This window comes from Paenibacillus sp. MMO-58 (genome assembly GCF_037146255.1).
Classification (GTDB): domain Bacteria; phylum Bacillota; class Bacilli; order Paenibacillales; family Paenibacillaceae; genus Pristimantibacillus.
In genome coordinates, this window is record NZ_JBBCVY010000024.1 from 1 (window position 1) to 40,597 (window position 40,597).

At 53.4% G+C, this 40,597-nt stretch carries 34 protein-coding genes; 21 read left to right on the forward strand and 13 right to left on the reverse strand.

All coding sequences use genetic code 11. The features are described from left to right. Positions 1-185: 185 nt before the first annotated feature. Positions 186-443 (reverse strand): hypothetical protein, encoded by a 258-nt coding sequence (locus WFJ73_RS32520; RefSeq protein ID WP_336776899.1) that lies wholly within the window; start codon positions 441-443, stop codon positions 186-188. A 914-nt stretch (positions 444-1,357) separates the two neighbouring features. On the opposite strand from WFJ73_RS32520, the gene WFJ73_RS32525 reads away from it, so the two are divergent. Further along, positions 1,358-1,918 carry a superoxide dismutase family protein gene (locus tag WFJ73_RS32525; protein ID WP_336776900.1) on the forward strand — a complete coding sequence of 187 codons (561 nt, stop codon included), beginning with the start codon at positions 1,358-1,360 and terminating at the stop codon, positions 1,916-1,918. A gap of 168 nt (positions 1,919-2,086) precedes the next feature. Here the strand turns inward: WFJ73_RS32525 and WFJ73_RS32530 are convergent, their stop codons facing one another. From WFJ73_RS32530 to mscL, 3 genes are all read right to left on the reverse strand, one after another. Then, entirely contained in the window at positions 2,087-2,353 is a 267-nt protein-coding gene (locus WFJ73_RS32530; RefSeq protein ID WP_336776901.1) for a phage holin family protein, read from the reverse strand. A 763-nt stretch (positions 2,354-3,116) separates the two neighbouring features. Then, a complete protein-coding gene (locus WFJ73_RS32535; protein ID WP_336776902.1) occupies positions 3,117-3,749 on the reverse strand; it encodes an NUDIX hydrolase in 633 nt (210 codons plus the stop codon). 27 nt (positions 3,750-3,776) lie between these two features. After that, on the reverse strand, positions 3,777-4,283 hold the full coding sequence (mscL, locus tag WFJ73_RS32540; protein WP_336776903.1) for a large conductance mechanosensitive channel protein MscL: 507 nt from the start codon (positions 4,281-4,283) through the stop codon (positions 3,777-3,779). A 224-nt stretch (positions 4,284-4,507) separates the two neighbouring features. Here mscL and WFJ73_RS32545 point away from each other — a divergent pair, with 224 nt between their 5' ends. Then, positions 4,508-5,284 carry a sporulation protein gene (locus tag WFJ73_RS32545; RefSeq protein ID WP_442956012.1) on the forward strand — a complete coding sequence of 259 codons (777 nt, stop codon included), beginning with the start codon at positions 4,508-4,510 and terminating at the stop codon, positions 5,282-5,284. A gap of 238 nt (positions 5,285-5,522) precedes the next feature. Further along, the gene (locus WFJ73_RS32550; RefSeq protein WP_336776905.1) at positions 5,523-6,614 is read left to right on the forward strand and encodes an FUSC family protein; all 1,092 of its coding nucleotides are present in this window, start codon (positions 5,523-5,525) and stop codon (positions 6,612-6,614) included. Between the two features lie 914 nt (positions 6,615-7,528). Here WFJ73_RS32550 and WFJ73_RS32555 read toward each other — a convergent pair. The 5 genes from WFJ73_RS32555 to WFJ73_RS32575 all read right to left on the reverse strand — a co-directional run bounded on the left by WFJ73_RS32555 (position 7,529) and on the right by WFJ73_RS32575 (position 11,158). Further along, a complete protein-coding gene (locus WFJ73_RS32555) occupies positions 7,529-7,825 on the reverse strand; it encodes a transposase (RefSeq protein WP_336776906.1) in 297 nt (98 codons plus the stop codon). A gap of 22 nt (positions 7,826-7,847) precedes the next feature. After that, the gene (locus tag WFJ73_RS32560; protein ID WP_164775623.1) at positions 7,848-7,991 is read right to left on the reverse strand and encodes a hypothetical protein; all 144 of its coding nucleotides are present in this window, start codon (positions 7,989-7,991) and stop codon (positions 7,848-7,850) included. 95 nt (positions 7,992-8,086) lie between these two features. After that, positions 8,087-8,683, reverse strand: coding sequence for a TVP38/TMEM64 family protein (locus WFJ73_RS32565; protein WP_336776907.1), 597 nt, complete (start codon positions 8,681-8,683; stop codon positions 8,087-8,089). 69 nt (positions 8,684-8,752) lie between these two features. Beyond that, positions 8,753-9,922, reverse strand: coding sequence for an MFS transporter (locus tag WFJ73_RS32570; protein WP_336776927.1), 1,170 nt, complete (start codon positions 9,920-9,922; stop codon positions 8,753-8,755). A gap of 39 nt (positions 9,923-9,961) precedes the next feature. Beyond that, the gene (locus WFJ73_RS32575; RefSeq protein ID WP_336776908.1) at positions 9,962-11,158 is read right to left on the reverse strand and encodes a diglucosyl diacylglycerol synthase; all 1,197 of its coding nucleotides are present in this window, start codon (positions 11,156-11,158) and stop codon (positions 9,962-9,964) included. A gap of 176 nt (positions 11,159-11,334) precedes the next feature. Between WFJ73_RS32575 and WFJ73_RS32580 the strand changes: the two genes are divergently transcribed. Next, on the forward strand, positions 11,335-12,315 hold the full coding sequence (locus WFJ73_RS32580; protein WP_336776909.1) for an aldo/keto reductase: 981 nt from the start codon (positions 11,335-11,337) through the stop codon (positions 12,313-12,315). A gap of 47 nt (positions 12,316-12,362) precedes the next feature. On the opposite strand, the gene ilvA is transcribed toward WFJ73_RS32580, so the two are convergent. Beyond that, a complete protein-coding gene (gene ilvA, locus WFJ73_RS32585) occupies positions 12,363-13,631 on the reverse strand; it encodes a threonine ammonia-lyase IlvA (protein ID WP_336776910.1) in 1,269 nt (422 codons plus the stop codon). Positions 13,632-13,729: 98 nt separating this feature from the next. On the opposite strand from ilvA, the gene WFJ73_RS32590 reads away from it, so the two are divergent. The 15 genes from WFJ73_RS32590 (at position 13,730) to WFJ73_RS32660 (ending at position 31,456) form a co-directional block, all read left to right on the forward strand. After that, entirely contained in the window at positions 13,730-14,275 is a 546-nt protein-coding gene (locus tag WFJ73_RS32590) for a hypothetical protein (RefSeq protein ID WP_336776911.1), read from the forward strand. Between the two features lie 129 nt (positions 14,276-14,404). Beyond that, positions 14,405-15,412: a LacI family DNA-binding transcriptional regulator gene (locus WFJ73_RS32595; protein WP_336776912.1), complete on the forward strand. Its 1,008-nt coding sequence runs from the start codon at positions 14,405-14,407 to the stop codon at positions 15,410-15,412. 1,599 nt (positions 15,413-17,011) lie between these two features. Further along, positions 17,012-18,052, forward strand: a complete 1,041-nt coding sequence (locus WFJ73_RS32600; protein WP_336776913.1) for a LacI family DNA-binding transcriptional regulator — start codon at positions 17,012-17,014, stop codon at positions 18,050-18,052. 71 nt (positions 18,053-18,123) lie between these two features. After that, a complete protein-coding gene (locus tag WFJ73_RS32605; protein ID WP_012772474.1) occupies positions 18,124-19,035 on the forward strand; it encodes an ABC transporter permease in 912 nt (303 codons plus the stop codon). Positions 19,036-19,048: 13 nt separating this feature from the next. After that, the gene (locus tag WFJ73_RS32610; RefSeq protein ID WP_201008969.1) at positions 19,049-19,936 is read left to right on the forward strand and encodes a carbohydrate ABC transporter permease; all 888 of its coding nucleotides are present in this window, start codon (positions 19,049-19,051) and stop codon (positions 19,934-19,936) included. Between the two features lie 60 nt (positions 19,937-19,996). After that, on the forward strand, positions 19,997-21,595 hold the full coding sequence (locus WFJ73_RS32615) for an extracellular solute-binding protein (RefSeq protein WP_336776914.1): 1,599 nt from the start codon (positions 19,997-19,999) through the stop codon (positions 21,593-21,595). 115 nt (positions 21,596-21,710) lie between these two features. Continuing rightward, a complete protein-coding gene (locus WFJ73_RS32620; protein ID WP_336776915.1) occupies positions 21,711-23,693 on the forward strand; it encodes a glycoside hydrolase family 2 TIM barrel-domain containing protein in 1,983 nt (660 codons plus the stop codon). Continuing rightward, entirely contained in the window at positions 23,680-25,140 is a 1,461-nt protein-coding gene (locus tag WFJ73_RS32625; protein WP_336776916.1) for a glycoside hydrolase family 30 protein, read from the forward strand. The genes WFJ73_RS32620 and WFJ73_RS32625 overlap by 14 nt, the downstream gene beginning before the upstream one ends. 32 nt (positions 25,141-25,172) lie before the next feature. Next, a complete protein-coding gene (locus WFJ73_RS32630; protein ID WP_336776917.1) occupies positions 25,173-26,564 on the forward strand; it encodes a glycoside hydrolase family 30 protein in 1,392 nt (463 codons plus the stop codon). 801 nt (positions 26,565-27,365) lie between these two features. Continuing rightward, positions 27,366-27,515 carry a hypothetical protein gene (locus tag WFJ73_RS32635; RefSeq protein ID WP_336776918.1) on the forward strand — a complete coding sequence of 50 codons (150 nt, stop codon included), beginning with the start codon at positions 27,366-27,368 and terminating at the stop codon, positions 27,513-27,515. 27 nt (positions 27,516-27,542) lie between these two features. Continuing rightward, complete coding sequence (locus tag WFJ73_RS32640; protein WP_336776919.1) at positions 27,543-28,409, forward strand: hypothetical protein; 867 nt, start codon at positions 27,543-27,545, stop codon at positions 28,407-28,409. A 66-nt stretch (positions 28,410-28,475) separates the two neighbouring features. Continuing rightward, positions 28,476-28,883 (forward strand): flavodoxin domain-containing protein, encoded by a 408-nt coding sequence (locus WFJ73_RS32645; protein WP_336776920.1) that lies wholly within the window; start codon positions 28,476-28,478, stop codon positions 28,881-28,883. Positions 28,884-28,914: 31 nt separating this feature from the next. Beyond that, a complete protein-coding gene (locus tag WFJ73_RS32650) occupies positions 28,915-29,697 on the forward strand; it encodes a hypothetical protein (RefSeq protein ID WP_336776921.1) in 783 nt (260 codons plus the stop codon). A gap of 162 nt (positions 29,698-29,859) precedes the next feature. Next, entirely contained in the window at positions 29,860-30,708 is an 849-nt protein-coding gene (locus WFJ73_RS32655; protein ID WP_012772486.1) for an AraC family transcriptional regulator, read from the forward strand. A 70-nt stretch (positions 30,709-30,778) separates the two neighbouring features. Next, positions 30,779-31,456: an SOS response-associated peptidase gene (locus WFJ73_RS32660; RefSeq protein WP_336776922.1), complete on the forward strand. Its 678-nt coding sequence runs from the start codon at positions 30,779-30,781 to the stop codon at positions 31,454-31,456. Positions 31,457-31,933: 477 nt separating this feature from the next. Here WFJ73_RS32660 and WFJ73_RS32665 read toward each other — a convergent pair whose 3' ends face one another. From WFJ73_RS32665 to WFJ73_RS32675, 3 genes are all read right to left on the reverse strand, one after another. Further along, on the reverse strand, positions 31,934-32,917 hold the full coding sequence (locus tag WFJ73_RS32665; protein ID WP_336776923.1) for an electron transfer flavoprotein subunit alpha/FixB family protein: 984 nt from the start codon (positions 32,915-32,917) through the stop codon (positions 31,934-31,936). 1,159 nt (positions 32,918-34,076) lie between these two features. Next, positions 34,077-34,895: an electron transfer flavoprotein subunit beta/FixA family protein gene (locus tag WFJ73_RS32670; RefSeq protein WP_336776928.1), complete on the reverse strand. Its 819-nt coding sequence runs from the start codon at positions 34,893-34,895 to the stop codon at positions 34,077-34,079. Positions 34,896-34,946: 51 nt separating this feature from the next. Then, a complete protein-coding gene (locus WFJ73_RS32675; RefSeq protein ID WP_336776924.1) occupies positions 34,947-35,078 on the reverse strand; it encodes a hypothetical protein in 132 nt (43 codons plus the stop codon). A gap of 239 nt (positions 35,079-35,317) precedes the next feature. Here WFJ73_RS32675 and WFJ73_RS32680 point away from each other — a divergent pair, with 239 nt between their 5' ends. Then, positions 35,318-37,552 (forward strand): (Fe-S)-binding protein, encoded by a 2,235-nt coding sequence (locus WFJ73_RS32680; RefSeq protein WP_336776925.1) that lies wholly within the window; start codon positions 35,318-35,320, stop codon positions 37,550-37,552. Positions 37,553-37,628: 76 nt separating this feature from the next. Continuing rightward, positions 37,629-40,046, forward strand: coding sequence for a 3-hydroxyacyl-CoA dehydrogenase/enoyl-CoA hydratase family protein (locus tag WFJ73_RS32685; RefSeq protein ID WP_336776926.1), 2,418 nt, complete (start codon positions 37,629-37,631; stop codon positions 40,044-40,046). Positions 40,047-40,597 lie beyond the last annotated feature (551 nt).

Consider the following 40,597-nt stretch of genomic DNA (forward strand, 5'->3'; position numbering starts at 1 on the left):
ACGCGTACCCCTGGAGAGAGACGGAATAGAATGCTAGGAACTCCATCAAAACCTCCATTATTGCCAATACCACCAATACCGCAACTCATATCTTTATCCTCCCTTCAATGATTCTCATATAAAATATGAGAGTTTGCTAGCAAACGACAAGGCTAATCTACTAATAAAAGAATGGATTTTGTGACTTAGCAATCGTCTCTGTGCTTTCGATGCGAATGCAACGAGATTGCTTGAATTTTGCGAGGATTAATGAACAAGACTTCATTATCGACCAAGAACAGTGCAGAATTCCCTTCAAATCCAAGGAATGTGGCCTGAAGCCCTCGTGGACCGGTGTGGTCAAATACAACGTCTACGCGTACCCCTGGAGAGAGACGGAATAGAATGCTAGGAACTCCATCAAAACCTCCATTATTGCCAATACCACCAATACCGCAACTCATATCTTTATCCTCCCTTCAATGACTCTCATACAAAATATGAGAGTTTGTTAGTTGTGACTTAGCAATCTTCTCTGTGATTTCGTTGTGAATGCAACGAGATTGCTTGAATTTTGCGAGGGTTAATGAACAAGACTTCATTATCGACCAAGAACAGTGCGGAATTTCTTTCAAATCCAAGGAAAGTGGCTTGGAGCCCCCGTGGACCGGTGTGGTCAAATACCACGTCTACACGTATCCCTGGAGAGAGACGGAATAGAATGCTAGGAACTCCATCAAACCCTCCATTATTGCCAATACCGCAACTCATATCTTTATCCTCCCTTCAATAACTCTCATACAAAATATGAGAGTTTGTTAGCATACGACAAGGCTAATCTACTAATGAATGAATGGAATTTGTGATATTCCGCAGCTATTAATTAGGCATTCTCAGAAAGTTAGATTCGTCTCTGTGATTTCGAGGTGCATGCAGCGAGATTGCTTGAATACTACGAGGATTAATGAACAAGACTTCACCATCGACCAAGAACAGTGCGGAATTCCTTTCAAATCCAAGGAAAGTGGCTTGAAGCCCTCTTGGACCCGTGTGGTCAAATACCACGTCTACACGTACCCCTGGTGAGAGACGGAATAGAATGCTTGGAGCACCATCAAATCCTCTATTAATCCCTCCATTAAAACCACCACAACCACAACTCATATAAATATCCTCCCTTCAATGACTCTCATACAAAATATGGGAGTCTGCTATATACTATTCAGACTTACAAGAGAGGTATGGACGACTGACTTAGTCGAAACGCATAAATTAATAGCCATATAGATTTATAGAGCAAATTATTTAGGAAACGAATGAATATTTATCCTCTGCCTGGTAAATGCTAACTTGGAAATTACGCCCCAAGGAGGATAACATGAACAAATCAATAATGCTGTGTTCGCTTGGCTTCCTCGTCGCAAGCTGCGGGTTTTCCAGTGCAGCAATGGCAAGCCAAGGACATGGTCACCACACTCGCAGTCATGTGATGGAAGCAAAAGCGGCTTTTATCGATACGAAAGGCAATCAGATCGGGACTGTCGTTTTGACGGAAGAAAAAGACGGCGTGCATCTGAAGCTGGAGGCTAAAGGCCTTACTCCAGGCGTTCACGGCATTCACTTCCATAATGTCGGCAAATGCGAGGCACCGTCCTTCGAATCCGCTGGCTCGCACCTGAATCCGAAGAACAAACAGCATGGCTTTGATAATCCGCAAGGTTTCCATGACGGCGATCTGCCGAATATTACGGTAGACAAAGACGGTACTGTGAAGGCTGACATTATTTCGAAAAATGTAACGCTCGACACAGAGGCGCCAAACTCGCTGCTTCCAGCGGCTGGAACCGCGCTTGTTATTCATGAAAAAGCGGACGACTATAAGACAGACCCATCGGGCAATTCTGGCAGCCGCATAGCCTGCGGCGTAATCCAGCACTAACATACAAAAAAGGCACAGCCGTCCTCAACGGACGGCTGTGCCTTTTTCCTCTCCACAATAGAATTCATCAGTTAGTTTTTAAACACTGAAAATGTTAAATTCTATTTGGCGATAAAACCTACCTCTATACGCGGTAGCTCATCATCGAATTACTTCGATGAGGTTTTCTCACTTATTTCTTTTTATAAACGTCTGCTTCACCAGCTGGCTCCCGTACACGGAAAAGGCTCCGCACAAAATACCCTGCAGTACACTTTCCACATGAAAGCCTAAGATGAGACAGGCACAGAGGATGGCTACCGCCGTAACCGCATACACAATGGTCCAATCCGGCACGATCGGTGTCTGCTTCAGCATATAACCGATTACCCAGCAGGCTGCCACAACAATCATTAATCGGGGATCGATGAGATTCGTAATAGCCTCCCACGACATACCGCCACTTCCTTCGCTCCACGCTTTATCATCGTACTTTATATTATGAATCTATGGAGCTTAATGAGAGGGCTTCAGTGCATGGCCAATAAATAAAGCGCGATGCAATGAAGCCCCGAACGCAACGGCGACATAGCGGCACTTACCTTTTTATGCTGACAGGGCATTTCTACACTCATTCATCGGCCTATGCATACGATATGTAAGATATGGTACAGGAGGCGAATGACAATGCCGATTATCCCAAACTTCCCGCGGGAATGGATGGAGGAGCATACAGTATGGCATCATCAGCATCATGTGACGCCGGGCACTATACCTCCGGTCGGGTTTGGCGAGCAGTTCTTGCGGTTCCACCGAAATTATATCAATAAGGTGTATAACTGGTTCGACCGTATGGGTTATGACAAAAGGATCGTTGCCGGCTGGCCGGAAATGCCGGCTGGCATATTACAGGCGCCATGCATGAATCAGCAGGCTTTATACCGGATTCTTTACAATCCGCGATCATTTCCTTCGCTTGATGAGTTTGGCCGGTTTATAGAATACAGCGGTGTTCACGGCTGTATCCATGCCACCGCTGCGCGATTGTTTAACAATCCGGAGATCGATAACTTTGACCTTTGCACAAGGCAGACCGAGTTCTACAATATCCACGGGATGGTTGATCAATGGTACCGGAACTGGGAAGCGGCCTGGGGAGTCCGCTCTGACAGCTTTGACAGCAGCGTCAGCAAGCCGGGTTTCCCAAGCGGCGTATCGGTTACGTACAATCCCGCAAAGCCCGCATTATCGATGCGTAGTAGCTCGGTTCCCGAGGCACGAATTCAGCAGCTCGGACGGCTCGCGTCGCCTTGGATAGGCCACCATCAGCCGATGACGCAACGCCCTCGCAAATCAGCTCCGGCAGCTCCCCCTCGAAAAGCCGGATCATCAACTCGACGTCGGCCTCGAATACAGCCGCCACTTCTTCAGCTTGCAGCTTTAAATCGCCTAACGGCAATGGGCATACAAGCGCGAAAACGTCGCTGACTTCGCGGTCGATAAAAGGCACGCCTTTTACTTCGCCGAACATTTCCTTGCGTGCCTCGCCAAGAGGAATCAGCTCTTCGAAGCGGGCAGCAACGCCAAGCTCCTCTTCGATTTCGCGGACCGCATCCTGCATGGTCTCGCCGGCTGAGAGGTGACCGGCTGCCGTAATATCGTAATAGCCGGGATAGGTATCCTTCCCGGCTTGGCGCAGCTGGAACCGCACGAAGCGGCGGTTCTCCTCGCGGCGCGTCAGCCAGCAATGGAAAGACCTGTGCCAATAGCCCAGCGCATGGGTCTCGGTACGGCTTGCGGTGCCAAGCGGGTTAAGCTGTTCGTCATATATATCGAAGCGTTCTTCTGCCATCGGGACCTCCACCTTTTTATCCGAATCCTAGCTGCTTGTTGCCGTTCCTTCTTCCAGTACGGAAGTACAATGCTTGCAGCGAGTAGCTTTAATCGGAATTTGGGACAAGCAGTACGGGCATTCTTTTTCCGTCGGCTCCGCCGGCGCAGCGACTTCTTCGGGTTTCATGCGGCGCAAAATATTAATCCCTTTAACCAGTAGGAAAATACATACGGCAACGATGAAGAAGTCCAGCAATACGTTAATAAACTGGCCGTACGCGATAACGGCTACGCCGTATTTGGTCGCATCCGTAAGGGTATGGATGTCGTGCATCGTAACGCCTTCCGGCAAAGGCTTGTCCGAGCCCAAATTAATGAATAAGTCCTTGAAATCCGCGCCGCCGAGCATACGCCCGATGGGAGGCATAATAATATCGTTGACGAGAGAAGTAACGATTTTGCCGAAGGCGCCGCCGATAATAACACCGACTGCAAGATCGATCACATTCCCTTTAATGGCGAATTCCTTGAACTCTTGAATGATTTTTCTCATAATAAAATTCCTCCTACAGTGACAATGGAGCTGATTCTTGCGCAGAAAGCATTCTACTTCCTACTATAACCAAACTCTATGTAATCTACTCTACTATATTAGTCGATCTTTCTTCTGATAGAAAGTGCTGGGGGCCAGGAGGGCGTCTGGAAAAATGCAACTTCCCTCGCCGATGCGCCGTAATAGGCTTAAGCAATCATTTAAATCCAATGATAATTGAAGGGATGGATGACATGTTTAACCGTTTATTGGCCAGTATTGGAATTGGTTCCGCCAAAGTCGATACGCTTCTTGAAAAGTCACAATACGTACCTGGCGAAGAGGTCCGGGGTGTAGTCAATATTCGAGGGGGAAACGCTCCGCAAAACATAGATACCATTCAATTGTCAGTCATGACCGAATACATCCGCGAGAGCAACGACAATAAATTCAGACAGCACGGGGAAATCGGGCGTTACCATGTGAGTGCGCCGTTTACCCTGGAGGCTGGTGAGACCAAGGAAGTGCCTTTCAGCTTCCGTCTGCCTTATCAAACGCCGCTTACGATTGGCAGAGCGCCCGTATGGGTGAAAACCGAACTGGAGGTGCGTAGCGGCGTGGACCCGGGGGACAACGACCGGATCGATGTTCTGCCTACCAGCGCCATTAACACGGTGTTTCATGCTCTGGATCTTCTTGGCTTCCGGCTGCGCCAGGCGGAATGCGAATATTCCCCGAGGCATGGCGGCGAAATGCCGTTCGTGCAGGAGTTTGAATTTGTGCCAACCAGCCAGTTCCGGGGCCAGCTCGATGAGCTGGAGGTGATGTTCTATTCGTCCGATCGCGAGCTGGAGCTGCTGCTTCAGGTAGACCGCCGTGCGCGGGGGCTGGGAGGCTTGTTTGCGGAAGCACTGGACCTGGATGAAACGTTTGTACGCTCCAGATTTACCGAGGAGCAGTTGCAGGCAGGGCCGGCCGCTGTTGCCCGTCAGCTGTCTGAGTTGATCGCCAGAACGATCTAGCTAAGCTGTATAGCTGGGATAGCGATTAATCGGGGCTGGTCCGAGATGCTTCCGCAGAGGCGTTTCGGGCTTTTTTGCGTGAATCCGGTAATGAAGGACGATTCGGTTAGAAAGAACGGCGAGAGCTGCCGTTCCGTTTGATTCAGCCCCCAATTCTTTGGTTAATAAGGGGGAAACCTTGGCTATTTTAGCGTTTGTGGCATAATAAAGGGAAGACAAGGAAGGGCGAATCTCGCTCATGAAGGAGAAGTTGGGTATGACGATTGGAGCGCGGGTGCTCAAGACAGGCATGGCAGTCGCACTTGCCATCTACCTGAGCGGATTGTTTGGGTTTGCATCTCCGCTGATTACAACGGTCGCAGCCATTCTGACCATCCAGCCGTCCATTTACCGCTCTTGGCAGCAGGTGCTGGATCAGTTCCAGACGAATCTGCTTGGGGCAGCGATGGCATTGGCGGCAATGAGGCTGTTTGGGCAAACGCCGATTGCGGTAGGACTTGTATGCATATTAGTTATTCTGGTTAGTATCCGGCTGAAAATGGAGACAACCATCGGCGTTACGCTGGTGACGGTTGTCGCGATTATGGAAGCGCACGGTCAGGTAATTACGGTGGCGCTTGAGCGCTTTCTGATGGTATTGGCGGGGATGGGAGCGGCTTTTACCGTCAATGTGCTTGTGTTCCCGCCGCGGCCGAGAAGGCAATTCACCGAGCAGGTGCATCACGCTTTCTCGCAGATGTCGCTGCTGCTGCGGACCGCGATCTCGAACGAGATGAAGGAACAGGTATACCGCAAGGAGAAAGCGAAGCTGCACAAAACGCTGCGCAAGCTTGAGGACAGCTATAATCTGTTCGAGGAAGAGCGGAAGATACTGGCCCGCACAAAAATCAGCCACGCCCGCCAGCTGCTGGTGTCCAAGCAGATGATCAAGGCGCTGCAGAAGGGTTCGGATTTGCTTGAGGTCGTAGAGGAGCATTATTTCTCCGCGCCGAAGGCGGGCGATTGGGCCGCTCGCTTCGACCGTCAAATCGAGGATTTGACGAAGTACCATGAATCGATCGTGCTGAAGATCGAGAACAAGATGAAGCCGAACATGTCCATGGAGCCGGGCGAGGAGCGGGAGGCACGCCTTGTTGCCGAGCTCACCGACTACGTCCGCGAGGACCCGGACGAGCATAAGCGGCTGATCTTTGTCGCCTCCGCCTTGTTCGAATATGCCTACCACTTGCGCCGCCTAGAAAAGCTGGTCGACCACATCCAGCGACCCCACGGCGAGCCCGAAGAGCGCCGCAGCGCCGAAAAAGCCGACGCCGCGGCGATTCGGGAGTAGCTGTAGCTGTCTGACGTGCGGGCACTCGAGTGTGGGGCTAAAGTAGCCAAATAAGCCGGAAAAACCGTGCTGCTGCCGGTGGACAGATGGTCAGACTGGTGCGAGGCGCGAAATAAGAGGGGAAAACCGTGTTACAGGGTGCGAACCGCTCGAGTGCAGGGTTTGAGTAGCCAAATAAGATGGAAAAACCGTGCTTACAGCGGTGAATGGATGGTCTGACTGGTGTAAGGCGCGAAATAAGAGGGGAAAACCGTGTTACAGAGTGCTTCGGACGTAATGACACGCATTCCTAGGCTTAACGATGTGCCACATCGCCAAGCCAGTAAAAAAGCAGCTCGGCTGCCCACTTAACGATGCACGACATCGTTAAGGAATGCAAAAAGGGTCCTCGAAGGGACCCAAAGTGAAGTTTCGAGCTAGGTTAACGATGTGCCACATCGCCAAGCCAGCAAAAAAGCAGCTCGGCTGCCACCTTAACGATGCACGACATCGTTAAGGATTGCAAAAATGGCCCGCGGAGGGCAAAAAGCAGAATTTCGCGCTGGCTTAACGATGTGCTACATCGCCAACCCAGCAAAAAAGCAGCTCGGCTGCCACCTTAACGATGTGCGACATCGTTCAGCGTATTTCGCCAGCACTGGCTCGTGGCCTGTGGTCGGCGAATTGTGCAGCCGACCCAAAAGACCCCCTCATCCAAAAAATGAGGGGGTCTTTTTTTGAGTTTTGCCCAGCTGCAGCGCAGGGGAAAGGGGTAGAGGGAATGTATCTCCTGAGGAGCGCAGCGTCTGCCTTTGTGTACACTTTGCAACATTGAATGTTGTTCAAGCAAAGTGTGCACAACAGCAGCCGAAGGAGATACATTCCCGTCACCCCCGATCCCAAGTTACTCCCACCCTGCAGCCAAAAAACGAAAACTAAGAATCCGTCTTATTGCTACCCTTATGGCGACGCGGATGCTGCATATGAGCTTCCGGATCATCATCGTCGTCTTTTGCAATCAGACGCGGATCGGTACGGCCCTCGTGGTGATTGTCGAAGTCAAGCTCGACAAGCTCCCATTCGGTATTGCCGTTCTGCGGATCGGCAGGGAATACATCGCCGCGTTCGAGCTTTTCTACGCGGCCGATTTCGTTTTTATAAACACCCGACACCTCGACATGCTCGCCTGACATCGGCTCCATTTGATTATGCTGCTGCTCTTGCTCGCTCATGGCCCACTCGTCCTTCCTTCGCTTATAATCCGTGCTTCGGTACCGCTGCTGCGTCGGCTTCAGATTGCTTCCGACTAGCTTGCTCTTTGCCTTTGCCGGTACGGTCGGCTAATGATTGCGCTTTGCTGGCTTCGACTTGTTTATGGGACGGCCATTCACCTGACATGCTGCCATCCTCCTTTCGGCAGTTAATCCTTTAGAAGTGTGCCACGAAAGGAGGTTATGTATGAGCTGCCGGGGCCAAGAGGAACAAATTACTGCTTAATTCACATGATAGCGGGATTCGATTTTTTTGCCGCCGAACCACATGACGATAATGACGGCACAGGTTACGAAGATGCGCCAAGGCTCCTCGCGGAAGCTGCCGATATTGAAGCTGAGCAGCGAGATGCTGAGAATCATGACGCCTTTGCCAAGCACGGTCGCAAGAACAAAGGTGCGCAGGGAGATTTTGCTGAAGCCCGAAACGATATTAATGACGGACGACGGGGAGAACGGGAAGCAGGCCAGCAGAAAAAGCGGCGTAAAGCCTTTTTGGTCCACCCATCGGAAGAACCGTTCGGTTTTGGGAAACCTGCGTTCGATTTTGGACTTTACGTTCTTCCCCAGCTTGCGGCTGATCAGGAATACGCAGATTGCTCCGATGGACACCCCGATCCAGGAGAGCAGAAAGCCCAGCCACAGCCCGAAAATATTCGCGTTAGCCGCTACAATGACGATCAAGGGAAGGAAAGGCAGGAACGATTCGAGAAGCGGCAGCAGAATGCCGGGCAAAATGCCAAATTGCGAATAGCTTTCCAGCGTTCGCTGCAAATGCTCAAGGTCCAGACTTTTCATTTGGACGTACAAATTATTCATGCTCTCCATCACATGCATGGTTGTTACCTACCCCACTTAACCCCAACCGGGAAAATAGTTCGTTCTTCCTCATTTGCCGTTCATTTTAGTTGCCGGAATCAGCACGTACAGCAGGGCAATGAGTCCAAACAGCACGGCGCTTACCCAAATAACCGTGCGAGAGCCAAAGCTCGCAGCGAGAACTCCTCCGGCCAGAGGGCCAATCATGCCGCCAAGACCTTCAACGGTCGACAGCAGTCCCCAGCCGAGGCCTTCCTGTTTGGGAGGCACATAAGCCGCAAGCAAAGCATTCCAGGCCGGAAGAATAGCTGCATAAGACAAACCAAGAATTACGACAATAACTAAACAATACCAAAACGGAAGCCGCCATGCCAACATATAGAGCCCGGCAGCAAAAATCGCAAAGCCGAAAATAAGAAACCACTTTTTGCCGCCAAGCTTGTCCGACAGCCGTCCCATCGGAATAAGACCGGCTGCAGCGCATACGCCTCCGGCTGAAAGCAGAAGGGAATATTGCGCGCCCGCAAAGCCAAGCTCGCTTTCCGCGAAGCTTGGAAGGACAGGCACAAGCATGCTGGCGCCTGCCGTCTGCAGAATCATGCCCGGCAAAAGCATTCGCATAGCTTTTATACGTTCCGTTAAGGCAGCAAGTTGCCGTTTTAACGGAATGGCCTGGATCTGCTGCCCGCCGGCTTTTGCGCCGTTCATGAAAAAGGCCAAAAACGCCGCAAAGATCGAAAGAATGAGCAGCAGGAAGTACGTGCCGTTAACGTAATAGTCGAGCAAAATATTGCATACGATAGGACCGGCGCCTAGCCCGGTAAGCCAGACGGTGTACAGAAAGCCCATTTGGCTGGCACGTTTATCGTCGGAGACCTTTGTCAGGCAGACGATCCAGATGGGAGACATGCCGATGCCATACAGAGCAGCGGCCAGTATAAACAGCCAGGCTACGTTGGCGAACTGAATCAGAAACACGCCGGCGAGCGAGATCAGCAGGCCTGTCCGCACGACAAACCGGATCGAAAACCGGTCGAGCAGATAGCCAATAACCATTTTAAGCAGCGTGTCGGTCAAATAATGCGCCGTAATCGCGATGCCGATAACATCCAGAGATAAGCCTAGAACCTTCGTTCCATAAATGGGGAGCAGGCTGATCAGCACCGCGCCCCTTACGAATTCTACCAAAAACAGGATAACGGAGATGAGCCGCATCTCCGCTCCGAACCTCATCCCCATATTTTTCACCAGTGGTTAGGCCCCTTTACGATTTCACCCTTAACTATAGCGTTGACCAAATTTTGCATTCCAACCGCATTCCCGCAAAATATGATGGGCAATGCTGCCTGCTGCCGCCTCCTCCGTCTGGAGACGCTGTACAGCTTTTCTGCTGCGCAACAGCTGATCGGGATTACGGATTAGCTCTATAATATTTGCCGCCAGTCCTTCGGGGTCATAGCTGATGGCGGCAGCTCCTTTGGATTGCAGATAACGGGCATTCTTTTTTTCTTGGCCGGGAACAGGCCTGTAGAGGAAGAGCGGTAGCCCGGCCCATATCGCTTCGGCCAGCGTGACTCCGCCCGGTTTGGAGACGAGACAGGTTGCAAGAGACATCAGCTCATGAACCTGATCCACAAAGCCGAACAAATGAAGGCGGTCCGCTGAAGGGTGATATTTAAATTGGTCGGCGATTGAAGTTCTCAGCAAGCTATTACGCCCGCAGACAAGCGCTATTTGCGCGTGTGGATGTTGTTCAAGGAGAAGGCGGCACAGCTCATCGCAGTCCGGCATGACGCCTTGCGCGCCAGGCATAAGAAGAATGACGGGCTGCTCGGGATGAAGCCCGTATTTTTCGAAAAGATCAAAGGAAGGAGTAAGGGTGCTATGAAAGCCGCGCCCAAGCGGTATGCCGGTAACGGATACGCGTCCGGGATGGATGCCAAGCGAGCCCAGCTCCTGCTTCAGATCGTCGGTAGCAACAAAATAACGGCCGATGCCGGGATGTACCCAGCGGCGGTGCAAATCAAAATCGGTAATAACCGTGTAGGTAGGGATGGAAGCTCCAGGATGGATCGTCTTGCTGAGCCGGCGGCGGTGAAGGGCAGGCAGCGCGAAGAAAGGAAAGGTATGTATCACCGCATCGGGTTGTTCTTTTTGCAGCAGCTTCTTGATCTTGTCGCGGCCGAAGGAGTGAAGGAAGCCGCCGAACAGAGAGTTATGCTTCATGGGACGGGTAACATCGTAGACCCAGCCGTACAAATGTGGGATATGCGTATAGCTTTTCAAATACACGCGTCTTGTCATCTCGTTCAGCCAAGGGTGAGACTCTGCCATCAGATCAACCATGACGGTGCGGTTGTTGCCTGCCTCCTCCAGTGCGTCACGAATCGCTTTGGCGGCCTGCAAGTGGCCTTCTCCATACGAAGCATACAAAATCAGCACCTTGGGCTGATAGCCGTTATTAGCACGAACCAATAGATGCACACCTCCTGCCGCAAGTATAGCGGAACAATGTCAACGCATTGTGATCATGTTGGTTCCCTCTTGTTAATTTTGTATAATGGGACATGTATCCAAAATTTATTCTGAGAATTTCCTTGGTTGCCGCATGCGCAGCAGGGAAAACTCACAAAGTGGGAGTGAATCGGGAGATGAAGTACACTTATTTGGGCCAGTCCGGCCTTCGTGTAAGCCGGCTTTGCTTGGGAACAATGAATTTTGGCGTTGATACGGACGAGAAGGAAGCTTTCCGCATTATGGATGCGGCGCTTGACGCAGGCATTAATTTTTTTGATACCGCAAATATTTACGGCTGGGGCGAGAATTCCGGCCGCACCGAAGAAATCATGGGACGCTGGTTCGCAAAAGGCGGCGGACGCCGCGAGAAAACAGTGCTCGCTACCAAAGTATACGGCGACATGCATGATCCTTATGACGGTCCAAACCGCGAAGCAGGTCTTTCCGCCTATAAAATTCGCCGTCATCTGGAAGGCTCGCTGCGCCGTCTCCAGACGGATCATATCGAGCTGTACCAGATGCATCACGTCGACCGCAACGTGAACTGGAACGAGCTGTGGGGAGCTTTCGAAACGGCTGTTCACCAAGGCAAAATCGGCTATGTAGGATCGAGCAATTTTGCAGGCTGGGATATCGCGGTGGCGCAAGGGGAAGCCAAGGCGAGAGGTGCTCTCGGTCTGGTCTCCGAACAGCATAAATACAATTTGCTTTGCCGTCTGCCCGAGCTGGAAGTGCTTCCGGCTTCAAAGGCGCTTGGTCTTGGCGTTATTCCGTGGAGCCCGCTGGATGGAGGTCTGCTGTCCGGTAGTCACCGCCACGGTGGAGCCGGCCGCAGAAGCGGCGAAAGAAACGAGCGCTTCGCGCAAGTGAAGCCGCAGCTGGACGCTTACGGGGCGTTATGCGATGAGCTGGGAGCGCCGGAGGATCTGGTATCGCTGGCATGGCTGCTTGCGAACCCTGCCGTTACGGCACCGATTATCGGGGTGCGTACACTGGAGCAATTCGAGCGCTCGCTGCGCGCGGTTGAGCTGACGCTAGACGAGTCGACGCTGAAGCGGATCGACGAGATTTTCCCGGGTCCAGGCGGAGACGCGCCGAAAGCCTACGCTTGGTAAAAGTTCAACAAGCGGTAAGCCGTCGGCGCGCCGTATAAAGCCTATTATTAAATCAGAATATTAAAGAGGACAGGGTCTTTGTTCAGTTCGACGAACTGGAAGCCTTTCTTCTGCATCCGCCCGATAAGCGCCGCGTAGTCCTCGCGCTGCTTGAGCTCAATGCCGACAAGGGCCGGGCCATTGTCTTTATTATGCTTCTTCGTATATTCGAATCGGGTAATGTCGTCACTTGGGCCAAGGACATCATCTAGAAATTCTCGGAGCGCTCCAGCTCGCTGTGGAAAGCTAAGCATGAAATAATGCTTCAGTCCTTCATAGATGAGCGAGCGCTCTTTGATTTCCTGCATCCGGTCGACGTCGTTGTTGCCGCCGCTGATGACGCAGACTACCGTCTTGCCCGCGATTTCGTCGCGCAGCATGTCGAGTGCGGCAATTGGCAAAGCGCCTGCCGGCTCCGCGACAATCGCGTTTTCGTTGTACAGATCAAGCAGGGTGGTACAGATCTTGCCCTCCGGAATGGTTCGTACGTCATCGAGCAGCTCGCGGCAGATCGAGAAGGTCAGATCGCCGATCCGTTTGACGGCGGCACCGTCTACGAATTTGTCGATATGCTCAAGCGGCGTCACTTCTCCGGCATCCAAGGAGACGCGAAGCGACGGGGCTCCTTCCGGCTCAACGCCGATAACCTTCGTCTGTGGGGACACCGTCTTCACATAAGAAGCAATACCTGCTACCAGGCCGCCTCCGCCAACGGACGCAAGCACGTAGTCCGGCACCGTCTCCGCGGCTTCCATGAGCTCCTGGCCAACGGTTCCGTTGCCCGCGATGATCTTGGGATCATCAAACGGATGGATGAAAGCCATGCCGCTGCGTTCGCATTCGGCTACGGCCTCGGCATACGCATCGTCAAACGTATCGCCGGTCAAGATCACGTCGACAAACGCTCCGCCGAAGAAATTGACTTGATTCACTTTTTGACGAGGCGTCGTGCTTGGCATATAGATTTTGCCCTGTACGCCAAGTGCCTGACAGGAGTACGCTACCCCTTGGGCATGATTGCCCGCGCTCGCGCAGACAACGCCCGCGGCAAGACGCTCCGGCGGCAGAGAGCGCATGAGATGGTAAGCGCCGCGGATTTTGAACGAACGGACGATCTGAAGATCCTCGCGCTTCAGGTATACGTTACAGCCGTAACGCTCGGAGAGAACGCGGTTGTATTGCAGCGGCGTGCGCGTAATGACATCTTTAAGATGCATTTGCGCATGAACGATATCTTCAAGTCCGATCTTGGTGGAATAGGATGATTGAAATTCCATATAAAAGTCACCTCGTTAATAGTCGCGATTCGACAAACACTGATGATTCATTATAGCATTATCTTTGTTGTTATGTAGGCGAAAAGGAGGTAGACAAAATGTTCCGCTGGCTGAAATGGTTAATCGTTATCGTGGTGCTGCTTGCTGCCATTGCCGCAGGCGGGGGATTATGGCTCAAATCCTATGTTGCTCCCCAGGAAAAGCTCGATTTATCTTATGATCCAGTCTCCATAAAGGATAAAGCGGTTGAGATGGTTGCCAATCTGAAGCCGGAGATCGTGCTGTCGGAAGCGGATGTGAACAATCTGATCAAAAGCCAGCTGCAAAGCAGTCCCGCGTCGTTGCCCCCGGATATGACCTTGGACGGTGCGCGTTTTGAGGTGAACGGCGACAGGCTGATTGCTCATTTGAATATGACTTATCATGATTTTTTGCCGGTAGGTATGCTTGCTACTTATAAAATGAGCTGGCAAGCCCCGAATCTGATTTTCGAGCCTTTGTCTTTAACCGTGAAGAACTATGATCTGGGGAAGGACCGGCTTGACCGAATCGTTGTCCCGATTGAGCTTCCCAGTCTGATTACAATCGGCAATATGGAGTTCCAGCAGGATCGGATTGTCATCAAGCTTCGGCTTCAGCTGTAAGAAGAGCCTCTGTCCGCGTGACAGAGGTTTCTTTTTGGGCCAATGGACTATTAATAGCATGCAGCCGTATTGAACTTGGTAGATTTTACTCATATAATGAGAAAAAACGTTACGGTAAGGGATCATATCGTGGACAAAAAAATAGTGGATGTTGCGAAGCGGGCAGGCGTATCCGCCGCTACGGTATCGCGGGTGCTTAACGAGAGCAGCCTTGTATCGGAGAAAACGAAAATAAAGGTGCTCCAAGCAATCGAGGAGATGGATTACCATCCGAATGCGGCAGCCAAGCATCTGCGTTCCCAGAGGACGATGACGCTTGGCATTATCGTTCCGGATATTAACGTCTCTTATTTCTCCGAGATCATTAAAGGGATTGAGAACAAGGCGTATGCGCATAAATATAAAGTACTCATTTGCGACTCGGATAACCAGATCGAGAAGGAAATGGAGTACTTGGGGCTCTTGCCGGACAAGACGGTGGACGGCATGATTCTCGTTACGCCGCGCGTCAGCGACGATACCATCAACGATTACGTGCAGAAGGGTTACGTCATAGGCGTCGTTGGACGTGCAGTCGTGCACGAGAATATACTCAGCTGCAAGACGGATAACGTAAAATTCTCGAATGAAGCGGTGCGTCATCTGGTTGAGCAGGGTCACCAGCAGATTGCCTACATCGGCGGCTATTCCGATTCCCTCGAGAACTATGAGCGGATGGAAGGCTACATGAAGGCTCTTAAGGAAGGGAAGATTCCGTTCCTGCCTACCTTGATTGACAATGGCGACTTCGAGGAGACCGGGGGCTATCAGGCGTTCTGCCGTCTGCTGGAGCGCAATCAATCGTTTACGGCGGTCTATTGCGCCAATGACGAAATGGCGCTTGGGGTGTACCGGGCCTGCCGGGAGAGGGGAATCCGCATTCCGGAGGACATGGCGGTCGTTGGCGTCGACAATAACCGGATCACGGAATATTTGCTGCCTGCCCTTAGCACGGTGGAGCAGCCGAAATACGAGATGGGTGCCCATCTCACCGAGAAGCTGATCGCCCAGATGAACGGGAACGAACAAAGCGCGCAGAAAAAGTATGTGATAGAGTCCAAGCTGATCAAAAGGGAATCATCCAGCTTTAAGCGCTAATAAGTATAATAGAGAAAGAGCTTGGCTGGGTTGCCCAGCCAAGCTCTTCACATTGAAGCTGCCTTTTTGGCAGCTTTTTTGTTGTTTGGCAGCCGCGGGCTTGCGGGAACGCGGGCGTATTCGCCCCGTTAATGATGGGCACTTCAACTAACTCTAATTACTTGGCTTGTACGCGCACGGCCAGCAGGCTGCTGGACCGATTTATACGCTGTCCAAAGTGCAGTGTATATGCCCATTTCGGGCAGCATGGGCGAAATATGCTGCTCAGAATGCAGGATAATGCGTCTAAATGGGCTCGTTGGAGCTGCTTTTCTCTGATATCCTGCATTTCGTGCAGGATATATCGAGCTACCTGGTCTAATCCCACCAATATGGTGCATTTCATGCAACGTAAGCACACCGCGGCACTTCAACTAACTCTAATTACTTGGCTTCGTACGTGAATGCACTAGCAGGCTGCTGGACCGATTTATACGCTGACCAAAGTGCAGTGTAAATGCCCATTTTAGGCAGCATGGGCGAATTACGCTGCTCAGAATGCAGGATATGGCGCCTAATTGGGCTCGTTGGGGCTGCTTTTCTCAGATATCCTGCATTCCGTGCAGGATATGTCGAGTTACCTGGTCTAATCGCACCAATATGGTGCATTTCGTGCAACGTAAGCGCGCGGCGGCACTTCAACTAACTAGAGTTACTTGGCTTCGTACATGTATGCACTAGCAGGCTGCTGGACCGTTCTATATGCTGTCCAAAGTGCAGTGTATATGCCCATTTCGGGCAGCATGGGCGAAATATGCTGCTCAGAATGCAGGATAATGCGTCTAAATGGGCTCGTTGGAGCTGCTTTTCTCTGATATCCTGCATTTCGTGCAGGATATATCGAGCTACCTGGTCTAATCCCACCAATATGGTGCATTTCATGCAACGTAAGCACACCGCGGCACTTCAACTAACTCTAATTACTTGGCTTCGTACGTGAATGCACTAGCAGGCTGCTGGACCGATTTATACGCTGACCAAATTGCAGTGTAAATGCCCATTTTAGGCAGCATGGGCGAAATATGCTGCTCAGAATGCAGGACAATGCGCCTAAATGGGCTCGTTGTGGCTGCTTTTCTCGGATATCCTGCATTCCGTGCAGGATATGTCGAGTTACCTGGTCTAATCGCACCAATATGGTGCATTTTCATGCAACGTAAGCGCGCGGCGGCACTTCAACTAACTCTAGTTACTTGGCTGAAAGGCGCATCAAATGCTGCCGAGCAGGCTAATTATGCTGGGCTCGTGCATTTCAGCGTACTGCGTGCTGTGCGGAGTGACATCACCTAGAATGCGTTATGAAATGTAATCGAAACGCAAAAACAAGCGGAATCCAGGCTTATTTTCAGAAAACGAGCGGATTTCCTCTCAATTTTGTTATCGATTTCACAAAGATTTGATTTACGTCATCATCCACGAAAACAAAAGAAAGCCTATAACTACGCGGTTTATACAGTATTTTTCGAAAAATACGGACAAACTTTAAAAAAAGTTATTGAAATCGATTTCAGAGCGTGCTAATATCGGTGTATAAAAGTCAGGCAAAAAGAAAGTGATGCAATGAACGACAGTAAGATCATTGACGTAGCGAACCGCGCAAAAGTGTCCGTCGCAACGGTTTCAAGAGTGCTGAATCGAAGCGAGTTAGTAAGCGAGAAAACGAAGAAGCGGGTACTCGAGGCCATTCAGGAGATGAATTACACGCCGAATGCCATGGCCAAGAATCTGCGGTCCAGGAAAACAATGAAGATTGGCGTTGTTGTCGCGGACATTGAAGTTTCTTATTTCGCGGAGATCATTAAAGGCATCGAGAATATGGCAAACTCTCTCGACTACAACGTTATTATCTGCGATGCGCAGAACAAGAAGCATAAGGAGCTCGAATATGTTTCCCTGCTGCAGAACAGAACCGTTGACGCCATGATCTTCGTTACCCCCGAGATGACCAACAAGGAGCTCATCGCGCTGGTGGAGGATGGCTACAGTATTGGCGTAATCGGAAGGAATATCGACCATGATCAAATTCCTTGCGCCTTCACCGATAACGTGAAGATCGCCAGGGACGTTGTGAATCATCTAATCGGGCAGGGGCATGAGAAGATCGCGTTCCTGAGCGGATACGCGGATGCCATCGACAGCTATGAACGTCTTGAAGGTTACATGAAAGCGCTTCGAGACGCAGGGATGCCCTTCGTACCGGATCTCATCGACAACGGAGATTTTAATGAAGACGGCGGCTACCTCAGCTTTATGAGGCTGCGCGAGAAGAACGATGACTTTACGGCGATTTTTACGGCAAACGACGAGATGGCCTTAGGCGTGTACAAAGCCTGCAAGCAATTATCGATACAGGTGCCGCAGCAGCTGGCGATTGTAGGCGTCGATAATATCAGGCTTACGAAGTACATCGTGCCTCGTCTCAGCACGGTTGATCAGCCCAAATACACGATGGGGGCGCTGCTCGCGGAGAAGCTGATTGACCAGATGAACAACAATGAATTCAAGGACAAACGGACCTTCAAGGTCGAGTCCAAGCTGCTGATCCGGGAATCTTCCATGTTCGACAGAAATCCCGTGAAGAGCAAGGAAGCTTCACAGTAAAGCTTTTTTTTAGCAGAAGAAAGAAATCGATTACATTTTAGCTTATTTTGAAGTCACGGAGGAATGCCGGTATGAAAGGTTTTTTCCAGGAGCTCGTACGGAATCGAATTTTGTTCCTCATGATTGCGCCTGCCTTGTTATTCTTTATTGTCTTTGCCTACGTACCGATGGTGGGGGTCTACTACGCGTTCACCCGGTTCAGCTTTGACGGCGGGTTGTTCGGGGGAGAATTCATCGGATTCAAGAACTTCGAATTCCTGTTCAACTCGGGGGTGTTGTGGAACCTGACGAAAAATACGGTGCTCTACAACATCGCCTTCATTATTATCAGCAACGTCCTGCAGCTGGCGTGCGCGATCTTCCTAAGCGAGCTGCCGGGCAAATGGTTCAAGAAATCGACGCAGTCCATTATGTTCCTGCCGTTCTTCGTTTCGTTCGTCCTTGTAGGCGCTTTCGTATTTAACCTTTTCTCGAATGCGGGCGTTGTGAATACGATGCTGACGTCGCTGGGCCTGCAGCCTTATGACTTCTACCTGCATACGGCGCCATGGAAATACATCATCGTCTTCTTCCACGTATGGAAAGGGCTTGGCTACGGCACGGTTATCTACCTGGCGGCGATTATGAGCGTCAGCGACGAATACCATGAAGCGGCCAAGATCGACGGAGCAAACATCTTCAAGCGGGTTAGGCATATTACGCTTCCTCTGCTTGTGCCAACGTTTATCCTGCTGATCCTGCTCAGCCTCGGCGGCATTCTGAAAGGGCAGTTCGATCTGTTCTATCAAATCATCGGCAACAACGGCATGCTTTACAACTCGACCGACATTATCGATACGTACGTATACCGCTCGCTTGCGGTTAACTTCGATATCGGCATGGGTACGGCAGCCGGTCTGTATCAATCGCTCTTTGGCTTCGTGTTAATTATCTTGGTTAACTATATCATTCGGAAAGTGCAGAAGGACTACGCACTGTTCTAAGGAGGGAATCGACATGAAAATTAAAATGGAAAGAGCAACAATCGTCTTTAACATCATTGGTTACGTGTTGATCACCATCCTGACCGTGCTGTGCCTGCTGCCATTCCTGCTTATCGTCTCCGGCTCGTTTACGCCGGAGATCCAAATTATATCGAAAGGCTTCAGCCTTATTCCGGAGACCTTCTCCCTGGATGCTTATAAAGCCGCATTCAGTAATCCGAAGCAAATTTTCGATGGCTACAAGGTAACGATCTTTATTACGGTTGTCGGTACGGCAGTTGGCTTGTTCCTGACTTCCATGGCGGGCTTCGTTCTGTCCCGCAAAGATTTCAAATACCGCGATCAGCTGTCGTTCTTCATCTACTTCACGACGCTGTTCAGCGGCGGTCTGATTCCTTGGTACATCCTTATTACGAAGCACCTTGATTTAAAAGATACCTATATGGCGCTTATCGTGCCGACGCTCCTTAGCGCATGGAACATCATCCTCATGAAAAACTTCATGAAGTCGATTCCGGATTCCATCGTTGAATCGGCCAAGATTGACGGCGCGGGCGAGTTTACGATTTATCTGAGACTGATCCTGCCGCTTTCCGGTCCCGGTCTTGCCACAATCGGCTTGTTTATGGCACTTGGCTACTGGAACGACTGGTTCATGGCGAATCTGTTCATTACAAGCGAATCCCATTATCCGCTGCAGTTCCTGCTGTACAAGATTCTCGCAAGCGCAGCCGTCCTGAAGACAAACGTGGCAGGCAACCTGTCTCCTACGTTCCAGCCTCCGGCCGAGACGCTCAAGATGGCCGCAGCCGTTATCGCGACCGGTCCTATCGTATTCTTGTACCCGTTCGTTCAGCGCTTCTTCGTAAAAGGGCTGACGATCGGCGCCGTGAAAGGTTAGAACCGGTCCTAAGGCCGGCTAACATATAGGTTCACTAAATAAAAGGAGGAGTCATCAAGCATGAAAAGAAAGATAAAAACAATGGGCACTGTGCTCGTTTCGACGGCTATTATGGCAAGTATGCTTGCAGCCTGCGGTTCCAACAACAATAACAATTCGAACAAATCCACGAATGCAAGCGCGAATCCGGGTACTGAAGCAAGCTCGAACACAGGCACGGATGCAAAAACTCCGGATACTTCGAAAAAGGTTCAATTGACTTGGTACCTGCTCGGCGATCCGGCTCCGGACCAGGAGAAGGTTGTTGCGGAATGGAACAAGATGCTTGAGAAAGACTTGAATACGACTGTTAAGCTGAACTTCACGACGTGGACGGACTGGCAGACCAAATATAACCTGCTGCTTGCTTCCGGCGAGAAAGTGGATATGATCTTCGCCTCCTCATGGGCGGACTTTTATAAATTCGCAAACCAAGGCGCCTTTATGCCTCTGAACGATCTCTTGCCAACGTACGCTCCTACAACTTGGAGCAGCGTATCGGAGCAGGACTGGAAGGAAGCGACGATTAACGACAAAATCTATGCGGTTCCTGCCACTTATCCGGAATACACGCCGGACGGCCTTGTATACCGTGACGACTGGAGACAAGAGCTTGGTCTTCCCGAGATTAAGGACGTTGACTCCATCGAGGCTTACCTGGACGGCGTGAAGAAAGCCAAAGGCATCACGCCGATTAACGGCAAAGCTTACAACGAAGTATTCACGATGTTCAAAGCATTCGAAGGCTACCAGCAAATCGGCGGCGACAGCGGCGTAATCGTAGCGAAATCGTACGACACTCCGCGCGATATCGTAGCTTATCCGTTCACTCCTGAGTTTGAAGAGTGGGTGAAGAAGATGAAGACTTGGTCGGAGAAGGGCTTCTGGAAATCCGATACTCTGTCTGACCAAAAAGAAGCTGGAGACGCGATCAAAACCGGTCAAGGTGCTGTGTACTGGCGTAATGCCCCAGGTGCGGGCGGCTTCATCACGGGTATGGAAAAATCCAATCCGGATATCAAGCTTGGCTACTTCCCGTTCAGCCGTTTCCACAACCTGACTGTACCTACGTTGTCGGTTAACAATGCAATGGCTATTCCGAAGAGCGCGCCTAACGCAGAGCGTTCCCTGATGGTTCTCGATAAGCTGCGCAGCGATCCGAAGTACTATGATCTCATGAGCTACGGTCTTGAAGGCACGGACTACTCGATGGATGCGGACGGCAAGCATATCGTAACGCCTCCTGCCGGCGTAGATGCAAAAGACTTCAAAGGCTATGGTATCGCAAGCTGGGGCTACCGCGTAGAATCGATGGAGCGCGTGAAGCAAGCCGGCGGCTGGGAGGGCTTCGACGCTCTGCTTGAAGAGTTCAAATCGCAAAGCAAACCAAACATTTTCGCGCAAGTTATCATGGACTACGCTCCTGTGAAATCGCAGCAAGCAGCCGTTAACTCGGTTATTCAGCAATACGGTATGCCTCTGATGATGGGTCTTGTTCCTGACGTGGATAAGGCGCTCGCGACTTACCGCAAGCAGCTGGAAGCAGCCGGCGTGAACGATGTACTGAAATACGTGCAAGAGCAAGCGAACAAATCGTTTGATGCGCAAGGAATAAAATAATAGGTTTTGCATGACCAAGGGGGATGTGTGACCTGTGCGTAAGGGATCGGCGTACGCATTCGTCCTCATCCTCCTTTTTATTTTCACTCAATTAAAGAGAGACAGGAGAGACATCATGCTGAAGACAACCTTAACGCTGGAAAAAGTGAATGGCGTAAATGTCCCGTTTCAGAACGGTATTCCGGTACCTTCCTTCGAGCCTCAGACAAGAGGCAAGATCACGCTGAACGGCGAGTGGCAGAAGCGCCGCCTGTCGATGGATCACGATTTCTCGATGGCGGACCGCAGCGAGAGCTGGCTGACGGAGCTGGAGAGCCGGGAAGGGGACTATGTCCGCGATACAGCGTCCGAGCTGTGGCAGCCGCATACGGTTCCTTCGCCGGAGAACAAGCTGACCGGCTTGCCTGAAGCGAATGCGGCGGAAACGTATGAGGATGGTGTCTGGTACCGCAGAGCATTCACGATTACAAGCAAAAATGAAGGTTATGCTTACACGCTCAAATCGCTTGGCATCAGCTATGTAGCGGATATTTGGATCAACGGGGAATGGGTAGGCTGCCATGAGGGCGGATTTACTCCGTTTGCCTTTGATCTAACGGCCTATTTGCGCACGGGAGACAATGAGATCCGCATCCGAGTCGATAACCCGCCATGGGGAAGCCGGAAGGATACGATTCCGGCCGTAGCGGGAACGGATTTCTTCAACTATACGGGCATTATTCATGATCTCTATATTGAAATCACCCCTCAGGCCGCGATCGTCCGGGCGGATATCGTTCCGCTGAATGTCAGCGGCAGGCTGGACGTGAAGGTTGTGCTGCATAACCGCGGCAAGGATGCGGTTCAGGTAGGACTGGAAGGCAGTCTGCTGGAGGCAGACCCGGAAGCGCCTAACTTCCTGCAATCCCCGCTGGCTTCCTCGCTGATTGGCGTGCCGGCCGTAACGGATAAACCGATGCACACGGAACTCACCTTGCAGCCGGATGAAGTGAAGGTCGTACAATTCGAAGTCACTGTACGGGATCCTAAGCTTTGGTCGGTTTGGCAGCCTAATCTGTATGTTGCGACCTTCCGGCTGACAGCGGCAGGATCAACGACTCTGGCGCAGGACTCGTTCAGCACGCAATTCGGCATCCGGACGGTACGGACGGATAAGACCAGAATTCTGCTCAATGAGCAATCCGTCTTTATGGCCGGTATCGCCCGTCATGAGGAATGGCCGGATACCGGACGCACCGCGGCTTGGGACCGGATTCGCACGGATCTCGAGCAGATCCGCGCTCTGAACGTGAATATGGTTAGAACCGGACATTATCCGAACCATGTGTACACGTATCTGCTGCTTGACCGAATGGGCTTTATGGCGATGAGCGAAATTCCGCTCTGGCAGTTCGAGACCGAGCATTACGAAGCGCAAAACGAGAAGCGTCTTGCCGATCAGATGTGGCGCGAGATGGTGTTCTCGCAGTATAACCGTCCGTCCGTGCTTATGTGGAGCACGCAAAACGAATCCAAGGACGTATGGCTTCGCCTCGCTTATAACGAACGCCTTGTCCGTGACTTAAGAGAAAATTACAACGATGGCCGCCTTCTGACGCAAAGCTCGGCAGCCGACCAGCCGGGTCCGCATGATCCGTCGATGGCACCGCTGGATGTGGCCGCCTGGACGATGTACTTTGGCATTTTCCATGGCGGGACGTATTACGAGGGGACACGGCAGTTCCTGGAGGAAGCAAACCGCATCTTCCCGGATAAACCAATCCTTAATACCGAGTTCGGCCATTGGTCCTCCGGCGGCAAGGAAGGCGAGCAGGTCCTTACTTATGAAGAGACGCTTCGCGCCTTGATGGAGAAGGGGACCTTGAGTGCAGAGGGAGAGGACAATGCGGACGGCTATGTAGCCGGCATCGACTTCTGGATTATGTACGACTGGTACGTGAACCACAACAACTGGATCGATACGTTTGGCATTATCCATATGGACCGCAGCACGGAGAAGCCGGTTGCGCCGCTCATCCGCCGCGATTATGGCGCAATTACCCGTCATAAAGGCGGCTTGGGCCAAAAGCTGGAGGGAGCGGCGAATGAAAAGGCGTAGCACCGTTATACTTCCCATCTTGCTGGTAGCTTTGCTGGCCACGGCCTGCAGCAGTGGCAATTCAGGCAGTTCAGGCTCTACTGACGGGCAGGTTCAGGTGTGGCTGACGACTCCCGACAAGAGCAAGCTCCTGCAGCAGGAAGAAAGCCTGAAGCTTACGAAGGCCAAGGATTCCGAAGAAAATGTCATTACGATCGATGACGGGAAGGTCTATCAGCAGATGGATGGCTTTGGCGCTTCCTTGACGGATTCTTCGGCTTGGCTGATTGCCAATAAACTGAATGAATCGCAGCGGGAAGAGCTGATGAACAAGCTGTTCGACCATGAGAAGGGAATTGGCATCAGCTATATGCGCGTGCCGCTTGGGGCATCGGATTTTGCCGTGAAGAATTACACCTTCGACGATATGCCAGCCGGTCAAAGCGATCCGGAGCTTAAGAACTTCTCCATCGATCACGATAAGGAGTACATCATTCCGACGCTTCAGCAGGCTCTTAAGATTAACCCGGATCTGAAGCTGATGGGTAGTCCGTGGAGCGCTCCGGGCTGGATGAAGACAACCGACTCGGTTATCGGGGGCAGCTTGAAGCCGGATGCTTATGAGCCGTTTACGAATTATTTTGTCAAAATGATTCAGGGCTACGAAGCGGAAGGCGTGCCGTTCGATGCGATTACGCTTCAGAATGAGCCGCATTATACGCCGGAGGATTATCCGGGCATGCGGATGGAGCCGGTCGAGCAGGCCGAGCTGATCAAGAGCTTTGTTGGTCCTGCTTTCGAGAAGAACAACATTAAATCCAAGATCGTCGTTTGGGATCACAACTGGGATGAGCCGTATTATCCGCTGACCATTCTGAACGATCCGGATGCCTCGAAATACGTAGACGGAACGGCTTTCCACGGTTATGCGGGAGAAGTTGGCAATCAGGCGCAGGTGCATGACGCCCATCCGGACAAAAATCTCTATTTCACCGAAAGCAGCGGCGGGGCTTGGTCAACGGACTTCGGCGGCAACCTGAAATGGGATATGGAAAATCTGATTATCGGCGCAACCCGCAACTGGTCGAAGGTAGTCTTGAAATGGAATCTTGCGCTCGACGAGAATTATGGGCCAACGATTGGCGGCTGCAAGGATTGCATGGGCGTCGTAACGATTAATCAAGGCTCCGGCGATGTGACGTTTAACTCGGAATACTATTCGTTCGGCCATGCGAGCAAATTCGTGAAATCCGGTGCATACCGGATTGAATCCGGCGAATCGGTGAGCGGGGAGATTGAGCAGGTTGCCTTCAAGAATCCGGACGGCACGATCGTACTGGTTGCTCTCAACGCGGCAAGCGCAGACAAAGAACTGAAGGTTAAGCTAGGCGGCCAATCGTTTGCTTACACGATGCCGGCAGGCGCGGTGGCTACGTTTGTATGGCCGGGAACAGCTCATAGCAAATAACATAACAAAGAGGGATAGAGGAGGAGACGCAAGTGTCTGCAATACTCAAAACGGCAGTATCGACAAAAGAAGTTGAGGTGTGGCTCAGCTCGGAATTGACCCCGGGGAATACCCGCTGGTTTGAAGGGCCGGCGGATCCGGCTTATGCGTTAAGCGGGCAGCCGAAGCTGGCATTAACCGATCCTTCTGCCTCGGATCAAACGACGATTCTCGTAACGCCTGCCCATACGTATCAACAGATGCTGGGGATCGGAACTTCGGTGGAAGAGACAACGATCAACAATCTGCTGAAGATGGACGCCGCTTCGCAAGCGAGCTTTATTCAGCAGCTGGCGGACAAGGAGCAGGGGCTGGGTTTTAATCTGTTCCGGATAACGATCGGGACCTCGGATTTCACCGCGCAGCCGTTCTATACGTATAACGATCTTCCCGAGGGAGAAACCGATTTCGAACTGAAGCATTTCAGCGTTCAGAAGGATATCGATCTGTCGATCTTCAGGACGGTGCAGAGGCTGCTGAAGGTCGTGCCGGATGCGAAAATTTTCGCTTCTCCTTGGAGTCCGCCGGCCTGGATGAAGACAAACGGCGATCTGAAGCGGGGAAGCCTGAAGGAAGGCGCCGAGTACACGGAAGCGCTGGCGAAATATTACCGCCTGGCTATTCAGGCGTACGAGGAGCATGGCATTCCGGTCTGTGCGATGACGCTGCAAAACGAACCGCTGCTCGAGACCGACTATCCAAGCTGCTACATGTCCCCTGAACGTCAGCGCGAGCTGGCGATTGCCCTGAAGCGCGAGTTCGAGGAGCATGGACTAGCAACGGAGCTATGGATCTTCGATCACAACTTTGCGGATGCGATGGGTTATGTCACGCCGATTCTGAATGACTCGGAAGGCTATGCGGCGGTTGACGGCATTGCGCTCCATGACTATGACGGCTCGCCGGAAGTGATGAGCGAGATCCATGCGGCATATCCGGAAAAGCCGATATATCTGACGGAGCGTTCCTTATGGGGAACGGCCGGCGCGGACCGGATGGCGCAATATTTCCGCAACTATGCCAGCAGCTATAACGCTTGGGTAACGATGCTCGACAGCCGAATCGGCACGCATCAATGGCTTGGGCAGCCCGGCCCAACGATGCTTATGCAGGATGCGGATGAGCCTAGCCGATTCTGGCGCACGCCGGAATTTAATCTGCTTGCGCAATACTCCCGCTTTGTCGAGTGCGGCGCATACCGGATCGGCAGCACTTACGGATCGCCGGAGACGGTAACCAATGTGGCGTTCCGCAATCCGGACGGCAGCCTCGTTATGGTTGTTATCAATCAGACGGCGGAAGAGCAGTCGTTCCGCGTGCTTTGCGAAGGCAAGCAATTCGTAGCAACGCTTCCTGCCGGAACCGTCGGCACGTACCGCTGGTAAGAATTTAGAAAAGGCTGTCTCCCATTCATGGAGACAGCCTTTTTTTCTAACCTTGCGCTTACTTAGGATCAAGCTTAACACCTGTGAGCTGTTCGCTGAGCTGCCACAAACGACCGGCGGCAGCTTCCGGTAGGCTACGAAAGCCCCGAGACGGCGCCCGCATATCGCTCTCCGTATACAACCCCTGCACCCCGCACCCCGTCATCGCTCACCAATACCATACTCTTGACCGATTCAGCCAGTACGGCAAATAACTCCACGAACTACATTGCACGTTTTACAGCATAATTGGCCCTACACGCCTGATTTGTCCGTTTATGCTGCACGATCTGCAGGATATTTCGCTTAGATAGGCCATTCCGGGGTTTAAAAGGGATATTTACTGCATTTCGTGCAACGTAGAACGCGGAATCGGCTTATAGGAGTGAAATATGCTGCATAAAGTGCAATGCAGTGACAAGCCGGTCTGACAAGTTGAACGGAAAATTTGTCAGTAAGACAAATATTTTGGCGGGAGCGGGCATACCTTGTAACATTGCGCACAACATTTGCGAGCGAGAGCAGTCATGCGGGTATGGCATGGCTGCTACTGGTGTCGAATTTAACGCAGCTGACCATGCCGTCCAAAGCTTTAGAAAAAGTTGAATGATTAAGGACTTGGGTACGGTTGACAGTGTCATTGAGAATGGTTATCATGTATCTAACGAAACTGATAATCATTATCAATAGTAGGATGCGCATTAGCTGTATACGCACCACCGGGCAAGAGGTCCGGGCTTCGCACAAAGGGAGGTTCTAACGTTGGGTTTATTGTATGAAATGGTCTTGAAGAAGAAGAAGCAAATACATCCAGTCCGTCAGACGGAGAGCGAAGAACGGGAATCGAAGCCGTGGCAGGTCGAGTCCATCCTTATTCATAAGGCAGAAGAACGGAAAGAACACAACAAGTAAGCCTGCGCGGGCAGGCCTTACATAGCATTGGAGCTGAAAAAGGTGAAGGAAAGCCGGTTTAATCAGAATGGTCAGCCGGGGAATACGACGGATCAGATCAATCACGAAGGCAAGCCGTGGAACTGGATGTTGTTTCCCTTTTCGTCGGTGCGGGTTAGCCAAGATTCGATCATAGCTGCTTCGGTTGGTTATGGCGTATACGAGATTGACGAGTTCGGAGAGTGGACGAAGCTGGCGGCGGGGCTGCCGCCTCAGGCAAGCGTGAACCGGCTTCAGCTGCATAGCGGTATTTTGCATGCCTGCACGAGCGAAGGGTTATTCCTGTACGAGGATGAGGAGTGGGTGGATACGGGACTTGCTGTCCCATGCTCCCAATACCGCATCCTGGGCGGAACCGGCTATGCGGCAACCGAATACGGGCTGTGGTCGGAAGTGCGCGGAGAATGGCAAAAGTTTGCCTGCCCGGGCAAAAAGGTATTCGACTTCATGAACCTTCCCCAATATCTCGTTGTTGGACACGAGAGCGGAATTGCGCTGTATGACCGGTTTATGGACGAATGGGCCGAGTTCGAGCTGAACCGGGCGGTCACAAGCCTCTCGGTATTCCGCGGGCATCTGGTTGGAGCAAGCGAGAAGGGAGAGCTGCTGATCGGGGATAAAAGAGGCCTGTTCGAACGGATCCGCTTCAACGGTAAATTTGTTTTCTCCGTTGTATCGATTGGCATTGATACTTATGTGTGCACGGACCATGGTCTATTTCGGCTCAGCATGATTCAGAACCAGTTCGCGCTTCTGTCGGTTAAGCTTGGTTATCCGGTGACGGACGTCGAGCTCCGAAATGGCAGACTGTACATGGCGACCTTATTTCAAGGCATTCAATATTTAGATATCTAAGCGGTATCGGATGCTCCTTCCTTACCGGAGCGGCTAAGTTTCTCGCACATTATTCAGGAGGTCTTCATGAAGGTCATTGTGGCTTATGCAAGTTTGACGGGAAATACGGAGGAGATGGCGGAAGCCATTGCCGCCGGCGCAAGGGAAGCAGGCGCGGAGGTTGCGGTAAGAGATGCTTATGATGCGGATGCATCCGAGCTGGATCAATATTTGCCCAATGAATTTATAGATTTTTACGAAGCGTTAAGCGATCTGGATTTAAGCGGGCGGAAGGCCATTGTATTTGGCTCCGGGGATACTTCGTACCCGATCTTCTGCGGGGCGGTGGATACGATTGAAGCTAAGCTGAAGGAGATTGGAGCGGAGCTGGTGCTGCCGGGCTTGAAGGTTGAATTCGATCCGTCCAAGGATCAGATTATCGAGTGTAAGGCTGCAGGCTGGTTGATTGCCGGATCGGTACCTGCTGTCAGATAGATGTATAAAGTTCCGGAGGAGGTGGCCGGCTTTGGATGCTGCGGCAAAGGGGAAGGTAATTGAAGATTATAAGCTGGAGGAGCTCCTGAGATGTCCGTACCGGTATGCCAAACGGCAGGGAGCCGCGCCATCGGCTAAGACGGAGGTTAATTGGGTGCAGCTTGCCCAGGTGGCTGTCAGCCATGCGGTCAACGCATTTTTTATGACGCCCGAGGGAGAACGGTCTCATTTCTCTATCCCGGATACGCTCGAGCGTTGGTGGACCAACAAGGTAGAGGAATTCGAGTCTCCGGAGCATTATTGGTTGATCAGGCAGCAATTGATTGACGGTCTACATTCCTTATTATCAAGCGAAAAATCCACTACTCCGATTATTCTTTTCGAGCAGCATCAGGTTTTTGTGCCGGAGCTCCGGGTGGAGCTGATGCAAATTTTCCAGGTGGTGCTCAAAAGCGACAACGGTAATCCTGACGATTACATCGTGCGCAAATACATCGTTGACGAGGACGAAGAGATCATCGCTTTGTTCCGGCATTTGACGGCGGTTTTTTGCTCAAGCGCCTTTGGGAGGCTGCCGCTTCGAATTGAGGTACTGTCCGTCTTAAGCGGTAATCAGCTTATTGTGTATCCCGATAAGAAGTCGCTTGAACAGTCGCTGGATTATATGAAGCTGGCTGCAAGCTTTATGCCGGAAGCATCGTCTGCGGCGGGTCAGCTGCGCAAATCGAAAGGGGCCGCGGAATGCCGCCGCTGCCCGTTTCTCGGAGAATGCCTGAGCCCGGTTGAGGAAACAGCCGAAGCTATCATTATGTAACTGGAAAGCCCTATTCTTCTACTAGAGGAATAGGGCTTTTTTTCATAGACTGGATCTGTCGAACATTGTAGACAAATGGCTATGATTTCGGTAACATGGCAATAGCTTTTATGAAGTTTTTGCATACATACACACCATTGAGACAACAAGGAGAGGTTTATTGTGTCGGAGGAATTGCTGCTGACCTTTCGGTCGCCGCCGCTGCCATTTTTCATAGAATCGAATCGGAGAACCTATCAAGCGGGGGAAGAGCATCCGAACCGAACGAATCTGGGCGTATTTGATCTGCTGTTCGTTCAGCAGGGCTCGCTCTATATCGCGGAGGAGGGCAACCGTTGGACGCTTCAAGCCGGGGATGTGCTCATTCTGCGGCCGGACCGTTGGCATCACTCTTTTAAGCCTTGCCAAGAGGAGACCGTATTTGACTGGGTGCATTTCCAGACGGTTGGAGCTTGGGAGGAAACGGAGGCAAGTCAGGGATCGCTGCGCGGAGATTATTACACGTATGCCATTCGCCTGCCGAAAAAAATGCATTTATCGTTCCCGGACGAAGCGAAGCTTCTGTTCTCCCAGCTGCATGAAGCGGCGCAAAGCTCTTCGCATGGCGCCTTCTGGGAACGCCAGCAGCGTTTTCTCCATTTGCTGCAGATGCTTGACGAGGGCTGGCGCTCGGATGCGGCGAAGGCCGGGGTATCGGTTGCGGAACGCGCTGCCGCATATTTGAAGATGAATTACCGCAGCGTGATTACGAATACGATGCTGAGCGAAGCGCTTCAGCTGCATACGAACTACATTACCCGCTGCATGACCGAGGTGTTCGGCTGTACGCCGCAGCAATATTTGCTGTATTACCGCCTCGACCAGGCGAAGCTGCTGCTGATCAAGACGGACTGGCCGATCGCAAGAGTGGCGGAGGAGACGGGATTCCGTCAGACGCCGCATTTCTCCAGGCTTTTTGCCGCGCAGACCGGCATGCCGCCGCTTAAATTCCGCAAACGATTCACGAATTAATGGAAAGGAACGCATAATCATCCCGCGCTTTAGAGAATACTTGGTTAAAAAGCGCTGGGGGTTATTGCATATGATTGAACGTTATTCCATTACCGCGGATGTTGGAGATATGATTGAGGCTTTTAAGGTGGAGCAGTTGATTAATTGTTACACGAACCGGTTTAATGTAGCGCCTACGCAGACGGTGTCCATTGTTATGAACGATCGCTGGGGACTCCGGACGATGCATGACGCTAGATGGGGACTGTTCCCGTTCTGGGCAAAAGATTCCGTAAACGCGGACAGCTCGATGCTGTCGAACAAGCCTTTCTTCGAGCGGATGCTGCGCAAGCAGCGCTGCGTTGTGCCTTGCAGCGGATTTTTCGGCTGGCAGAAAGGGCAGAAGGAGAAGGACTCGCGGGCGATGCATATCGTGGTGCCGAACCGCAGAGTGTTCGGGATTGCCGGCTTCTTCGACGTCTGGCGGAATTACAGCGGGCAAGAGGTGCGCGCCTTTACCATGATTACCGCCCCGGCAACCGGGACGATGTCGCAATGGCAGCCTAACGTGCCGGTTATTATGGACGAAGAGGGGATGGAGGATTGGTTGAATCCCAGCATCTCGGACTTCCGCTCGCTGCGCAAGCATCTGGAGCCGATGGACAGCTACCGCATGAGAGCTTATCCGGTCACCAACGCGGTGAACGATGAAGCTTACGAATCCCCGGACTGCGTCCGGGAGATCCGCCCGGATTTTGCTTTGAAATGATTGTAAGGGACTATCCCCGTAAGCTCTGCTTGCGGGGATAGTCCCTTTTTTGGTGGCCGGCGGTGCACGCCGGGCGGCTGAGTAAGGGCGTGTAGCCTGGGCTAATAAGAGCAGCCCGGTCAGAAAAAGCAGGTAAGGGAAAACAAGGAAGGCCGGGGGCCCGAGGGCCGGTAAGTCCGTGGGCCGGGAAGGCAGAAAGCATGGGAACCCGGTAAGCCCGGGAGCTCGGAAGCCCGGGAACCCCCGGAAGCCCGTGGAGCCCGGTAAGTCCGGAAACCCGGGAGCCGGGGAGCCGGGAAGGCAGAAAGCATGGAAACCCGGTAAGCCCGGGAATCCTCGGAATCCGGTAGCATGGAAACCCGGGAAGTCCGGAAGCCAGTGGAGCCCGGAAGCCCGGATGTCCGGAACCCCGGAACCTTCGCGAAAGAGGATTAACCGTCCCAATGATTAGCCGGGTTAATGCTTAGGACCGCTAAGTTAACCGGATTTCGTTCTGCCGAACTCCTCCGTTAATAGCGGAACAACCTCGAACAGGTCCCCGACGATGCCATAATCAGCTACGCTAAAGATGGGCGCGTCGGGGTCTTTGTTGATCGCGATAATGACGCGCGATTGGCTCATGCCGGCAAGATGCTGAATAGCGCCGCTTATTCCGCAGGCAATATAGAGCTGCGGCGTAACGACCTTGCCGGTCTGCCCGATCTGCAGGGCATAGCCGCAGTAGCCGGCATCGCAAGCGCCCCGCGAGGCGCCAACCGCGCCGCCGAGCACGCCGGCGAGCTCTTGCAGCGGCTCGAAGCCGGCCGAGCTGCGTACGCCTCTGCCGCCGGAGACGACTACGTCTGCCTCGGCGAGATCGATTTGGCCGCCGGCGCGGCGCACTAGCGAGCGTACCGCGGTCAGGATCGGCGGTACCGTGAACGGCAGCGCCTGCACGGTGCCTTGGGGCTCGCCGGCCGGCAGGGTCTCGGCCGGCTCGAAGTTATTCGGGCGGACCGTGACGACCCACGGCCGGCCCGGGGTGAAGCTGCGCCGCTCGAACGCCTTGCCGGCGTAGAGCGGCCGTGTGAACACGCCATCGGTTTCATCGATGGCGGTCACGTCTGCGACGTGGCCGGCGCCGATGGCCGCGGCCACGCGGGGCGCGAGCTCGCGCCCCACGGCGGTATGGCCGAGCAGCAGCGCGTCCGGCCTTACCGCTTCTATAGCTGCGCGCAAGGCGGCGATGCACGCCTCTGGCGCGAAGGCGCGAAGGGCCGGGTCGTCCGCGACATGGACGACATCCGCCCCTCGCGCAGCCAGCGCGGCTGCTTCGTCGGCCGAGCCGCCGGGAGCTGCGAGGACGGCATGGACCGAGCCGTCCGCACCGGCCAGCCGCCGCGCGGCGCCAAGCGCCTCAAGCGCTACGCGGCGCAGTTTGCCGTCCCGGCATTCGGCGAACACGAGTATCGTTCTTCCCATCTTATTTCCTCCTTTGTTGCAGGTCGAGCTGCAAATGAAATTTTATCTCCAAAGTTGCTGAAGTAACCTTCTGCATTGCCATTGGGGCAATAAGACCCTGGGAGGGCTTTATTGCGATAGGTTGAGTTGCGATTGTATAAGATAGGACCCTCATAGGGTCTTATTTCTGTTGCAGTCAGGTCTTTTCAATGCTTTTCTGGCTTTCCCGTTACGATAAGGCCCTGGCAGGGTCTTATCCGAACTATTAAGTAGATGAAGCACCTCAATAAGACCCCGAGAGGGTCTTATTGGATGCATTTCAAACTTAGGAGCTGAGAGGAGTTAAGAGCCTTTAGGGCACTTAATCCGCTAGATAATTTAGCTACTTGGTACGTTAAGGTCCCTTAGGGACCTTAACAACCGGCAAACGAGCAAAAGGCCGCCAAATTGGTGGGTCGGCATAAGGTTAAGATCCCTTAGGGCTCTTAACCAGCTGAATAAGCTAGTTGTGTGACACGTTAAGGCCCCTTAGGGACCTTAACAATCAGCGAACGAGCAAAAAGACCGTCAGGTTGGCGGGTACGCATAAGGTTAAGATCCATTAGGGCTCTTAACCAGCTGAATAAGCTAGTTGTGAGACACGTTAAGGTCCCTTAGGGACCTTAACAATCAGCGAACGAGCAAAAAGACCGTCAGGTAGGCGGGTACGCATAAGGTTAAGATCCCTTAGGGCTCTTAACCAGCTGAATAAGCTAGTTGTGTGGCACGTTAAGGCTCCTTAGGGACCTTAACAATCAGCGAACGAGCAAAAAGACCGTCAGGTTGGCGGGTACGCATAAGGTTAAGATCCCTTGGGGCTCTTAACCAGCTAAACAAGCTAGCTGTGTGACACGTTATGGTCCCTTAGGGACCTTAACAACCGGCAAACGAGCAAAAAGACCGTCAGGTTGGCGGGTACGCATAAGGTTAAGATCCCTTGGGGCTCTTAACCAGCTGAATAAGCTAGTTGTGTGGCACGTTAAGGCCCCTTAGGGACCTTAACAACCGGCAAACGAGAAAAAGGTTGTCAAGTTGGTGGATACGCACAAGGTTAAGGTCACTCAGGGCTCGTAACCTGGCTGCCCACATCTAAGGTATCGTCCTCGTTAACCGCCTTAACGTTTAACGTCGTTCAGTCGCGTCACTGCGGCAGCTGGCCCTCCGCCTGCAGCAGGCGGACAAGCTCCGCCGCCTGCTCGCCGGGCGTCCCGGCGAGGCGCCGGCCGGCTGCGCGCGGCGCCGGCGGAAAAAGCGCCAGGCGCGATGTCCGCGCGCCTTCTTCCTCGCCGCCTGCGGCTGCCGACACACGGGCGAGCGGCTTCCGCTTCGCCTTCATAATGCCCGGCAGCGACGGATACCGCGGCTCGTTGAGCCCTTGCTGCGCGGTGATCAGCGCTGGCAGCGGGATCACAACCGTCTCCGTGTCGCCCTCGACATCGCGCTCCACGACAGCAAACCTCGCCGCCGACGCTGCGCCCGGCGGCAGCTCGCCGGATGCCTTCGCTTCATCCGGCCCTGCAATGCCAACCTTCACCGCTGCTGACGCATGCGGCAGACCAAGCCGTTCCGCGACCTGGAGCGCTACGCTCCCGGAGCCGCTGTCGACGGCGAACAAGCCCGCCAGCAGCAGATCCGGCTTAAGCGGCTCGATAACCTTCGCTAGCGCAGCGGCCAGCGCGAAGCTGTCGCTGCTCTCCACGGTAGCCGCGTCGAGCCGGATGGCCTCATCCGCGCCCATCGCAAGCGCGGTCCGCAGGGCTTCCTCCGAGCGGTCGCCGCCGCAGGAGACAACCCGTACCTCGCCGCCATGCGCCTCGCGCTGGCGCAGCGCCTCCTCGAGGGCATATTCGTCATAAGGATTAATAACGAGCTTGGCGTCCGCTTCCGCAACGGCGCCGTCCTTTACGATAATTTTTTCTTCCGTATCAAATGTCTGCTTGAGTAGAACGACAATGTTCAGCACTGCAGCAACCTCCTCAGACTATAGTTCCATGCTCCATTTTCGTCCGGCTCACACGCCTCTCCCGCAGCATGGCCGCGGCTGGCTGCAAGGCTCGGTTAAACCGCTTTCCATCAGTGCTACGATATGAGTCGACTCGGCCAAATAGACCGTCCGCACCGGCGAAAGGGGCGGCATGTTCATGCTATCGGGCTCATATACTGGAGCACCGCGGTTTTTTTGAAAATGCTGCCCTGCCAAAGGCCGGCGAAGCCGTTTCACCTTGAATTCTAAGCATTTATAAGTTTTCTCTTGTAAACATGGCTTGAAATTCTTCGGATTGAAACGCGCTCTCTCTGCCATAGGAAGGAGCAGCCGTTTCACCTAGTCACAACGCTTAAAAGCTTGTCCGAATCGAGGGCTGCAAAAGGGGGGCGTGGCCATTGCTGGAATGGTGGTCGGCAGATGTGGCGACAGCTGCACTCAGGTGGGTTTTGTTCGCGGCGGTATTGGGGCTTGCCGCATTCGCTTTTGTTACGGTCGTCTTGCGCAGGGTGGGCTATATTAAGCTTGGCCGGGCGGCTGCCCATGAGGCGATGCCATCGGATGAGCGGAGGGAATTAGCCGGACGTCCCTCGGTAACGGGACAGGTGCTCGGGCACAGCAAGCTGCTGCGCGATATCCGGAGCGGCGTCATGCATTTCATTTATTTCTACGGTTTTATCATTTTGCAGTTTGGAGCGGCGGATATCATCTGGAAAAAGCTCAGCGGTCACCCGATTCCGTTTCCCTTCTACGGCCAGTTCGCCTGGTCGCAGGAGCTGACGGTCTCGCTTGTCCTGCTCGCGGTCCTGTACGGGGCTTTCCGCCGGTATATCGAGCAGTTGCCAAGGCTGAAGCGCGGCTGGAAGCCTTCGCTTGTCCTTTGGTTTATCGGCGGGTTGATGCTGACTGTCCTGCTGACGCTTTCCTTCGAGCGGCTGTCGGGAGATCCGCATGCCGTAGCTGGCCGTTTTGCGCCTGTTTCCTCCGTGCTTGCGGACTGGATCGGGAAGCTTGGCGTGCCTTCCGGCAGCATAGCGTCGGAAGCCGGTTACGAGTTGTTCTGGTGGCTGCATCTGTTGGTACTGCTGTCTTTCCTTGTGTACGTGCCGCAGTCGAAGCATTTTCACCTGCTGACGGCTCCCGTGAATTTGTGGCTCGGGCGCAATGCGCCGGTGGGCCGGCTGGCGCCGCTTAATCTGGAGGATGAGGAAGCGGAGTATTTTGGCGCGGGCAAAATCGAGCATTTTACGCAAAAGCAGCTGCTGGACCTGTACGCCTGCGTGGAATGCGGACGCTGTACGAATGTTTGCCCGGCTTCGAATACCGGCAAGCTGCTGTCGCCGATGCATCTCATGACAAAGCTTCGGGATCATCTCACGGAAAAAGGCGCCGCCATTACGTCCAAGTCGCCCTGGGTTCCAACGTTTATGGGCGGGCAGGCGGCAGGGGCGCATGTGATGGGCGCGCTGATTCCGTCCTGGGAGGATAGTCCGGAAGGAAGCGTGACCTCCATTATTCCGACCATGACGGCGCAGAAGCAGGCTTGGAATGCCCGGGAGGGAACAAAGCCGGATGAGCTGGAGCTGATCGGAGACGTCATGAGCGAGGAGGAGCTGTGGGCATGTACCACCTGCCGCAACTGCGAGGAGATGTGCCCGGTTGGCAACGAGCATGTCGACAAAATCATCGATATGCGCCGTTATCTCGTGCTGATGGAAGGCCGCCTGCCGTTTGACGGTCAGCGCGCGCTGCAAAACATCGAACGCCAAAGCAACCCATGGGGACTTCCGAGAGCCGAACGCGCGGCTTGGATCGACGAATGCGAGAGCCGCACCGGCGTCCGCGTTAAGACGATGCAGGAAATCAAACGTGCGGGAGCGCCAAAGCCGCAGTTTCTGCTGTGGGCAGGGTCCATGGGCTCTTACGATACGCGCAGCCGGAAGGTGCTGTACGATCTCGTGCGGCTGCTTGACCAGGCGGGAGTGTCGTTTGCCACGCTTGGGGCAGAGGAGCGGAACTCGGGAGATACGCCGCGCAGGATCGGCAACGAGCTGCTTTTCCAGGAACTGTGCCGCGAGAACATCGAGACCATTGCCCGTTACGGAATAACTCGTATTGTAACGGCCTGCCCGCATACGCTTAATACTTTCCGCAAGGAGTACCCGGATTTCGGACTTCCTTCGGACGTCAGGATCGAGCATCATACGGAGCTGCTGGCCCGGCTGCTCAAGGATGGGCGGTTAACGCCCGAGCACCTTATCAAAGAACGCGTCACCTACCATGATTCCTGCTATCTCGGACGTTATAACGGCATTTACGATGCACCGCGCGAGGTGCTGAAGGCGATTCCGGGCATCGAGATCGAAGAGATGGCGAGAAATCGCGAGAACGGCATGTGCTGCGGAGCGGGCGGCGGCCTGATGTGGATGGAAGAGCAAAGCGGCGTCCGCGTTAACCGCGCCAGAGTATCGCAGGCGCTGGAGGTACGGCCTACGGTCATTGGCTCGGCCTGCCCGTATTGCCTGACGATGATGGAAGACGGGCTGAAGCTTCTCGAGGCCGATGAGCGGACGGCGGCACGCGATGTAGCGGAGCTGCTTGCGGCAAGCGTGTTTGGCAAAGAGACGGCTTAACGGCCTGACTGCCCGGCTAAAAAACGACTCATGCTTTCGAAGCAAAAATCATCAATAACCCAGGAGGGACTATTCAATGTCGATGAATCGAACGGGTACGGTAAGGCGCGCGGCCGTCATCGGCTCCGGCGTAATGGGCGCGGGAATTGCCGCGCATTTGGCGAATGCCGGCATGCGTGTGCTGCTGCTCGATGTCGTGCCGCAAGCACTGCTTCCGGAGGAGGAAAAACGCGGACTGACGCTGGCTTCCCCGCAGGTGCGCAGCCGCCTTGCGCAAGCTGCCGTTGTCCGAATGGCGAAGGCGCAGCCTGCCCCGCTGTATGAGCCGTCTTTTGCCGGGCGGATTACGGCTGGTAATCTCGAGGATCACCTGGCAGGACTATCCGAGGTGGATTGGATTGTGGAGGCGGTTGTCGAGCGGCTGGATGTGAAGCGAAGTCTGTTCGAGCGGGTGGAGAGCGTGTGGAAGCCGGGCATGATTGTATCCTCCAATACATCGGGCTTATCGGTAGCCGAGATGGTGGAGGGCCGGAGCGAGGCGTTCCGGCAGCATTTTGCGGTGACGCATTTTTTCAACCCTCCGCGTTATATGAAGCTGGTTGAGGTTGTGCCGACGTGCGATACGGCTCCCGAGGTTACGGCACTGCTTACTGCTATATGCGAAGAACGGCTGGGAAAAGGCGTTGTTGTGGCGAAGGATACGCCTAATTTTATCGCCAACCGAATCGGCACGTACGGCATGCTGGTGACGCTGGAGGAGGTTCTTAGGTTTGGGCTTACGGTGGAGGAAGCAGATGCGCTGACCGGGCCCGCGATGGGGCGGCCCAAGACGGCAACGTTCCGGATGCTGGATCTGGTGGGCCTCGATACGCTGCTTCACGTCGTCGACAACGTCCGGGAGAAAAGCACGGATGCGGCTGAACGCGAGACGTTCGCAAGGCCTCCGCTATTAGAGCAGTTGGTGGCATCGGGCCGGCTGGGGGAAAAGAGCGGCGGTGGTTTTTACCGGAAAATTAGGGGGCTGAAGGGCGGCAGCGAGATTGAATCGCTTGATTTGGAATCGCTTGCTTACCGGCCGCGTAGCTCGGTGAAAGGACCAATCATCGATGCGGCCAAGGCGGCAAAAGGCACGGGCGGCAAAATCCGGGCGCTTATCGGCACGGATCCGAAGCATAAATATGCCCAGTTCGCCTGGCAGACGATTAAGCGCACGCTTCTCTATTCGGCAGCCTTGGTTGGCGTTATTGCCGACTCCATCACGGATATCGATAAAGCAATGAAATGGGGCTTCAGCTGGGAGCTTGGACCGTTTGAGCTGTGGGATGCGCTTGGCTTGGAGAAGTCCGTAGCCCGGATGAAGGCTGAAGGCGATGCGGTGCCGGAATGGGTACTGACATGGATTGCGGAAGGGAACGGCAGCTTTTATAAGGTGCAGGAAGGCAGACGGTTCGTGTACGCCAGCGGGGGCGGAGGGTATGCGGCCGAAGAGCTGTCACCGGATGAGATTTCGCTTGCTGCTTTGAAGGAAGCCGGCAGAACGGTGCTGCGCACCTCGGACGCGAGTCTGATTGATCTTGGTGACGACGTGGTCTGCCTCGAATTCCATTCGCAGAACAACGCCATCGGCGGCGAAATTCTGACGGCTATCCGGCGGACGGCCGAGGAGGTCAGCAAGAACTGGCGCGGGCTTGTTATTGCGAACGACGGGCGCAACTTCTGCGTAGGCGCGAACCTGCTGCTTCTCTTGATGGAGGCGCAAAACGGCGAATGGGATGAAGTCGAGGACATCATCCGAATGTTCCAGGGCAGCATGCTTTCGATCAAAAAATTAGACCGTCCCGTCGTCGCCGCGCCTCACCGGATGACGCTTGGCGGAGGCGTCGAGGCCTGCTTGCCGGCCGACCAGATTATTTTCTCGCCGGAGACGTATTTCGGTCTCGTTGAGACCGGGGTTGGCCTGATCCCGGCGGGCGGCGGCTCGAAAGAGGCAGCCGTTATGGCTGCGGCAAGGGCAGGAGGGGGCGAAATCCAGCCGCATTTGAACGCTCTATTCGAGACGGTTGCGATGGCCAAAACGTCCACCAGCGGCTTTGATGTTGGCCGCATCGGGCTGAAGCGCCCGCAGGACCGCGTCATTATGCGGCAGGACGCGCGGATTGCCGAAGCGAAGCGGGCGGTGCTTGAGCTGGACCGGGCGGGCTATACGCCGCAGCCCGAGGCTCGCGTCCGCGTGGCTGGCCGCGAGGGCAAGGCCGTGCTTCGCATGGGCGTGCACAGTCTGCTGCTGGGCGGGCAGATCAGCAAGCACGACGCGCTGATTGGGAATAAGCTCGCGCACGTGATGTCCGGCGGCGATGCGGCGCCGGGAGCAGAGGTCAGCGAGCAGTACCTGCTCGACCTGGAATGCGAAGCCTTCCTCAGCCTCTGCGGCGAACGCAAAACTCAGGAGCGCATGAGCTACATGCTCTCCACGGGCAAGCCGCTGCGGAATTAAGCGGAGCAAGGGGGAGTGAGGGTGGTTACATCGGGCACATGTGCCGGTGTTCTGGGGTATTGGTATAGACACAGCACGTAGACCTGTGGCACAGACTCCCTGCTCAGACTGGATTTCATCCAACATAATGATGCGTTATCGACCAGTAAGTAACTCTACATTGGATTTCATCCAACAAAATCAGCGTTTCAAATTCACTGTTTAAATGCTGCGCTTAAGGCGTTAGGGCCCTTTAGGGACCTTAACATTAAACTAACTTGCAATAGGAAGCGCATTAAGGTCCCTGAAGGGCCTTAAAACTCAGATTTCAGGTGGAAAATGCTGCGTATTGTGTTGATTTCATAAGGTTAAGGTCCCTAACGGGCCTTAACCACCCTAATAGATGCCGATTGGAACCAGATAAGGTCCCTGAAGGACCTAAACGTCGAAACAAGTCCAGACAGTTACTCGAAAACAAAAGTTGAGCAGCAAATAAGCCCCTGAGAGGGTCTTACCTGCCACGTTAACTGGTGACCGGAACGGGATAAGACCCTGCCGGGGTCTTATCCCCC

Coding starts and splice junctions, on each gene's coding strand:
- WFJ73_RS32605 (WP_012772474.1), top strand. CDS start 18,124: ATGAAAGGTTTTTTCCAGGAGCTCGTACGGAATCGAATTTTGTTCCTC.
- WFJ73_RS32570 (WP_336776927.1), bottom strand. CDS start 9,922: ATGGGGATGAGGTTCGGAGCGGAGATGCGGCTCATCTCCGTTATCCTG.
- WFJ73_RS32535 (WP_336776902.1), bottom strand. CDS start 3,749: ATGGCAGAAGAACGCTTCGATATATATGACGAACAGCTTAACCCGCTT.
- WFJ73_RS32685 (WP_336776926.1), top strand. CDS start 37,629: ATGTCGATGAATCGAACGGGTACGGTAAGGCGCGCGGCCGTCATCGGC.
- WFJ73_RS32520 (WP_336776899.1), bottom strand. CDS start 443: ATGAGTTGCGGTATTGGTGGTATTGGCAATAATGGAGGTTTTGATGGA.
- WFJ73_RS32620 (WP_336776915.1), top strand. CDS start 21,711: ATGCTGAAGACAACCTTAACGCTGGAAAAAGTGAATGGCGTAAATGTC.
- WFJ73_RS32660 (WP_336776922.1), top strand. CDS start 30,779: ATGATTGAACGTTATTCCATTACCGCGGATGTTGGAGATATGATTGAG.
- mscL (WP_336776903.1), bottom strand. CDS start 4,283: ATGAGAAAAATCATTCAAGAGTTCAAGGAATTCGCCATTAAAGGGAAT.
- WFJ73_RS32530 (WP_336776901.1), bottom strand. CDS start 2,353: ATGTCGTGGGAGGCTATTACGAATCTCATCGATCCCCGATTAATGATT.
- WFJ73_RS32590 (WP_336776911.1), top strand. CDS start 13,730: ATGTTCCGCTGGCTGAAATGGTTAATCGTTATCGTGGTGCTGCTTGCT.
- WFJ73_RS32600 (WP_336776913.1), top strand. CDS start 17,012: ATGAACGACAGTAAGATCATTGACGTAGCGAACCGCGCAAAAGTGTCC.
- WFJ73_RS32550 (WP_336776905.1), top strand. CDS start 5,523: ATGAAGGAGAAGTTGGGTATGACGATTGGAGCGCGGGTGCTCAAGACA.
- WFJ73_RS32665 (WP_336776923.1), bottom strand. CDS start 32,917: ATGGGAAGAACGATACTCGTGTTCGCCGAATGCCGGGACGGCAAACTG.
- WFJ73_RS32625 (WP_336776916.1), top strand. CDS start 23,680: ATGAAAAGGCGTAGCACCGTTATACTTCCCATCTTGCTGGTAGCTTTG.
- WFJ73_RS32615 (WP_336776914.1), top strand. CDS start 19,997: ATGAAAAGAAAGATAAAAACAATGGGCACTGTGCTCGTTTCGACGGCT.
- ilvA (WP_336776910.1), bottom strand. CDS start 13,631: ATGGAATTTCAATCATCCTATTCCACCAAGATCGGACTTGAAGATATC.
- WFJ73_RS32580 (WP_336776909.1), top strand. CDS start 11,335: ATGAAGTACACTTATTTGGGCCAGTCCGGCCTTCGTGTAAGCCGGCTT.
- WFJ73_RS32565 (WP_336776907.1), bottom strand. CDS start 8,683: ATGAATAATTTGTACGTCCAAATGAAAAGTCTGGACCTTGAGCATTTG.
- WFJ73_RS32610 (WP_201008969.1), top strand. CDS start 19,049: ATGAAAATTAAAATGGAAAGAGCAACAATCGTCTTTAACATCATTGGT.
- WFJ73_RS32555 (WP_336776906.1), bottom strand. CDS start 7,825: ATGAGCGAGCAAGAGCAGCAGCATAATCAAATGGAGCCGATGTCAGGC.
- WFJ73_RS32525 (WP_336776900.1), top strand. CDS start 1,358: ATGAACAAATCAATAATGCTGTGTTCGCTTGGCTTCCTCGTCGCAAGC.
- WFJ73_RS32645 (WP_336776920.1), top strand. CDS start 28,476: ATGAAGGTCATTGTGGCTTATGCAAGTTTGACGGGAAATACGGAGGAG.
- WFJ73_RS32545 (WP_442956012.1), top strand. CDS start 4,508: ATGGATGACATGTTTAACCGTTTATTGGCCAGTATTGGAATTGGTTCC.
- WFJ73_RS32675 (WP_336776924.1), bottom strand. CDS start 35,078: ATGAACATGCCGCCCCTTTCGCCGGTGCGGACGGTCTATTTGGCCGAG.
- WFJ73_RS32560 (WP_164775623.1), bottom strand. CDS start 7,991: ATGTCAGGTGAATGGCCGTCCCATAAACAAGTCGAAGCCAGCAAAGCG.